This is a genomic window from Microcystis aeruginosa NIES-843 (assembly GCF_000010625.1).
GTDB lineage: Bacteria > Cyanobacteriota > Cyanobacteriia > Cyanobacteriales > Microcystaceae > Microcystis > Microcystis aeruginosa.
In genome coordinates this window covers 170,856-228,526 of the sequence record NC_010296.1, presented here as the reverse complement: position 1 = coordinate 228,526, position 57,671 = coordinate 170,856, and the positions used below count along the sequence as shown (strand labels likewise).

Below are 57,671 nucleotides of genomic sequence, written 5' to 3'. Positions count from 1 at the left end.
TTAACTTCCAAAGCAATTAAATAGGATTGAAAAAAATTATGGGCAAACTCATAGTATTCATCCCTTTTCAAAATTAACTCGCTCACATGAATTAACCGCTCTACAAAATCCTTAGCCGAAGTGCTTTCAGGATAACCCAATTCCTGAATAAAATTTTGTATAGAACTCAGTAATTCCGAATATTCAATCGTGGTTGTATTTCCCATTTTCAGGGCTAATTGTTGTAATACCCGTTGACGATGATTTTCCTCATTATTATCTAAAATCATATCAATGCCCCTAGCTTGAGGGCGAGTGATCAATTGCAGATCAAAAATTCGGCGAAATAAATCCACTCGTTGCTGAGGTAATTTTTGTCCCGAGCCAAAGTTTGCCCGATGTAACTGTACTATCATATTCAGATTTAAGGGATTTCTCGCCAAGGCTAATAGAGTAGAACTTTCCTCGGAATCATCGAGAGCAAATAACTGATTAATTAAATCCTTTGCTTTATTGTCGGCAGCTTCTTGTTTAGCTTTTAAACTTCTGCTAACTCTGGTTTCCTGCTCTTGCCAGAAATACCATTTATACACAAAATCCCGAATATTTTTATCGGTAAATTCATTAATAAACACCTTTTGCCGAGGTTTATGCTCAGAGCGAAACGCTTGATAGCCTTTGGGACGAGAGGTTAAAATAAAATAGTTTTGGCGAAAATCATGCCACTGTTTGCCAATCCATTGACTGACTTTTTCGGCATATTCGGGTTTAACTTCATCAAAACCATCAAACATCACTAACATTCGCTGACGGGTTAAATGACTTTTAGCCCAGTTCTGAGGTAAATCTAATTCTTGAGAAATATCTTGTTTAAGATGTCGCTCAATTAAAGTCGGTAAATCTAATCCTTCTGTGGTGGTAATCACTTCCTGCCATCTCCGTAAACGTAAAAAGACAGGAATTAAAAAAGGTGCATTTTGTTTCGGTTGTTTTAGAGCGTAGTTATAGGCTAAATGACGCAATAAAGTTGTTTTTCCTCGTCCACCAGGAGCCAGAATTAACAACCGTAAATTTGTCCTCTTTTTAGCCCGTCGCAATAAATCCCAAATATCATCCCCCGTACCTTTAGACTCTTCTTCTGAGCGCAGTTCTAATTGACTCAGATCCAAATTAATAAAAATTTCTTCTAGTTCCGGAGTAGAAAAACCAAAGATTGCATCTTCAATCCCTTCAATATCATCATAACGACAATCTGAATCCCGTAATTTAATTAAATATTTCCCGTCAGGATTGGCTAATTGCCAACGTATTTTTTCCAGTCCTTTGTCTAGCCAAACAAAAAAGCTTAAGGCTGTACCTTTACCATGATTTTTACCTTTGGTTCTTGCTGTTTCTAAAAACCCTTGACTCCAGGCTGATCCTTAGGTAAAAAAGCCCGTGACGATAAAGGTGACTCCCCCGACAATAATCGCCTTAACCGTGTCATGTTGACTAAGCCAAGTTAAGATGCCTGTAATGCTACCCCCGACAATTGGAAGGGAAGGAGCGGAGGTTCGGAGTTGATGGGCAACAAAAGCAGTGATTTTTCCCGTCCAAACTTCAGCCTGTTTACTTTCCTGTTCAAAATCTGATTCTTTTTTCTCTTCAGATTCGGATGCTTCTGGCTTTGTGGTTTTATCGTCCATAAACCCCCTTTGATCAACCTCTTCTAATTATACTAGACCCCTTTAGAGTGGTGTTATTGGCTTATAAGTAGGTAGGCGTTAAAAATTATCAGACACCCCCCTTATCAAGCTATCCATTAGTCACATCTTTCTTAACATAAAATTTGACAAAAAGAGAAAAGTGTGCCAGATGGCTCAAGGGGGTTCTATAGGGGGACTAATTTGATGAGATAGTTTCCAAGTCTGGCTGATATCATGTAACCTTCGCAGTCCCAACCAAATAGTTTTAACACCAGGTTCACCGTCACCTTTTCTACCTAAAAACCCCCCAAGAGAAGCAATCATTCTGACCGCTTCTCGAAAGGAGGGCGGCTTTTCAGGTGGCGGACTCTTTTTATGAATAGTGGCACACAAAGATTGCCATTCATGTTCTTCCAAAAAACTTTCACAACTCTCCTCTCCGTGTAAGCGTGCTTGATAGGTTAACCAAAGTAATCTCCAAGCTACAATTGAATAGGTAGCTAAGGCCATCTCAATTCTCCTACCCGTTTCTAATTGCAGTTTTTCTAATCCACAACCACTTTTTAAAACAAAATGATAGCGTTCTATTAACCAGCGATAACTATACCAGCGCACACAGGTTATCGCTGATTCAAAGCTACTAATGTCTAGGCTAGTTAAGAGCAGCCAACTGATAGGATTAACTCCGCTATGCGGATTTTCTTCTTCAGCTAAAATTACCTGTAATTTGACCGGTTGACGAGGGGTCGCCTTGGAGTGATGGCTAGGTACTTGTATTTCAAAACTGGCAAATCTAACTGTTAGTTTAGCTAGTCTAGCCTCGTGATTAGGATTGCGTTTTACTTGCACATCTAAGGTCCCACAGGCTTTTATTTCTCTGATGGATTGATGTAAATATTTAGGCTCTGAATGCCCTGACCTTTGCTTGTCTTCGAGATAGTTAACTTTTCGGTTATGAGTTCCTCGAATTAATAAATGAGAGTTAGGACTTCTTGATTGGGCAAATAAATCAAATATGTCTGCCTCACAATCTCCGATTGTTACTACTTGAATATCTTCGGGTATCTGTTGTTGTGTTTCTGACAAAGAATCTAACCATCTTTGACTTTCTTTTTCTTGGGTTTCTCTTTTTTTGCGTTGCTTGGCAATCCCTAAATTCTTTTCTTCTCTTGCCCAGACATATTGATTAATCAGTCCTAAAGGTATTCCGACTGGGGACACTCCTAAGGTGGTATGAACTTTGAGACCAAAGGATTTTTTATAATCTAGATAACCCATGCCTTTTTTGGCTTTTTGCGTCGTAAAGTCTAAACTTGTTGTGTCTTGCACTGCCAAAACTATTGGATGTTCTTTGATTCTTTCTACTGTACTTTTGGCCTGGGCGGCAATTATATCTGAGGGGTGAAAATAGGGGGAATTCCAAAAGTCGTAGGTGGCACTCGCTGCGGCTAGATTTCCTGAAGCTTGTGGCACACTTGTACTAGGTTGACTGGCCAAGTTTTCCACGATACTGATTAACCTTTTCTTTCTTCTGGTGTCCCCTAGGTCTGCATACTGTAATTCTTGGGCTGCCCATTTCTCCATTTTTTTGCTTACCTCCACCTTAATTCCTTCTTTCAAAACTATACCTATCAATCGTTTCCCCTTTTTTTAAGTTTCTTCTCTTTTTGTTAAGAAAGATCCGACTAATGGATAGCTTATCAAGGGGGGATTAAGGGGGGATTAAGGGGGGATCGGCACCCCCCTTATCAAGGGGGGCAGGGGGGATCGAACCGGAAATGTCGCTTTTTTATCCCGATGGACAAGCTTTCACTAGCTATAATCAGGAAAAACAACGAGCGGAACGATTAGCCAATAAACTGCGGGAATTAGGCCTTAATCCTGACGAAATCTAAGTTTATCTCTTGATCGCAGTTTAAAGTTAATCTTTGTTAAGAGACAACTAAAAAATAGCCATTGGGCTATATGTATTTTCAGTATGATGAAGTTAGTTGGCTTAGTACAAAAAAAGGTGGGCAAGTCCCACCTTTATCACTAAACTATTGTCCTTGCTCCACTGCTGCCACCATCAATAAAGTCTTGAGGACAGAATCAGGATTAAGACTGATAGAATCGATGCCTAATTCCACTAAAAATTGAGCAAATTCGGGATAATCACTGGGAGCTTGACCACAGATACCGATTTTGCGATTTTGGGCTTTAGCGGTTTCAATGGCCATTTTCACCATGCGTTTAACTCCCTCATTCCGTTCATCAAAAAGATGGGCAACTAGGGCAGAATCCCGATCTAATCCTAAGGTTAATTGGGTCAAATCATTAGAACCGATCGAAAATCCGTCAAACACCTGAGCAAATTGGTCGGCAAGAATTACATTACTTGGTAACTCACACATCACATAAACTTGCAAACCATTAACCCCGCGTTCGAGACCATTTTTCGCCATTTCTTCGAGGACTCTCATCCCTTCTTCGGGAGTACGACAGAAAGGAATCATCGGAATCACATTAGTTAATCCCATTTCTTCCCGTACCATTTTCAGCGCCCGACATTCCAAAGCGAAAGCCTCGCGATAATTAGGATCAGTATAACGGGAAGCGCCGCGCCAACCGATCATCGGGTTTTCTTCCTTGGGTTCAAAGGGTTTGCCACCCAATAAATTAGCGTATTCATTGGATTTAAAATCGGACATCCGCACAATTACATCTTTGGGGTAGAATGCGGCTGCAATCATGGCAATTCCCCGGGCCAATTTATCGACGAAAAATTGGGGTTTATCCTCGTAGTGTTTGGTTAATTCGGCGATTTGGTCTTTTACGTCTCCTTCTTCCAATTCGTGGAATTTCAGCAAGGCGCTGGGGTGGGCCTGAATATGGTTAGCGATAATAAACTCTAGACGCGCTAAACCGACCCCTTGAGCAGGAATATCGGCAAAAGCGAAGGCTTTTTCGGGATTACCGATATTCATGAGGATTTTTGTCCGAGTTTGGGGCAAATTGTCCAGGGGAGTTTCAATAATTTCAAAGGGTAGCAATCCGAGGTAAACTTTCCCTTCATCCCCCTCCGCACAGCAAACGGTGACTTCCTGACCGGTTTTAATCGTTTCCGTGGCATTATTGCAACCCACGATCGCCGGAATGCCCATTTCTCGTGCGATAATAGCGGCATGGCAAGTACGACCACCCTGATTAGTAACGATCGCGCTTGCTTGTTTCATAATCGGTTCCCAGTCGGGATCCGTGCGATTGGTGACGAGAACTTCTCCCGGTTTAAAGTTGTTGATTTTGTCTACACTGAGGATGACTCTGGCTTTTCCTTGACCGATTGCCGCACCTACACTCCGTCCCACCGCTAAAACTTGACTTCTTTGCTTAATTTCGTAGGATTTAAGGATATTAGCTGCTTTTTGCGATTGTACGGTTTCTGGACGCGCCTGAACGATAAAGAGTTCTCCCGTGATCCCATCTTTTGCCCATTCGATGTCCATGGGGGTGTAGGTTCCGCGCACTTGCGAGTAATGTTCCTCGATTTGGGTCGTCCAACGGGCTAAAGTGAGGATTTCTTGGTCACTAATGCAGAATTGATCCTGTTCTAGCTTGTTAACTCGGATATTCTTGGTTAGACGCGATCCTCCATCATCGTAGATCATCTTGATGGCTTTACTGCCGAGGCGTTTGTCGAGGATGGGTTTGTAACCGTTTTTAAGAGTGGGTTTAAAAACCAGATATTCGTCGGGGTTAACGGCTCCTTGCACGACATTTTCCCCTAAACCGTAGGCTGCCGTGATTAAAGTGGCATTTTTGAACCCTGTTTCCGTATCGATGGAAAACATCACCCCGGAGGTGGCTAGATCTGAACGCACCATTTTTTGGACACCGACGGAAAGGGCGACGGCAAAGTGATCGAAACCGTTATGATGACGGTAGGAAATAGCGCGATCGGTGAATAAAGAGGCAAAACATTTATGGCAAGCTTCTAAAACTCCCCTTACCCCTTGCACGTTGAGATAGGTTTCCTGTTGTCCGGCAAAACTCGCTTCTGGTAAGTCTTCGGCAGTGGCGCTTGAGCGAACGGCCACATCTATGGAATGATAGAGATCATCGCCATAACGTTCACAGAGTCGGCGATAGGCAATAGCGATCGCATGACTTAAATCATCGGGGAACGGTGTATTGAGAATTAATGTGCGTGCTTGTTTACCTTTTTCTTGCAAGTTTTGGACATCGTTTTCGTCTAAATCTTGGAAAATTTGTCTTAATTGTGCGTCTAGTCCGGCTTTTTCGACAAAGTGACGGTAAGCGTAAGCGGTGGTGGCGAATCCTGTGGGGACATTAATCCCTTTCGGGGTTAATTGTTGGATCATTTCGCCTAATGAGGAGTTTTTCCCACCGACTAATCCCACGTCTTTGCTGTCTACTTCTTCAAACCACAGAATTAATGCTTGTTCTCTAGAGGTTCTCGCAACATCTTGTAGTAGCATCATAAGTATTTTTACCTCTGTACTTTATACTTTCAGTTTAGCGACATACCATCTTCAAAAACCCTTGAGTTTGATATTTATTTACAAAACTATATAATAGCAAACTCAGCTACGATCACCCTATCTCTAAAGGGTTTAATTGTCTAGCTACTTAACACAAAAATTAACAAACTAATCAGGAGTCTCAACAGTAACTTTCCTGAATGATAGCCTTAGTTATCTCAAAATAGTTACAGCAGTTATCTCAATGGTGAGATAGGAAGTTTTCGTTTTGGGGAGTCGGTCGTCAGCAGTCAGGAGTCAATACCAAATTAGGTTATACTTTTTTTTATGAGAAGGGCTGTAATTTAGCTTTAGGCATTTTCAAGGTCTGATAATAGTTCTTCTTCTGTTAAGTCAATCATCCCTACGCCAAAATCGGTCAATCTCAATAAAAAATTAACCCTATCCACTCCTAATAAATTGGCAGCCATACCCGATGAAATACGTTTCATCTCAAAGAGTTTTACTACCATAGCCCAGGTTGCTTCTCTCTCGAATTCCTCTCGTGTTTTTTGAAGAAAGTCGGGTAATTTTTCAGGATAATTTATGGTGAGTTGTAAAGTCATATATCGTGCTATATTTGTCCCATTTTTCTAGGTTGGATTTCACCTAGTTTAGCTCAATCCAACCTAGATTTATTTATATTTGTGTGATGGTGACATCAACAGTTTTAACCGTAGTTCCCAAACTGGATAAGGGAGGTTGAATTTCCTGTTCATTACCCACCACAAGAGTCACAATTTGATTCGGTTGTAGATATTGTTGGGCCACTCGTTGAATATCGGCAATTGTCACCCCTTTTACCGCTTGTTGATAACGGAAGATAAAATCTTGGGGATAACCATAGTATTCATAGGTCATCAATCGCGATAAATTTTGAGCAGGTTTCTCAAACTTAAAAACAAAAGAATTGAGAATAGCATTTTTAGCATCTTCCAATTCTTTGGCAGTAACGGGTTGATTGCGAAGTCGCTCGATTTCGCCTAAAATTGCCTTAATAAAAGGTACGGTGGCATCGGTGCGAGTTTGACCTCCGGCAATAAATAAACCGGGATAATCATAACGACTATTCCAGATACCATAGACAGAATAAGCTAATCCTTGACGGGAACGCACTTCATTAAATAAACGACCACCAAAACCGCTTAAAATCTCATTCAATACCGTTAAAGCGGGATAGTCTGGACTATCCAAACGACCCCCAAGATGACCTAATAAAACGCTACTCTGGGTTAATTGGGGTTGATTGACAACAAAGACACCTTGAAGATTTTTTTGGGTTGCAGAAGGGGTGACAATTTTAGTGGCAGTGGCGGGATTTTTCCAATCGCCAAAAGTTTTATTGATTAATGCTTTCATCGACTGAGAATCAAAATCACCGACAATTCCTAAAATTATTTGGTCGGGACGGACATAGGTACGATAAAAATCGATTAAATCCTGACGGTCAATATTAGCTAAAGTGCTATATTCTACAGTACGAGCGTAGGGGCTATTATCACCATAGACTAGCTTTTTAAACTCCCGACTAGCAATATCATCAGGATCATCATTACGTCGGGCAATCGCGCCTTTTTCCTGAACTTTGGCTAATTCTACCCTCTGACTTTCAAAAGCTGGGGAACGCAAAACCTCGGCAAAGAGATTAAAAACTGCTTCTAAATCTTCACTAAGAGCGCTAAAACTAGCAGTTCCAGCGTTAAGATCGATCGAGGTTTCTACTAGGGCTGCTCTTTGTTCTAATAACTGATTTAAGACATTAGAAGGATGTTTCTCCGTGCCACCACTACGCAGCACGGTTCCAGTAATATCGGCTAATCCGACTTTTTCCCCGGATTCTAATCTCCCTCCTGTCCGAATCATCGCCGTACCACTCACTAAAGGTAAGCTCCGATCCTCCACTAAATAAACCACCATACCATTATCTAGTTGATAACGTTCGTATTGGGGAACTGTCACTTCAGGAAGAGGAGGAAAAGTTAAATCGGTAAAATGTCGCGGGGTTTGGGCAATTGCCGGGGAACGAAAAGCTAGGACACCTATCAGGGTGATCAGGATTAAACCTAGCCATTGTAAGCGTTTTTTCATGATTATATTTATTTTAGGTTTTGGGTGTTAGGGTGTTAGGGTTTTAGGGTGTTGGGGTTTTAGGGTGTTGGGGTGTTGGGGTGGTCACTGCGTGCGCGTTGCGGGGGGTGATGGGGTTTTAGTTGAAATTCGCCCACTTCCCCACTTCCCCCACTTCCCCACTTCCCCACTTCCCCCATTTCCCCACTTCCCTATCTCCCCATCTCTCTATTTCGGTAAAATTCGGCCAATAGTGCGATTTTCGGGGGTAAAAGTCTCTTTAGCCACCCGTTGAATATCAGCTGCGGTGACAGCATTATAAGCATCTAATTGGGCGAATAAATTACGCCAATCGCCGGTTTTTACCTCGTATTCAATCAAGGATCGCGCCATGCCCATGTTAGAATCAAGACCTCTTAATAGGGCTGCCCGTAGTTGATTTTTAACCCGTTCTAATTCCTGTTCCGAAACCGGTTCATTTTTCAATCTTTCCAACTCCAAATTCAAACCCTGCGCTACTTCCTCCACACTGGCATTAGGAGCGGTAAGAGCATAGAATAACAGCAAATTCGGGTATTTATCTCCCGGAAAGCCGTTAAATCCCTGGGCAGCGAGGGCAAGTTGTTTGTCCTCCACTAAAGCTTTATACAGTCGCGAAGTTCTTCCTTCACTCATTAAAGTGGCGATAACCTCGTAAACCGCATGATCGGGATGATTGAGGGCGGGACGATGGTATCCTTCTAAATACCAAGGCTGCGAGGCTAATTTTAGGGTAATTTCCTTTGTTTTGGTTTGGTCCGGTTCCACTACCGTCACCTGTGGGGGTTTCGGTTTAGCGGGAAAACGACCAAAATAAACCTTAGCTAACTGTTTGACCTGTTCTGGGTCCACATCCCCGGCGATAGCTATGGTTAAATTACTGGCAGCATAAAATTTATCGAAAAAGTTTTGGATATCTGAGGGTTCCAGATTGCGAATATCTCGATCGTAGCCGATAACGGGACGTTTGTAGGGATGGACAGTATAAGCTTGATCGAGAAAAGCTTCGATTAATAGACCCAAGGGGCTATTATCCGTCCGCATCCGTCTTTCTTCCAGAATTACGTCTTTTTCTTTGTAAAATTCCCGTTGGAACACCGGTTCTAAAAATCTTTCCGATTCCAAAGACATCCACAATTCCAATTTATTCGACGGGAAACTGTAAAAATAGCTAGTTGCATCACTGGAAGTGGTGGCATTTAAACCGACTCCTCCCTGAGTTTCGACGATTTGCCCGTATTCGTTGCGTTGGACGAATTTCTCGGACTCTGCCTTAGTTTTTTGAAATTCTTCCGTTAATTTGGTCACTTCTGCGCTTTTACCCGCTTTTTTGGCCGCTTGTAGTTCTTTGTCTATAGCTTCAAGGCGATCGAGGACTTTTTTCTCGCTAAGATAATCGCTAGTACCGATGGTTTTTGTGCCTTTAAAGGCTAAATGTTCCAAAAAGTGGGCAACTCCTGTTTTACCGTCCGGTTCATCGGCACCTCCCACATCCGCGTAGGTGACAAAGGAAATAACCGGGGCATCGCGATTTTCTAGGATAATGAATTTTAGTCCGTTGTCGAGGCGAAATTCGGTAATTTTTTGTTGAAATTGCTTAAGGTAGGGGGTAATCGATTGTACATCGGCTGATTGCTCTTTCGCTTGGGCAAGAAGGGGTGAGAAACTCCCAAAACCCCAAAACACAAGGAAAGCCACCCAAAAGCCGATTACAGCCCGATAATAGGGGTTATTTTTAATGATCATAGATAGTTTTATCAGGTATCGTGGGAGCGAGAGATCGATCGCTCTGTTCGATCTTAGCAGTCGATTGTTAGGAGAGGGGGAGTGGGAATTGTGAATTATGAATTATGAATTATAAATTATGAATTGGGAAGTGGGGAAGTGGGGAAGTGGGGAAGTGGGGAGAATAAATAAAAGCAATCTCCTGACTCCTATCTCCTGACTCCTGACTTTTAGACAAAAAATCTCTCCCTAAAGAGGAGAGAAGTCAAAAAAGCACGAATAACAATGGGGGGGAGGCGGTTTTTATAGGTCGCCACCACGAAAAGCTAGTAGGAAAATGACAAAGGGGCCAGCTAACATGATTAGCGCCACGAAGGTGAGTTGAAAAATGGGTTCTAAATTGAGAGCCGCAAATAATTCCATGATGTCTCCTAACCTGTTTACAATGATTTTAAGGGCTAATCTGGTCAAAACCATTGTCTATCATACAGGGGATGATTCGCTGGTTTTCCTGATTCGATACAAAAATACATAAAGTTTTGTTGCAATTCTGAATTTTCCCGCTTTCCTCTTTCCTTCCCACCGAGGGACCATCTCAATGTTCAACTCTCTGACCACATCTCCCGACTCGTTAACCCAAATTTACACTGGTTTTCAGGCACTCTCGGATCCCCTACGGCTGCAAATTTTGCAACTGTTGCGACATCAGGAATTATGCGTCTGTGAATTGCGCGACCATCTCGATATCGCCCAATCTAAATTATCTTTTCACCTAAAAACGCTAAAAGAAGCTAATTTAGTCCGCAGTCGTCAAGAGGGTCGTTGGATCTACTACAGCCTGAATCTATCTCAATTTCTTCTCCTAGAAGAATATCTATCCGAATATCGTCGTTTTGCCGCCCTCGTCCCCGCTCGTTTCTGCGAGGAAAATCAGTAACCGATCAAGATTTTTAGAAATATTAAAGCTTTATGACTAGCTTTTACCCTTGACATATCAACTTTTTTTGAAATAATAAAGGTGGGTTGCCCAATCTCCCATTATTCCCTTTCCACCTTTGTGCGATGACTAATCAAATCAATCCTAAAGCCGCCAAAGCTGGCGGTAGCCTTAGTATTTTTGAAAAATACCTTACCCTTTGGGTTATTTTCTGTATTTTGGCGGGAATTGCCCTCGGTCGGTCATTTCCGGACGTAGCGCAGACTTTAGATGCCATGAGTATCTATAACGTTTCTATTCCGATCGCCATCTGTCTTTTCTTCATGATGTATCCGATCATGGTTAAGATCGACTTTTCTCAAGCTCTTCGGGCTGCCCGTACTCCCAAACCAGTTATTTTAACTTTAGTGGTTAATTGGCTGATCAAACCCTTTACCATGGTGGCGCTGGCTCAATTTTTTCTCGGCTGGCTGTTTCTGCCTTGGTTGAGTCAAACGGAGATTATCCGAGGACAGACGGTAAGTTTAGCTAGTTCCTACACTGCTGGAGCTATTTTACTAGGAATTGCTCCCTGTACGGCCATGGTCTTGATGTGGGGCTATCTTTCCTACAGTAACCAGGGTCATACCCTAATTATGGTAGCAGTCAATTCCCTAGCGATGCTTTTTCTCTACGCTCCTCTAGGTAAATGGTTACTGGCAGCTAATAATTTTGTAGTCCCTTGGCAGACCATTGTTTTTTCTGTGTTAATCTACGTTGGTTTACCGCTTATTGCTGGTATCTATAGCCGTCACTGGATTTTTAAACATAAAGGACGCGCCTGGTTTGAATCGCGTTTTCTTCACTATCTCAGTCCTGTGGCAATCACTGCCTTATTGTTAACCTTAATCCTCCTCTTTGCTTTCAAAGGCGATTTAATTGTTAGTAATCCCCTGCATATTTTCCTGATTGCTATTCCCCTGTTTATTCAAACTAATCTGATTTTTTTACTTAGTTATGTGGCCGCTCTCAAACTCAATTTAGTTTACGAAGATGCGGCTCCCGCTGCTTTAATTGGTGCTAGTAATCATTTTGAGGTCGCAATCGCCACTGCGGTGATGTTATTCGGATTGAATTCGGGGGCCGCTTTAGCGACAGTAGTGGGGGTATTGATTGAAGTACCTGTGATGTTAATGTTGGTAGAATTCTGTAAAAAAACCGCCTTTTGGTTTCCCAGAGATCCAGAAAAAGCCACCCTTCTCGATCCTCGTTGCTTGAGTTCTTACAAATAATTATTCACCATGCTCCAATCGACTCACAAACCAAGGATTCTTTTTCTGTATGGCTCTTTGCGGGAACGTTCCTACAGTCGTTTACTAGCAGAAGAAGCGGCCAGAATTATCACTGAATATGGGGCAGAAGTGCGCTTTTTTGATCCCCGTGAATTGCCGATTTATGGCAGTGTTCCCGATACTCATGCCAAAGTACAGGAATTACGAGAATTAAGTCAATGGTCTGAGGGTCAAGTCTGGTCATCTCCCGAACTTCACGGCAATATTAGCGGCATTATCAAAAACCAAATTGATTGGATTCCCTTAAGTATTGGTGCGATTCGTCCCACTCAAGGCCGCACTTTAGCAGTCATGCAAGTAAGCGGAGGTTCCCAATCTTTTAACGCGGTTAATACTCTGCGAATTCTTGGTCGTTGGATGCGAATGTTTACTATTCCTAATCAATCTTCTGTGGCTAAAGCTTATCAGGAGTTTCACGAGGATGGCACGATGAAAGATTCCCCCTATCGAGATCGGGTTATTGATGTGATGGAGGAACTTTATAAGTTTACCATTCTCCTGCGGGATCAGGTAGATTATCTGACCGATCGCTATAGTGAAAGGAAGGAAAAAGCCGCCCAAGAAATAGCCACAATTGCCCATAAAGCTATTAATTAAATCAATTTCTAGGAGTTAAAATCATGAAAAAAGTCATGTTTGCCTGTAGAAAAAATTCCTGTCGTTCCCAAATCGCCGAAGGTTTCGCTAAAACTTTAGGTGCGGGTAAAATTGCTGTCACCAGTTCTGGATTAGAAGCGGCCAAAGTTCATCCCGGGGCAATCGAAGTTATGCAGGAAATTGGCATCGATATTACTGACCAAACTTCCAAATCAATTAGGGATTTTAATCCTGAAGATTACGATGCCGTTATCTCCCTATGTGGTTGCGGTGTCAATCTGCCGGAAGGATGGGTTTTACAGGAAATTTTCGAGGATTGGTTAATTGATGATCCCGATGGTCAACCCATCGAAACTTTTCGCCGAGTTCGCGATGAAATTAAGGCTAAAGTTATTGGATTAATCGAGCAGTTAAGTAGGTAGTTGTTAAAAGTTGTCAGACACCCCCCTTATTAAGGGGGGCAGGGGGGATCAGAGGCAAAATCTATTTTTAATTTAATTATAACTACTTACTTAAGTTAATTTTCCCAAAAAAATCTTCGGCTCTCTTGTGGTTTGTGTGATAGATTTACTGATCGAATCTGTCTTCCTCTCTGTGTTCTTTGTGTCTCTGTGGTTTATCCAACCCAGCTAAACCAAGAGAGCCTTTTTTCTAGCTTATCCCTTGGGGGAGAAAAATAATAAGGGGAACCACAGTTGATGAAGAATATCTTCATTAATCCGACGCACGGCTAACCATTCCAACATATTGGAACGATGGCAGGTGGCCACAGCGATCGCACTGATATCATCTTCTTCTGCTGCCGTCAAAACTTCTAATACAGGTGTTCCTTGTCGCACTTCGCTCTGTACTTGCAAACCGAGTTTTTCTAGTCGCACTTGCACCGATTCTAATTCCCGACGGGCATCATTTAAACGAGATTCGGTGACACCGGGATCGCGACTGATATTTTCCACTACCCGGACGAGGAGGCATTGCTCAAAAGACCCAGGGGCGCGGGTTTGAGCGTATTTTTCCATCTGTTCAATTAGATAAATCGCATCGGGACTGCCATCGTAGGGAATTAATAAATGTTTCCAGAGATGCTGACAGCGCAGGGCTAATTCATCGCGAGTATAAACTGATAATAATTGCGGTCGGAAAATCAGCAGCGGAATATCGGTAATACCTGCGATCGCTAAACTGGTACTACCGAACAATTTTTCTTGGACAGCACCGCGCATGGGATTGCCCATCAAAATCACGTCAATAGAGTGATGCGCGAGGATTTCCCGTACGGCATCCACGGGACGACGGTTAGAGATTTCCAGACTAACTGTCATACCGTCGGGAATATTTGCTAAAGCTGGGGATAATTTTTCTTTGGCCGCGTCAATTTTCGCTTGATTTACGGCAGCTAGGGTGGGTTGTTCCCAAACCGGAATACTGTGGAGGAAGATAACTTGTTTTAAGCCGCTCAGGGCTAAGTGTGGCACACAATGGACAAGACGATGGAGACCATCGAAAAGATCTGTACAGATCAAAGCGCGCTCGAACATAAATTAACCCCTAGCAATTCGGTTATCCTTCCCTAAGAATAGCTAAAAAGGTGAAGAAATGCGCCCCGCATCCCTAGCTCGTTTCCGGAGAAACCCAGCCGGAGAAAGAGGTCGCCCACAGGGGTGAAATGAGTTATTGGGGAGCCCAGGGATTAGAATCTAGACCCCACTGGTGTTTGAGAAAAGCTTTGTACATATTTTCTCTGACCATCATTTGTTCGTAGAGCTTGATCAGGAAATCCTGCGCTTGCTCCTGACTCATTTTTTCTACCTGAGTCTGAAAAGAACGAATGTTGAACTGTTGTTCTAAGGAAAGTTCGATCGGTTGAGACATGGTGTTCCTCCTCGATGAAGACAGTGGTTGATAACAAGCGAGATGGGTGATGGGTATCACCTTTTTTAACTAATGTAACAAATACTTGACAAAGTGTCAATGTATCTGTAAAGAGGGTTTTGCTTTTTCCCTCCCGTTAGCTAGGATACCCCGCCGCCAAAAGGAAAGAAGCATATAATGATACATTTAGCAAGAGTTTTAATAAAATTTTGCTTACTGTGAACAAATACTTAAGTAGTTATACTTATTTTTTTCCATGGCAGCCCGGAGCGAGAGAAAATATTTGACAAATTGTGTAAACATTCTGTAATAATCGAAGAGAGCGACATAAATCGGGTAAGTTGAATGATTAGCCCTGTTAAAAGCTAAAAAGCGTAACTCCTAGATTCCGTTACTCTCGTTGAAATCGTTAAGGATAGTCGAAATTGACGGCCACAGCCGCTATCGTGCAGAAACTACAAGCTTATCGCTGGGAAACATCCTCCTTAGCTCTGTTTGCCTTAAAAAAATCAGGATACAGGCACGGAATGTCGCACAAGTTTTTACATCACCCTATACTTGGAGGAATCCATCATGTCCGTTCGTCTATACGTTGGTAATTTGCCCAAAGAATCCGTCGAGCGCGAAAAATTACAGGCGCTTTTTGCCGATGAAGGGGATACGATCACCACTAAAGTCATCAAAGATCGCAAAACTGGCAAATGTCGCGGTTTTGCCTTCGTTACCGTCCCTAGTGATGAACTAGCCGACCAGTTTATCGAAAAATACAACGGCCAATCCTTCATGGAAAACCCGATCAAAATCGAGAAAGCTCTCCCCCGCAGCAAGGGAGGTAAAGAAGAAGGAGAAGAAGCAGAAGGGCCGGAGGCCAGCGTAGAAACCCCGGAAAAAGTCGAAAGACCGACTCCGAAACCGACGACGGCAGCACCGCGCAAATCCAGTGGTGGTGGCGGCGGCGGCAAAAAACGCAAGGCTGAACGGGGTGGCAATAATGCCCCGAAAGTTACCAGCGATGGTGACGCTTTACAGCCAGATCCCCGTTGGGCTAATGAATTGGCTAAACTCAAGGAAATGTTAGCAGCTCAGGCCACTAATCCCTAATTCCATTGACAAGAGGGCAAGGGATAGCCGATAACTAAGAGGTTCAAAACATCGCTTTTAGGAATGTGCATCATGACAGCAATCGATCCGGTCATTATCATGAAACAGGAGGTCGGTAAGGCCGCCGCTAATCTAGTTCAATCTAATTCGGTCGTGGGATTGGGAACTGGTTCAACGACGGCCTACGCGATCGAGTATCTGGGCGCTAGACTGCAAAGCGGGGAAATCAGCAATATTGTCGGGGTTCCTACTTCTTTTCAAGCGCAAGTTTTGGCTAGGAAGTACGGAATTCCCCTCACTACCCTCGATGTCATCGCAAAGATGGATATCGCTATCGATGGGGCCGATGAGGTGGATCCCCAGAAAAACCTGATTAAAGGCGGCGGTGCTGCCCATACTCAGGAGAAAATTGTCGATAGTCTCGCCGATATTTTTGTCGTGGTAGTGGATGGCAATAAGCTGGTGGACAAGTTGGGATCGACTTTTCTTTTGCCGGTGGAAGTGTTACCCATGGCCATGACTCCGGTGATGCGAAAATTGGAGGCACTCGGTGGTAAACCTTCTCTCCGCATGGGAGTGAAAAAAGCTGGCCCCGTGGTGACAGATCAAGGCAATTTAGTTATCGATGTTAAATTTGATAGTATCGATGATCCAGCTGATTTGGAAAGAACTATTAATAATATGCCGGGGGTTTTAGAAAATGGTTTATTTGTCGGGGTTGCTGATCTGATTCTCGTCGGTGAAATTATTGACGGTAAGCCGGTAGTGCGCGAGATTAGGTAGGATTAATTATTCTTAATCTAACAGTGAAACAGGCCTGCGGCCTGTTTTGTTATTATGGGTATATACAGACAAAGAAAAAAGTCAAGGACGTTTTACCAGACCCATCGTTAGGGGGAATCGAGCAATTTTGGCTCAAATAATATTTGCTTTTAGCTAATAACAAATCTCTAGCTATTGCCAGAAGTCAATACCTTCGAGAGTTAACCCTCAGAATCGGAATTACCTGAAGCTAGGCAAGGGAGGTGATGTCGAGATGATTACACGAGATATCCCCAAAAGCGACAACCCAATCACGGTCTGCTTTTCTCATCTATACTAATAAAAATAGTTCGATAGCTGAACTGTATGTCTTTCGTTACTAATTCAATTTCATCGAAAAACTATGGGAGAATTAGAATCATTTCTATTCGAGTAAATCCCTTGACTAGAAAAGTTTTCAGCTTCGATATAATGATATAAGATATAATGGGAGCATCTCACCTTTGTAACCCTTAAATCAGGTTTTTATGTCAAGCTATTTTGAAAGCCTTGCTAGAAAACAGTTTTAGGGATAAGTATAATTACTCACTTGGATAAATGAGATGCTCCCCGATATAATATTATGTAGATTTCTATTATGAGTTACCTATATGAACACAAATAACGACCGAAAACACCTAAGATTATTGTCAATATTTCATTACATTGTGGGAGGAGTAATTGCTTTTTTCTCTCTTATTTTCTTGGGTCATTTTTTTATAGGAATAAGCATGATTACCTCCCCTGAATCATTCCCGATGGAGCCGTCGGGAGAGTTACCCCCCAAAGCATTTGGATATCTATTCGCCGCTCTAGGTGCAACAACAGTACTGCTAGGAGAAGCTTTAGCGATTTCTGCGATTTTTTCGGGTCGATTTCTCAGCCGTCACAAGAAATACTGGTTTTCTTTTGTGATAGCTTGCATCCTCTGCTTGTTCACCCCGTTGGGTACAATTCTCGGAGTCTTCACAATTATCGTCCTTTCCCGCCAATCGGTTAAGGAGCTATACGGACTTTCTAACAGCAACAATTTAGCCAGCAATCAGGATGACCGCGATTGACAGCAATGGTCTGTAAATAAAGGTTCATAAGCTTGAGATCGTATTATGGTAAGAATCTACTATCCGAGAAATCTTTAATTTTGACACCTGACAATTTTTTGGACAGAACCATGGTTGGTATTTGCAAGCTGGTGGTGAATGGTTAGTAATTTATAAATTAAACCAAACAATTAAACCAGAAGATATGAGAAATTTTCTAGAGCAAACTACCGAGATATCGCAGCTATTTACTGAATGAGTAGCTTTAGTTTAGGGTTAAACTGCTGAGGTGACTAGAGAGTGGAAAGATAGGGAGAAAAACCTGATAACTGATAACTGAATATGGCTGAAGGCTGGTGGCTATAGGCTAATAAAAAATATGTCCCTTTTTGACAGAAAATACTTGGGAAGATTGCAACCAACGGGACTCAAAAGAACTGAGATGAGTGGTGGTAATTAAAGTTTGAAAACGGTCTTCGATCGCATCTAATAATTGATTTTGTCGTTCGATATCTAATTCCGCTAAAACATCATCGAGGAGTAGTAGGGGAGGTTCCCCGATAATCTGCTCTAATAACTGTAATTCCGCTAATTTCAAGGCTAAAACTAAAGTTCTTTGTTGTCCTTGGGAACCGTAGGATTTAGCGGGGTTTTGGTTAATTAAAAAATCCACTTCATCCCGGTGCGGACCGACTACCGATGTCCCTAGTTGTTTCTCTGCCAAACGACGGGTTTCAATCTTATCTAAAAAAGCCCTTTGTACCCCATTGACATCATCTTCTACCCAAGGCACATTGGGAATATATTGTAATTCTAAAAGTTCGGTTTTTCCGCTAATACTTTCGTGCCATTTTTGGGCTAAAGGAATTAATCTTTGCAGGACTCGCGCCCTTCTTCTCGTTACTCTTGAACCGGTTTCTGCTAGTTGTAAATCCCAGAGTTTTAGCTGGGATAAATCCCCATAAACTTTTCCCTCTAATTCCTGTTTACGAATCTCTTTTAAGAGAGCATTTCTTTGTCGTAAAACCTGATTATATTGCTGTAAAATATGAACGTATAGGGGTTCTAATTGAATTAATAAAGTATCTAACCAATCTCGGCGAGCTTCCGGACCACCGCGCACTAAATCCAGATCGAGACTAGAAAATTGTACCGCATTAATCACGCCCAAAAAATCAAGATGACGGCGCAGGGGTTGACGATCACGGATCACGGTGCGACGACCAGAAGAACGGAGAATTAAACTTAATTCTGATGCGCCATAAAGACGATTAACCCTAGCAAAAATTCTCGCCTCCGAGTCCGATTCTAGCACCAGATCCCGATCCTTGCTGACTCGATGGCTCTTGAGAGTGGCCAAAAGTTCGATCGCTTCTAGTAAATTAGATTTTCCCTGAGCATTATTGCCCAATAATATTGTTTTTTTGGACTCGAATTTTAGCACCTGTTCGGCATAATTTCTAAAACTGTGAAGGTGCAGGTGTTCTAGATACATTGCAAGTTGGGGGTTGGGGAATTATGAAGTGGGAAGTGGGAAGTGGGGAGAAAACAGCTGATAACTGATAACTGACAACTGATCATGGCAGCGGTTGAGGGTTAAGTGAATTTGCTATAATTCCCCTTGACAATCAGTATTTTATAGTACCTTGAAGATTCCCTTTTTGCCTTTAAAACAGACTGAAAGTCTATCTAAACTCGCTTTGATTGCTATACTCGCTTTTGATGATTCTGTCTCTCTCGCAGGACAATTTCCCGATGGCAGAGTATTTTTTGAGAGTTCTCCCACTCTGGTTAATTTCTCCGCTACTTTCCAATCCGTGCGTGCTTGGGGAGCCAAATACTATCTTACCATCGCTCTACCGCCGTCTCTCGGGGTGCCCTTGGGTAAAGTAACCATACAACAGCAGCCTAATATTCAAACTATTGCTTTTCTTCTCGATCAAACCTTTGCTTTTCTTGGCGATCGCAATCAGCGAGGCGAAAAATTAACCCTAAAATCCACTACTTTTGACCCCAAGACTCAGACGATTACTGTCATTTTTGATCCTCCTGTCCCCCCTGGTAATACCGTTTCCATCGGTCTGAAACCAGTACGAAATCCTGATTATGGTGGTGTCTATCAGTTTGGAATTACTGCTTATCCCCCCGGGGAGAATTCTCCCGGATTAGCTCTAGGAGTCGGACGTTTAACAATTTACGATGCTGGCGATCGCTGGTAGGCTGTTCCGCGTCTAAACACAGTAAACAGTGAGCAGTAATCAGTAATCAGTGAGCAGTAAATATGAGATGACTGCTCTAACTTTCCCCTCTGAGTTTTAGAAAAATTTAACCTTATTCAATCTATGAACATCTGTTCAGATGTTATACTAAAGTCAGTAAAGAAGTTCCGAGGTAGTAACCATGATCGCTGTCACCACCATGAAATGTGCTTGTGAATCCTGTAAGTGTGTAGTATCGATCGCCGATGCCATCAAAGAAAACGATCAATACTACTGTTGCCAAGCTTGTGCCGATGGTCACGTTAAAGGGAAAGGCGGTGGACACCCGGGCTGTTGTTGCAGTCAAATTTAGTTATTGGGGAGAAGGGGACAAGTATCGGCATGGAAGATTCGATCGATACCTCCCTTTCTCAACTTTCCCTTAATAACCGCTCGGGAAAAAATATGGCCCTAGAGAAAATAGCACCGGTTTGTGGGGAATCCCATCACCAAGAGGGGAAATTCCAGAACTTGCAGGGATTAGAACTAGAAGGCTAATTGCATTCGCCTCACCCAATATGTTCCCAGACAATATGTTACCAGAGGAGACGAATGGCGATCGCCTAAGTGGTCATCGGAAGCACATTCTGGTAAATACTAAACGGTTGTCATTGAGAGGTAATATTCATTTGAATGAGGTTTTACGGTTATGACATTAGCAATAAGAATTGCTTATCAAAGATAGCGATCACATCCTCTGTTTTAGCTGTTAGTACCTTCGTGATTGTACCTGTTAACGCTTCTAACGTCACCTTGAACTTTAATACCTTACCAAGTTCACAAGGAGGGACGTATTTGGTAGATGGTAATACAGCAACGGAGACAGATGTGTTTTCTATCAGTAACGGTGTCCTCACTCAAAATACATTAGGATCAGGTGATGGTGTTAACGGCTATAGGTTAGCGAATGTCGTTGACACGACTCAGCCTTTTACCTTATCTTGGCGATCACGAGTGCTTCAAGATGAATTTGTACTAAATCCTCAAAATTTCTTTGGTTTGGGATTAAGCATCAATAGTTCATCACAACGTTTTACGGTTGGGTTTGGGACTGACGCAATCGGCATTTCAGCATTTCAAATACTGCCAGGATCATTTAACAATACCGTGTTTCATAATTATCGCTTGGAAGGTTCATTTAACAGCGGAAACGCTCAATTATACATTGACGACCTACCGATTGCCACTTTAGCCCTTTTGAGTGGAGTTACCCCAAATGCTTCCGACGGACTTTTCTTTGGGGATGCAACAGGTTACACTAATGCACTAGCGGAGATAAGCAGTTATAGTTTTATACAGGGTACTCTTCCCGGATCAGTTCCCGAACCTTTATCAATTCTAGGGTTACTGAGTTTAGGAGTATTAGGAATAGGTGCAGCCTTAAACCGAAAACTATAACCCCTAAATTATCATCGGCAAAAGTTCCCTGACTTCCTTGTACATTTAAAGTCAGGGATTAAGCGTTTGCTTGACATAAATGTATATCTCGACAACCCCAGAGTCTTATGATTTCCACCCTAACCCTTGAAGAAATCAAAACCCTAGTCTATCAACTTCCCCTCTCAGAACAAATTTCTCTCTTAGAAGACCTCGAAGACAAGCTAGAAACCCTCACCCTCATGAAACTAGCAGAAACAGGCTTTCCAGAATGGAACGACCCAGAGGAAGATATTTACAATGTCCAACCCTAAAGCTGCCGAAATTTGGTTAGTTCGCTTTCCCTTCAGCGACCTTAGCACCACAAAACTCAGACCCGCGCTAGTTTTAGCTGTACATCGAGAAGAACAAATCATCCTGGGAATCTTCTCCAAAATCCCCCCTGGAGAGTGGTGGGAAACTTGGATACTGGTTAGGGAAGGACATCCCAACTTCTCACAAACAGGCTTAAAAAAGACCTCTGTAATCAGAACTGACAAGATTGCGACGGTCAACCAGTCCGTTTTTCAACAGAAACTAGGCATTTTACCCTCAGACATCCTAAACCAAGTTCAAACTGCCCTCAAAAAATCCTTAAATATTCCCTAGCATTGATTTTATCCAATGATTAACTTTCCTAAAGCGATCCCAAAGATTTCCTTAAATTTCCCCTGAGCAATCCAGAAAGCTTCATTACTATACTACTATACAACTAAACAATCACTCAAATCTAATTCTCCAGAGGCTTTTCAATTATGACATTAGCAAAACTGATTAATTTTGCGGGGGGGGTAAGAATTGCTTATCCAAGATAGCGATTACATCTTCTGTTTTAGCTGTTAGTACCTTTGTTATAGCACCTGTTCAAGCAGCAACTGTTAATCGTACAACAGCTTTTGGCAATGGTGCAGATACTTTTGTTGTTAATATTAATCCTGATACAAATTTCAATGCAGTAGATCCAACAGTTGCAATTAAGGGTGATTCTACTGTCATAAGGAAAGGATACCTAAGATTCGATCTAAACTCCATCAATAAATCAAACATTAGTAACGCTATTTTCAATTGGACTTATGTTGATAATAACTCTACTCCTCCACTGTCTAGCTACAGTGTCTATGGGTTAAATGATGGAAATGCTGGAGAGAACTGGAACGAATCCACAATTACTTGGAATAATGCACCTGCTAACGGGGGAGGTAACACGATTGATTCCAGCCAAACCACTTTTCTAGGATTATTCTCTTTTAATCCTACAAGTACACCATTTGGTACGATAATTAGTTTTTCCGATCCTAAATTAGTCAGCTTTTTACAGAATGATACGAACAATCTAGCAACGCTAATCATCACGCGCGATAATTTTAACGTTTCTACCCAAAATTTTGCTGGTAAGGAAGCTACTCAATTTGCTCCACCAACACTACAATTAGAAATTACTCCCCCACCTCCTGTCACTTCTATCCCCGAACCCTCATCAATTCTAGGAATACTGAGTTTAGGAGTATTAGGAATAGGTGCGGCTTTAAAGCGAAAACTGTAACCCCTAAATTATCATCGGCAAAAGTTCCCTGACTTCGTTGTCCATTTAAAGTCAGGGATTAAGCGTTTGCTTGACCCAAATTCGGAATTGTTTTAATGCCATTGCACTACCTATTTTTTGACTATTTTGTAGCGTTTCTGGAATTTTTTCTATTAGATTAAATTGAGAAAATAGTCGGCTTTGGGAAGATTCAACATATTCCGATCCTTGCAAAACATTGATTTCCAGTCTCTCTCCATTATATCGCCACAATTCAGGAACACCCAATCGCTCATAATTATTAAATCGGGTTCGCTTAGTAATATCAATTTCAATTGCTAAATCGGGAGGGGGATCAATAGCCAGATCAAGTCGCTTTTTTCCCCTAACAGCAGCACAATTTTCGATATAAAAAGACTCATCTGGTTCTATTCCTTGATCCATTTGCTGATTTTTAAAGGTTGTCGATCCAGCGGGTTCATAGTCTAACTCTAATTCATCCAGGAGAACTTTAACCAAATCCCCGATTAAAACTTTGGTGTTTTCATCAATAAAAAGAGGAGTCATTGCTTCTAAAGTTCCCTGACTATAAGATAGACGAATTGACCGTCGCTCTCCCAATTCGTCAAGAATTTTTTCATAATCTTGCCAAGTGAGTGAAGTTAACAACAGGCGGTCGCCTGGGGTAACAGTTAGTTGTTTTAATGCTAATAACATCAGAATTTGTCGCCTAAGTTGTTATGATTGGGCGGTTTAGTCAGTATTTAACTTTTTTCTACCTTAGACTATATATAGCAGTTTTCATCAGAATGAGGCATGGGCAAGGGGCTTAAACTCTTTGTTGGCAAAACTTGTCGATACCTCAGTAACGTGAAAAGCTCTATATGCAAACTGAAAACTCAAATCTGATCACTGATCAAGGAGAACTTCCCACCCGTCTGAGTTTTAGAAAAATTTAACTTTATTCAATCCATGAACATCTGTTCAGATGTTATACTAAAGTCAGTAAAGAAGTTCAGAGGTAGTAACCATGATCGCTGTCACCATGATGAAATGTGCTTGTAAATCCTGTTTGTGTGTAGTATCGATCGCCGATGCCATCAAAGAAAACGATCAATACTACTGTTCCCAAGCTTGTGCCAATGGTCACGTTAACGAGAACGAGAAAGGCTGTGGACACCAGGGCTGTGGTTGCGTTTAAATTTAGTTATTGGGGAGAAGGGGACAAGTATCGGCATGGAAGATTTGATCGATACCTCCCTTTCTCAACTTTCCCTTAATAACCGATCAGGAAAAAATATGGCCATAGAGAAAATAGCACCGGTTTGTGGGGAATCCCATCACCAAGAGGGGAAATTCCAGAACTTGCAGGGATTAGAACTAGAAAAAGCCCAAAAAATGGCCGAATTTTTCAGCCTTTTGGGGGATGCCAACCGCCTCAGAATTCTGTCGCTTTTAGCCAAACAAGAATTATGTGTTTGTGACTTAGCCGACGACTTAGGGATGAGTGAATCGGCCGTATCGCACCAGTTAAGAACCCTAAGAGCCTTAAGATTAGTTAAATACCAAAAACAGGGACGGAGAGTCTTTTATCGTCTTGCCGATCATCATGTTCTTGACCTTTATTACGCGGTCTCGGAACATTTAGAAGAACCAGCGGACGAGGATTAAAACAGTCCCAAAGCGGGTAAAACAAACTGTAAGAGCAGAGAACCAATCCCCTGCACCATTTGGTCTAATTGAGCGTTGCCACCACCTTGTTCTCGCGGTTTTAGGGCGATTTCCATGCCTTTAATAAAATTCTCTGCCGCTTCGTAACCGGGGGTATTACCTTGTCGTTCAAAGAGAGTCGAAGCCATTTGAGCGTCCTGGGCCGCTAGAGCATTTTGTCCCAGACGATAGTGAGCCATAGCCCGGGCCAGATAAGCTGGAGCATATTCTGAGTTAATTGTCAAGGCCTTATTAAAATTTTCTATAGCGGCGCTGGTGCGTCCCTGTTTTCCTTCCACCATTCCTAGACCATAGAATAGTTCAGGAGTACCGGCACTACTGGGAATTCCCACCGCACCCTGTACATAGGCAGTGTCTAGTTTGGTGTTGTCGAGGTTAGCATTATTGAGATAAGTGCCTCTTAAATCCGCACCCGTCAAGATTGCCCCGGTTAAGTTCGCTCCAGTCAGATTAGCACCAAAAAGAGAGGCTCCAGTTAAATTTGCGCCACTCAGATCCGCCCCACTTAAATTAGCTTGACTAAGATTGGCCCCGACGAGATTGGCCCCATTTAATTTTGCCCCGACTAGATTCGATTGCACTAACCCCGAACCGCTCAGATCGCATTGGGGACATTTTCGGGTGGATAATAATTGCTGTAGATGGTTTAAATCTTCCCCATAACCAACTAGGGAGAAGTTCAGGGGAAGACTGAGGACGAGGGTGAGGGCGATCGATTTGTACATAGTTTAAAAATAAATCTATTTATTATTACTGATAATAACCATTCGATCGGGGCTAATCGCTTAACTAGATTCTGCTTGAGAAATCAGCCCTTGTCCACTAAAATAGAAGATTAGAGGCTCTTAACGTCAGAAGAAGCGACAAAATCGAGATTTGTTACCTTTTCAACAGCAGGTTTTTTAGAGAAATTTCCCTATTTTATAATGACTACTCTACACGGTAATTGGCTGATTCGTTCGCAGGATAGTGTTTTTTTTCTTTGGGGTGAACAGTGGCAAGGGAAAGAATTAAGTGAAACCCAAGAAAATCATCCTTTTTGTCTAGAATCTGGGGCATTAGCCCAATTTATCGAGAAATTTTCTCCTCAGCTTGACCGCTATTCTCCAGAATCAATCAAGCTCAGTTTGCCGAGCTATTCCCCCCCTAGGAAAAAATATTTTTTACCGCTGCTGTCTGGGCAAATTCTCGAACCCACAGCTAAATCCTTGTCTTGGCAACCATGGCAGGTATCGGGATTAACTTTTTCTGCGGGGATGATAGTGCGGTTATGGGAGAAATTACCCCTAGCTAAGGCCGAATTTATCGGCAATGATCTACGATTTTGGCTGTATTTGCACCGTTGGAGTTTAGATTTATTAGCAAGGGGAAAGTTTTTAGCGGGAATAAATCAGGGTGAAAGTTGCTGGTATCCCCTGCTAGATAGTACCATCGATCGCACTCGTTTAGCTAAGTTTATCCAAACCATCCCCCCGGTCTGTCTTGCCTATCAAGAAAATAGCGAACCACAAACAATTATTCTCGATTGCTTAAAAAATATTGTCGATGCTCGTTTGCGACAAAAGATAGATAGTAGTGTTAATATTTCGCCGTCATTGATGGTAAAACCCTGGCTACAATCTTTAAGCGGTGATCATCATGAGATTGCCTTAGAAGCCAAGAATTTACAGCGTCTAGAAAATGCTTATCATAACTGGGTGTTTCCTATCCAAGAAAGTTTGGTTAATGGCAATAATCGCCAATTAATCGAGAATCAATACCGTGTCTGTTTATCTTTACAACCTCCCAGTCTAGGGACAGTGTGGAAACTCACCTATTATTTACAAGCGTTAGATGCTCCCGAATTTCTCATTAGTGCCAAGTTGATTTGGTTAGAGGGCAAAGAAAGTTATCATAGTTATCAAAGAGTTGTCAATAATCCTCAGGAAATTCTCTTAAAAGGATTGGGATTAGCGGCGCGATTGTACGAACCAATTAGAATTAGTTTAGAGCAAAGACACCCGGAGGAATGTTCTCTTGATTCGCTCGAAGTTTATCAGTTTATTCGCTCGATCGCTTGGCAATTGCAAGATCAGGGATTAGGGGTAATTTTGCCAACGGGTTTAACTGCTGGTAGTAATGAACAAAGATTAGGAATTAAGATTGCTGCCAGTGTAACTCCCAAAAAAGGAGAAAGATTAAGTTTAACCAGTTTGTTAAACTTTCAGCTTAAATTAGTGGTAGGGGAACAGGAAATATCGAAAAAAGATTTTGATAAGTTATTAGAGAAAAAATCGCCAGTGGTGGAAGTGGGAGGCAAATGGTTAATCCTACAACCTACGGATGTCAAAGCAGCTCAGGCAATTTTAAATAATACCATCGCTCCCCTTAATCTCTCGGTGGAGGATGCCCTGCGCTTGAGTTCAGGAGATAATAATCTAATTGCTAAACTGCCGGTAGTTAATTTCCAAGCGGAGGGAGCATTAAAGGAATTAATTGATAATTTAAATAACAATCAAGGGATTCAATTAATCAACCCACCGCGGGAATTTCGGGGGGAATTACGTCCCTATCAAATCAAGGGAGTTAGTTGGTTAGCTTTCCTAGAAAAGTGGGGTTTAGGTGCTTGTTTAGCCGATGATATGGGTTTAGGAAAAACCCCGCAATTAATCGCTTTTTTACTAGCATTAAAAGAACAGGATATGTTAGTTAATCCCGTGTTAGTGGTGGCTCCCACTTCTGTGGTCAATAACTGGGAACATGAATTAAGAAAATTCGCTCCCACCCTGGCTGTTTTTGTGCATCATGGCGAAAAAAGATTAAAAGGTCAAGCTTTTGCTCAAGAGGTAAAAAATAAATCGGTTGTTATTACCAGTTATCCTTTAATCTATCGCGATCTGTCCACTTTGGAAGCAGTACAATGGCAAGGTTTAGTTTTAGATGAGGCTCAAAATATTAAAAACTCTACGGCTAAACAATCCCAAGCAGTGCGAAAAATACCCGCAGGATTTCGGATTGCCTTAACGGGAACTCCCGTAGAAAATCGCCTGACAGAATTGTGGTCAATTTTGGATTTTCTCAATCCCAATTTTTTAGGAACTCAAACATTTTTCCAGCGTCGTTTTGCCCTTCCCATTGAAAAATACGGCGATCAAGAATCCCTGCATAATTTGCGTTCCCTTGTCCGTCCCTTTATTTTACGGAGATTAAAAACCGATAAAAATATTATTGAAGATTTACCAGAAAAACAGGAAATGAATATTTTTTGTGGTTTATCGAAAGAACAGGGACAACTTTATCAACAATTAGTCGAGACAACGCTCCAGAAAATTGAAGAAATTCAAGGAATTCAGAAACATGGATTAATTTTAACCTTGCTAATGCAACTAAAACAAATTTGTAATCATCCCGCCCATTTTTTGAAAGAAAATAGTTTAGAAACCAGTCAAAGATCGGGAAAATTATTACGTTTAGAAGCTATGGTAGAGGAAGTGATAGCAGAAGGCGATCGAGCTTTAATTTTTACACAATTTGCCGAGTGGGGAAAACTCCTACAAACCCATCTCCAGAAAAAATTAGCCGAGGAAATATTATTTCTCTCCGGTTCTACCAAAGCAAAAGATCGGGTAGAAATGATCGAGCGCTTTCAAAATGATCCCCAAGGACCAAAGATTTTTATTCTCTCCCTGAAAGCGGGGGGAACAGGATTAAATTTAACCCGCGCTAATCACGTTTTTCATATCGATCGTTGGTGGAATCCGGCCGTAGAGAATCAGGCCACCGATCGCGCTTTCCGCATCGGACAAAAACGCAATGTTCAGGTACATAAATTCATCTGTACGGGAACCCTAGAGGAACGCATTAATGAGATGATCGAAAGCAAGAAACAATTAGCGGAACAAACCGTAGATGCTGGGGAAAATTGGTTAACAGAATTAGATACCGATCGCCTGCGAGATTTATTATTATTAGATCGATCGGCAATTATTGATGAAGAAGAAACCGATTAGAAGCGAACGACCTGATAAACCGTGGAACCATTCTCAAACAGAGGCCGATAGTAAATACCGCTGCAATTGTAATAAAGCGTATTGTCAGCCGTAATTGTGGTGCAGCCGTCTGGGATATAGGTGACAATTGCGCCGATTGGCGGGGCCACCACCGTGTAGGAACTACCGCTAGGCTGAAGATAGATGCCGTCCGAGTAAATGTAGGAAGTAGAACCCATATAGACAGTATCGTAGTATGGGGGGAGAGTAGCGATCGCTGAACCGATGACTAGGCCAGTGGTCAACCCCACCCAACCCCAACCCGGGGGGACATAATAACCGCCACCGTACCAACCGCCACCACGCCAGTAACCGTTGCGATTATCGTCAATAAAGTTCTGACGGTTCTGTTGGCGATCGCTAACCTGCTGCTGCCGTTCACCCTGTCTTTCGGTGCGTTCCCCTTGACGGATATCGGTTCTTTCGCTGCGTTCACCCTGCCGGTTTTGTTGACCGGTTTGCCGTTCACCCTGTCTTTCGCTGCGTTCCCCTTGACGGGTATCGGTTCTTTCGCTGCGTTCACCCTGCCGGTTTTGTTGACCGGTTTGCCGTTCACCCTGTCTTTCCGTGCGTTCCCCTTGACGGTTTTGTTGACCGGTTTGCCGTTCACCCTGTCTTCCAGAAAAATCTCTAGAGGGTTGGGAACGATTACTAAAATTCCCTCGGTTTTGCAGATCACTACTGCGGTTAACCCGTGGGGAAGCTCCACCACCGCCACGACTACCACCGCCACCGCCACGACTACCGCCGCCACCGCCACCGCGAGCGTCCACATAATCCGTTACCAGTAAACTTGTACCCAAGAGGAGGGCGGCAAGAACACATAAGTTTTGACATAAAGATCTTTTCATGGCCCGGACTCCTTGATTTTTTTATCTTCCCAGATTATTTTCTGCAAGCGTTCGACGGTTTCTGGTGCAAAAAAACGGGCGTTGCTGAATCAAGGTATGAATGCCAACTTTGCATCAGATGCAAAAGTTAGTTTGGCTCTAGGTTTTAAAAATACCAGAAAAGAAGATTCATATCTCAAATCAGCAACGCCTTAGAATGTATGTCACCAAACCTCCTCTCCCATTGGCCGTCCCCAATCCACTTCCGGCTCCGGTGATTCAACAACCTCAGCCAGTAGTTCTTCTAGGCTTAACTCAGGCAAGGCTTGAATTAGCTCAATTACTAGCTTTCCGTTTTCCACAGAACATTCAACAACGTCATTGGGATTGAGGTTTAGTGCTTCCACCGCATACTTGGGAATCCGAATCGCTAAAGAATTACCCCAGCGTCCAATCTGCGACTTCATTATCCCACCTCGAATTCGTTAGATATTCAAAGTATATCAAAACGCTGATTTAGGGGAATACCGACAAGCGATCGCATTTTATGAACGGCGTTTAAGGCTGGGATTGATTATCCCTAGGGGGTAGAAGTTCGATAGGGATCGACTCTGATCCCGGTTGGAAAGTGAAAGTATCGGCGGGTGTACTGGGATTAAAATTCCAGTCGGATAATATTGCCGTGTACTGGGGTGAACCGGGTAGAGTTTTATAGGTAATAATCGCTTTCCTCAGTAGGGGGGTGGCATCCTGCGTGACCCAGATTTGATAATCGCGATCGCTACCAATCAGCAGCAGGTGATACATTTGTTCGCCATTGACCATGTTGTTGCCGATAAAAATAATTTGCCCGACATCGGCCATTAGATCTGCACAGGGATCGTTCGCTGCCAGATTGGACATGGGAATAGTGATTCCGTACCTTTGCTCTACTTGGTCTAAGGCTTCATCTAGAGTATTCGCTGCCGGTTTCGTGACGTATAGATCCCGTTCCAGATCCGCGAGGGTGAAGGTTTTACCATCGTAAAAAAAGCGGGTAACTCGTTCATCCCCAGTGTAGTCCGAGCGCAGGCGATCGGGTTTCTCTACCCAGATGTTTTGATAGGCACTGTACTGAACTTTCGCCCCGGAGTCGAGTACATCGTCATAGGTGACATCCATATTGACGGTGAACGATCGCTGTTTGGTTAAATTAGCACAGAGTTGCTCGATCACCTGTTCCGCCGTTTTTGGGCGGATTTCCTGGGATAGAGTCGGTATTTCCGCCAAGACTCCTGCGGCAGTGACCCAAGGCAAAAGTAAAGAAAGAATCGGCATAAAGCGACGCATAATCATCTAATATTCCCCCAAGGCGCTGGATTGTTTTGGTTAACGACCATTGTGTAAACTGACTAAACGAGCGATAAAAACGGCGGGATAGAGAACTCCAGTCATTCCTTCTAAATTGGCTAAAACTCTAGCGACTTTACTGGTAGGAACTATATCACCGTAACCAACCGTGGCCAGGGTAGTAAAGCTGAAATGAAGTAGATCCGCCTGGTTGACGGTTTTAGCGGCGGAGCTAAAGGAATCGGGTTCAAAAATCTGGACGATACTATAAGCGGATGCCCAGAAAAATCCTAGGAGAAAATAGACACAAATTCCCCCTTTGATGATATCGGATGTTACCTGTTCGGCGAGAATTAATTCTTGTAAAATCGAGTACACGCATAAACTAATAAAAGCTAGAGAAATTAATGTACTAGACAGATCGAACCAACCGGTTAAATCCCTATTTATAGGGATAATCGTGCCGAATACTCGCAGGATGAGGGCAATTAGAAACAGACCGATATTACATCTTAAAGCCAATTTACTGCGATCGATCTGATAGACGGCGATGATCACAGAGAGGGAGAAGAAAAAGAAAACTAGCAAATCTCCGAGGGGTAGATATACTAAAAATGGGTAAATAATGTAGAGCAAGACTAGATTTGCCAGCAGCCGATTGTATTTATTTTCTGTTGCCCGCATCAATTGACGGAATTTCATAGCAGCGAACCTTTAATTGGTAATATTTCCTCCTGCTAATTAATTTTAAGGCTATTTATCTCCTATCTTCTTTCTAAATTTTCTTGCCTAATTGACGCTCCCATCGCACTCAAGCGCTTCGGGATTCCCTGTTCATCCAGTTACCTGATCTACTAAGCTTTCACTTAATAGACAGTGGGTAGTCTGTCCGAGGGCTTGAATTTCTGTCCGCCCGACAGTATTTGCCCGTGCGAGAATGTTTATAGCGGCGTTTTCGTCTCTATCCAAGACACACCCACAAGAACAAACATGAGTTCTTACAGATAATGTTTTCTTGACAATATTACCACAACTAGAACATTGTTGGCTAGTATATTGTGGATTTACCGCTACCACAAACTTCCCGTGTATTTTCCCAAAGTAGTCTAACCAATCGGTGAACATTGACCAACTTGCATCTGAAATAGATTTAGCAAGCTTAGGATTTTTCACCATATTAGATACCTTCAAGTCCTCATAGACTACCAAATCGTTAGATTGGATTAACGCTTTTGCTGTCTTGACGGCAAAATCTTTACGCTGTCTAGAAACTTTTAGATGAAGGCGAGCTACTTTAGATTTCTGTTTTAATCTTTTTTGGCTTCCCTTTTTCTTTTTTGAGAGTTTACGTTGAGCCTTTTTTAGTCTTTTTTCCGACTTACGAAGAAACCGTGGGTTATCAATTTTATCCCCATTAGAGTCAGTTAAGAAATGGTTTAAACCTAAATCAATCCCTACTTCTTTTCCTGTAGAGTCAAAGGTTTCTACTCTCTCAATGTCTAAGACAAATTGACAATAAAAGCCATCGGCTCGTTTAATAAGCCTGACTCTTTTGATAGTAGATTTATCGAGAATCTCACGGTTAAAAGTACCGATTAGCTTTAATTTTCCTATCCCTGTTTTATCCGTGATGTGGATAAACTTTTTGTCTTCTGTTAGTTTCCAACCAGAAGTTTTGTACTCGACAGACCTTGAAAACTTTTTGAATTTGGGATAGCCTTTTTTTGCCAAACCCCTTTGACAATTGTCGTAGAAACGGGATATAGAAAACCAAGCTCTTTCGGCACTTGCTTGACGAGCCATAGAGTTGAGTTTACCAACAAAAGAAAATTCAGAACTGTTAGCTAATTCTGTAGTTAATTTACACAAAGTACCATAGTTAACCTGATCTTCTTTGGTAGAGTCCATCCAAAATCTTAGACATTTGTTCCGAATAAACTGTCCCACCCTGATAGCCTCTTGAATGGCTATTTTCTGGTGTGAATTGGTTTTTAACTTAAACTCTATGACTCGCATCGATTCGACCTCTCAATGTGTTAAGTAGGGAGGCACAATTATTTGTAGGATGGGTTAGCGGTAGCGTAACATGAGCAGGCGTTGGGTTTCATGCTTCAACCCAACCTTGTATCTTGAGAAGTAGGCAACCCGTCCCAACCTAGGTAAAAAATACCGCTTTGTAGCTTGGGTGCCTATATTCTGAAAAAGGGCGTGGACATCCAGTTCAACCGAGGTGCTTGACACCGTTGGGTAGCCACCGGAGCCACGCCGTCATCCCGATGAGACAAGCTCGAACAATCGCTGGAGGATTAACCTCGTATTCGCAAGGACGAGTTACCAAAGGGACAAAATAACTTAACCCCAGCATAAACGATGACAGAAGAAAAAACATGGGTAGGGATCGATGTCAGTAAAGAGGTTCTAGATATCTACGTGTTGCCGCAAGGTCTGACCTTGCAACAACCCAACAGCGACGTTGGCGTTCAATCGCTGATTGAACAATTACATCCTCTCTCACCGAGTTTGGTGGTGGTGGAATCGACGGGTGGATTAGAGCGCGCACTCGTATCGGGCTTACAAGCCGCCACAATACCGGTAGCGATCGCCAACCCCCGCAAGGTCAAAGGGTTTGCGACGGCATTGGGGAAAGCAAAAACGGACAAATTGGACGCACAGGTAATCGCTCAATTCGCACGAGCCGTGCAACCCCAACCCCAACCCGTGGTTGCCCCCCAAGCCCAACAATTGAGCGACCTAGTACGACGACGACAGCAGTTGGTGGAGATGCAGGTGGCGGAGAAAAACCGCCTCAGTCGTGCGTCTGAGACGGTGCAACTAGATATCAAAGCCCATATTGAGGAAATCCAACAGCGTATTGAAAGCCTCAACGAGCAGATTCAGTCCCTCGCCCAACAGCAAGCCGATTGGCAACGCAAAAATGAAATCTTACAATCCGTTAAAGGGATCGGCAAAGTTTCATCTGCCCTATGTTTGGCGGAATTACCCGAGATGGGAACACTCTGGCGAAAAACAGATTGCCCGGCTGGTCGGGGTCGCTCCTATCAACCACGATAGTGGCCAGCACAAGGGTAAACGCATGATTTCGGGGGGACGCACCTCGGTTCGCTGTGGCTTGTACATGGCCACATTGGTAGCCATTCGTCATAACCCGGTGATTCGGAAGTTCTACGAACGGTTGTTGACCAATGGCAAGTTGAAAAAGGTGGCCTTAGTTGCCTGTATGAGGAAATTGCTGGTTATCCTCAATGCCATGATTCGTGATAATAAATGCTGGCAAGCACCCGCTTAGTCCAGTTTTCCGAACAATTTCATCGCTGACAAAACGGATGACTGGTGCCGTTACTTTGTCTTGCCTATTTGGGGTACAAAAGATTTTCTTTATTCCCCTTGACTTTTAAGACAATCGCTACGTTCATCTTATATTTAATTCCACCCACCCACTTATATTATGAGTATAGTAATTCATTGTAAAAAGTGTCAATAGCATGAAGGCTAATTATTTTAAGACTCGTAGAGCTATCTTTAAACTCACCGTACATATAGTTCTTGTGACAAAATATCGCCGAAAGGTATTCCAGAAAAAGCATTTAGAGTTTTTGAGAATAGTTTTTCAAAACATAGCTGAGAAATGGAAGGCGAAGGTAATAGAGATTAACGGAGAATCAGACCATATCCATATCCTTCTGACTTACCCACCCCATAAGCTGTTAAGTAGTCTAATCGCTAACTTAAAATCAACTTCTTGCCAGCTGATGTGGGATAACTTTTCAGACCACTTGAAAGAGATATATGGTCAAGATAAGAGAATTTTGTGGACAGGGGCATATTTTGTGGCTAGTTGTGGCGGTGTCACAATAGACCAACTTAAGAAATATGTAGAGAATCAGGATTCCCCTGAATATTAGCTGTGCTTCGTCTCACTGAGCCTTTACATTGAGCCTTTACATTGAGCCTGTCGAAATGTGTCGAAATGTGTCGAAGTGCTGTTTTATCGAAAATTTGGGTTGAAAACCCCGTCCTTTTAGGACGGCTTTGTGTTAGGATTCTAGTGGTCTAAAAAACCCGCCCTATCATAGATACTCCTCCAATAAACATACTAGGTTGAAAGTCCTGCAACGGGTTGAGGATGAGTAAGGGGAAGCTGACGGCCGCTGGAAACCCCATGCTAGAGGCAAAACGTAACCTAGGTCGGTATGTACAAACCCAAAAAAGTATTGGTCGCCGGAGGACATACGTTCGACTTTAAATGGACGGGTCGGAAGGCATAAGACTACCGCTAAGGTAGCAGTATCCTGTGAAGCGTCAACCCCATTCAACGACCATCCTAAAAAGGTGGCGTGGTGAGGAATCACCGCTCGTTTACGGCGGTGAGGATGTCAAACTGGTCGGTTTTTCATCTCGTCGGTGAAACCGAGAGTTCCTTCAAACCGACATTTAAGGTAAATATTGAATCCTAGCTTTCTTGGGTATGTGAGCGGTTTGTGCTTGGTTCGGAGAGTAAAAACGAGGAGCAATTCTCTGAACATCTCACGGGTTGACGCACAAAAATTAACCCCAGAAGAAACAGGAGAACTCGCTCCACTGCGAGCGATAATGACCAAGTCCGGCCCCAAAAATTAGAATTAGTGAGAACTTTGGTCACGGAAAAAGTCAAGGCGGGACAATTAAGGCTTAATTATCTTTAATCGTCCCCGAAGAGCCAATTTTAGAAAAACTTAACGGGAAAAACTATCATGTTGACAAAAACTTTCAGCTTTCTCTGGGCTGGTTTAATCCTCGGACTGACCTCGATGGCCGTTGTCGCCAGTACCAAAGATCAGGCTACCGAACTTCCGAAAAACTGTCAGTACCTCAAGGAAGTAGCCACTAATCAGACCCATATCCGCAAACAGATCGATGCCATAGGAAAGAATAACTTTAACACCGATTTCGCCGTTCCCTCCGGGGTGAAATTCGCCTCTTTTAAAGGGGTAATGGTTCCCGAAAACGATGGCAAATACGGAGTGACGATCAATCTCAAATATCCCGATAATTCAGTCAATAGCGCCTTCCAGAAAAATGTCGAAATGAAACGGGGCGAAACCTATTCTTTACCCTTCCAATCACCCACGGGTAGACAGCCCTATCAGATTAATTTTAATATTAACGGCATGAATAATAACGCCTACACGATCGCGGTAATGGCCTGTAAATAGGGCTGGCTGAATAAATCTAAAAACCTTGTTGGGTAAGACTTTTAGACTTTTTGGAAACCAAAAAGTGCCAGATCCCGGAGTGATCGGGTGGAAAATTCCGGGACTTTTTCCCTGAAAATTAGGTAATTGACCCCCTCAAAATCGCTAAAACCCTACACCCTACACCCTACACCCCACACCCTGCCCCCAGGAAAAACTTTTTCAGCCAACCCTAAATAGCGATCGCTTTTATTGATAACCCTCTGGAGAGGCGAGGAAAAACGCGATCGCTCGCCGACAGGAAAGTTTTCCGCCAGGGCTAAAGGTCGAGGTCGCTTTTGAAGGGAAAGTCCCGCAAAAAAGACATTCCCACTCACGGATATTTAACGCTTTCTTGCCACCAATATTCCCACAACAGGAACTTCGATGACAGGAGAAGAGATGAGGATGCCTACTCGATTAAATTTTTCTAGGGAGCGGTTTTCTCTACCCGGGTTAAAGCGTCTGCGATCCTATCGCTCGGCCTGGTTGCGGGGAGATGTCATCGCGGGGATCACCGTGGCGGCCTATCTCGTTCCCCAATGTCTGGCCTATGCGGAACTGGCCGGAGTACAACCGATCGCCGGATTATGGGCGATCCTACCGCCGCTGCTCATCTATGCCCTGCTCGGTTCCTCACCACAACTCTCCGTCGGGCCAGAATCGACGACGGCAGTAATGACCGCCGCCGCTATCATGCCCCTCGTCGCCGGGGATAGTAGCAACTACGCCAGTCTGTGCAGTCTATTGGCCCTACTCGTGGGGAGCGTCTGCTGCGTCGCCGCTTTCGCCCGGTTGGGGTTTCTCGCCGATCTCCTCTCCAAACCGATCCTCGTCGGCTACATGGCCGGAGTAGCGGTGATCATGATCGTCGGTCAGTTGGGAAAAATTAGCGGGATGTCACTGAAAGCGGAATCGCTTTTCGGACAGATCGGGGAATTTTCGGGACATTTATCCGAGATTCACCCACCAACTCTGATTCTCGCCGCCGCTGTTCTAATTTTCCTGCTAGTGGTACAACGTCGCTTTCCCAATGCCCCCGGCCCTTTACTCGCGGTTCTACTGGCGACATCGGCAGTATATTTGTTCGATCTGAACGAGCGAGGCATCGCCGTGATCGGGGAAATTCCCGCCGGTTTACCGAGTTTGAAAGTACCGAGAGGTTTTTCTTCCCAGCAGCTCGTCTATTTACTCTCCTCGGCCATCGGTATCGCCCTCGTTGGCTATTCCGATAACGTCTTGACCGCCCGCGCCTTCGGGGCGAAAAACAACTATCGCATCGATGGCAATCAGGAATTACTCGCCCTGGGAGCGGTGAATATCGGTAACGGCATCATGCAAGGCTTTCCCGTCAGCAGTAGCGGCAGTCGCACGGCGATCGGCGATTCTCTGGGCAGTCGATCGCAACTGTTTTCCCTCGTGGCTTTTCTGATCGTGATTTTGGTACTCTTGTTCTTACGTCCGCTACTATCCCTGTTTCCGAAACCGGCCCTGGGGGCGATCGTGATTTACGCCGCGCTCCGTCTGATCGAGATATCGGAGTTCAACCGTCTGCGTTGTTTCAAAACCAGTGAGTTCCGATTGGCACTCGTCACCATGTTCGGTGTCCTGGCCACCGATATCCTCGTCGGGGTGGGCGTTGCCGTGGGGTTATCGGTGGTCGATCTGTTCACGCGGCTGATGCGACCACACGATGCGGTTTTGGGGGAAGTGCCGAATCTCGCGGGCCTGCACGACATCGAGGATTGGCAGGGCGCAACGACGATCCCCGGATTGGTTCTCTACCGTTACGACGCGCCCCTCTGTTTCGCCAACGCCGAGAATTTTCGGAAACGGGTAATAGCGGCGATCGAGGCGGAGAAAGTCCCCGTCGAGTGGTTCGTTCTCAACGCCGAAGCGATTCTAGATATCGATATTACGGCGGTCGATATGTTGAAAGAATTACATCGAGAATTAATCGGTAGTGGTATTACTTTTGCCATGGCGCGGGTGAAGCAAGATTTATATCAGCAATTAAAAAAAGGAGACCTATCCGAGACGATCTCGACCGAACGTATTTATCCAACCCTAGAGGAAGCGATCGAGGCGTTTCATCATCGTAACCCACCCCCATCATCCCCTGCTCAAGATTGACACTTTCATCGCTCATTTCTAGACAATCTAGGGGGAAATTCTCGGTTCACAGACCTAAACTAATACTACCAAATCATCACCCAAAAAAATAAACAGAAAACTTCTTACAGAAGTCGGGCAAGGGGGAAATTTTCACCTTTAACCTGAAATATACCCCCCTTTTCCCGACAAAAGAGCGAGATTTTAGCCCCTGGCTGAAGGCTGACCATTAGATAAAATTTTGTTACGAGCATTCCGCCAGCAATTTTTGAGCAAGATATAATCGAAATAGTAGGGCTGCCATTGGGCTAAAAGTTAAGCAAATTTAAGAGATAGCCATTCCAGAAAAAAATGTATCATCGATGATGTTGATCTTCCCCGGATAAGAGGCGAGTGAAGATTAATTGTTGAACCGAGCATCAGAAGCTATCTCTACAGGAGGAAATGTTAGAAAGTTATCCAAGAAGGGGAACCATCAGTCTTAACTTATCTATTTCCTATTGCTTGTATTCATTTAGTCATCTAACAGCAAGGGATGTAATCTCATTCAGGGGAAAAAGTCGCTATGAACCACCAAATAGAAACCCCGATCCGGTCACCCTCTCAAGCTCGATTCCGTTCACGGGAGGAACGCATCCAGATCGGTAAATCCCTCCGGGAGCGATTGCCGCGTTCTCGCCACGCTATCTGGCAACCCCCCGCAGCTGGTCGAGAGCCGATCGAGATCATCGAAGCATCAAATCGAGGGCGATTACAGGAATTGATTCCTATCCGCTACGGACGAATGTTGCGGAGTCCCTTTACCTTCCTGCGCGGTTCCGCTGCTTTGATGGCCTACGATCTGGCCACCACTCCCAAAACCGACATTATCGTGCAGGCCTGCGGGGATTGCCACCTCTTGAACTTCGGATTTTTTGCCACCCCCGAACGCAATTTAGTCTTCGATATTAACGATTTCGACGAAACCCTACCCGCACCTTGGGAATGGGATCTCAAGCGTCTAGTGGTCAGCTTTGTCATCGCCGGCAGGGATAGCGATCTATCCGATCGAGAATCGAAGGCGGCGGCGATCGATTGCGCTCGTTCCTATCGGGAACACCTGCGGGAATATTCTCGCCTCAGTCCGTTAGAGGTATGGTACACGCGCATAGGAGTAGAACAGGTGATCGAGATGGCTCCCGACGAAAAGACGCGGAAGATACGGGAACAGATGATGACAAAAGCCCGCGAGCGCATCATCGAACATCTCTACCCCAAGATCGTCACCCAAACCGCGGGACGCAATCGCTTTGTCGATCAGCCGCCCATTCTCTACCATGTCAACGAACCGGATTGGGAGACTCTCGTGCGTGAGGGTCTGGAAGACTATCGCCAATCCCTGCCGGAGGAACGCCGGGTCCTGTTTGATCGCTACCGGTTAGAGGACTTTGCCCTGAAAGTGGTAGGCATTGGCAGTGTCGGCACCAGATGTTATATCGCCCTATTTTTCTCGGAAGATAACCATCCCCTCATCCTACAAGTTAAGGAGGCTTGCCCTTCGGTTCTTGAACCCTATACCGCCAAGAGCCAGTATGAAAATCAGGGACAACGGGTGGTTACAGGCCAGAGATTGATGCAATCCTCTAGCGACATATTTTTAGGCTGGACCCAGGGAAGACGGGGCAATAACTTCTATTTACGGCAACTGCGGGATATGAAGTTTTCCCTGCCCATTGAGGGAGTGTCGGCCGCCCAACTGCAACGCTACGCCGAGTTCTGTGGCTGGACCTTAGCCCGCGCCCACGCTAAATCTGGAGATGCGGCCACCATTAGCGGTTATTTGGGGAAAGGAGATCAGTTCGATCTAGCGATGGGCGAATTTGCGATCGCTTATGCCGAGCAGACAGAACAAGATCACGCCGCTTTGGTGGAAGCGGTCAAAACAGGACGGGTTGAGGCTTTGGTAGAAGAAGATTTATAGCATTAAGCTATCAGCCTGTTATTTCTCGACCATACATTATGGGCGCGAGCTTTGCGCCCCCACATTGCAGCTGGTATGATACCAAATCCGTTTTTATACTAAATCCGGTTATTAAAGACTGATTATTTATTCCCCCTTTTGCCTCTTGCCTCTTGCCCTTTGCCTGTCCTGATATGTAGCCTATACTCAACGGATTTAGTATTAATAGTCCGATTAACTCTCAGGTTATGGATTGTTTCTCCCTCCTCCAACGCTCCCCACGCTCCTATACTTTTTAAACAGGATTTAGTATTATTGCTCAGTAGGTCAGATTTGCTCACAGAAAATACATACGGCCTATATCTACAAAATGCTCTAGAAAAAGGATGATGGTATGTGATATAATTTGCTCTTGCTTTCATCTACATATTTAAGTGATTTTGTCAAGAAAATGAGCGAATTAAAATCACAAATCACGGCTATTGATCATCAACTTTCCAAACGTCCGATCGCTCTCGATCCCGCAGGATATTTTATTATTTATCTAGACCGAGAAGCAGGGTTAATCTGTGCCAAACATTACAGCAATATTATCAATGAAAAAGGTTTAGCCGTCGATCCAGAAACGGGAAAAGTTATCGGTGTTAGGCAAAAACTTGATCGCAATCCTGAGACTATTTACACCGCCAGGACTGCCAAAGAATTAGCCGTCAAAGTGATCGAAGAAACCCAACCTTGTCCGATTACTATGTTCGATCATGCTGCTTATTTAGGTCGAGAATTCACCCGCGCTGAATACGCTTTAATCACCGGGGAAGAATATATTCAGGATTAAAGATTGGGCTTTTCAGTAATCAGTAAACAGTAATCAGTAAACAGTAATCAGTAAACAGTAAATATAGCAGTTTTCATCAGAATGAGGCATGGGCAAGGGGCTTAAGTCCTTTGTTGGCAAAACTTGTCGATACCTCAGTAACGTGAAAAGCGCTATAAATAACTTAAAACTTCAAACTTAAAACTTACATCTGATAACTGATAACTGATAACTGATAACTGATAACTGTTAAACCGTGCCTTTAAATAAACCTTGGGGACGGAATAATAACAGCAGGATCATAATTAATAAAGCCACGGCTAATTTATAATCAGAACCAATTAAGGGAACACTAATTTCTTGGGCAACACCAATAATTAAAGCCCCAGCAATCGCTCCGTAGGGATTACCAATACCACCTAAAATCACGGCGGCAAACATTGGTAAGATTAAAAACCAGCCCATATTGGGACGCACTCCCCCAGTAATTAACCCGAACATCGCTCCGGCTAAAGCAGTTAAAACTCCCGTAATTATCCATGTCCAGAAGACAACCCATTCGACGTTAATTCCGGTTACTCTAGCTAAATCGGTGCTGTCAGCTACGGCACGCATCGCCTTACCGATCTTAGTTTTTTGCAATAACAAATGGAGGGCAATAATAACTATAATTGCCAAACCAATAACTAACAAGCGATCGAAAGCTACTTTAATCCCAAAAATTTCTGTAGCGGTCATCACAGGCAGATCGTAGCGTTGATTACTACCGCCCCAGATCATTAAAATACCATTGCGAAGAAATAAAGCCAAACCGATCGAAATAATAATTAAAGTGGTAGAATCAGCCCGTCGATCGCGCATGGGTTTCCATAATAATCTCTCGGCAATGAGCATGGCAATAGCTGTCACTGCTGCCCCCACCAGCATCGCTAACCAGAGATTAATCCCTTGAGCATTTACCACCCAAGTTATGTAAGCACCCAAAGTCATAAAATCGCCGTGGGCAAAATTAGACAGACGCAAAATGCCACAGGTAAGGGTTAACCCAACAGCAGCCAGAGCAATAATACTGCCGACGGCTAAACCATTGAATAAAAGTTGCGGTGTATCCATCAAACCTCTTGTATAAATCAGAAATTGTCCTTAGAAATAGGAGTCAGGAGAGAGAAAATGAATTAACTTTTGTCTTTTACTTTATTTAGCTGAAAGCTGGGGGCCCGTGGCTTAAATATTTTTGTTTAGACCAAATTGCATGGCAGTATAAGCCTAGACAGCTATTATAAACTTTTTCAGCAGACCCTACCTATGAATGAAAGAAGATTAGTTAAGATTCTGACGTAACTCTGGAACCCGTTGCCATAATTCTTGGGTTAAACGGGGTAATTCGTCCCGCATCTGACAATACCAATCCCATCGCCGGCGGTAATGTTGAGCCAGTAAGCGATTTTGCTTGACCCATTGATAGGCATTGTTAGCCAGTTGTTGCCGAAAAGAAGGATTTTCAATTAATTGTCGTAATTGTGCAGAAAATTCAGTTAAAGAATTATAAATTAAACCCGTTTCACCGGATTGAATAGACGCTTCATACACCGTGGGACTAGCTAAAACGGTCACGCCATGACCCGCACATTCAATAAACTTTAAATCAGATTTCATACTATTAAAGGCTGTCGGATTGAGGGGCAACAAGGCAATATCACAGGTTCTTAATAGGGCTTGATAGCGCTCATAATCACAAAAGGGTTCAAAAACTTTATTGGTAATGGCTAATGCCTCAAAAAATTCTCGATCATGAATCACCTGAGCAGCGATTTGTTCTCCGTAGTCGGCTAAGACTTGATTGAGGGTGGGTAAAATAGCTTGCCAGTCTGCTTGACGATTTAAGGCTCCAAAAAAGAGCTTAACGGTATTATTTTGGCGATATTCCCTTGGGGGGGGGAGATAGGCCAATTGATTGGGAAAAACAGCCACATTGGGATTAATGGTGCGAAAAAATTCGGCTAATGGCTCTGTGGTGGTTTGAATACCATGACAAGCCCGATAGGTTAAAAATTGATTTTGTTCATGTTCTGGCCAACGATGGGGATCATCATCCATTTCGGCAATAATTAAATAATCTTTGGCTAAAAGGGCCTGAATTTTGGCAAGTTCATCCAGTTGTAAAGATCCCCGTTGCCAAATAAAGACTTTTCCCTCCTCCGGCCGGGCAATGCCCAAATCCGCCGATTTAACACTGGAAACGGTTCTTACACCAGGAATGGTGGCACTGAACTGATCCGGTTCTAAGACCCGGACGCGATCGCAGGCGAGGGGAGCCATAATCATCGTTTGAATCAGTAAAGGGCGAGGTGGTTGGGTAGATTTTAAGGCTCTGACTACATATTGAACGGCTCCTGTTTGAATTGCAAATTGTTCGGCATTAATGCCCAGGGATTGAAGGGTGGGAGCCAATAGTTTTTGAGCAGTTTGAAAATTCTCATTTTTCTGTCCTCGTGTCTGAATCTCATAAATTTGTAATCCTGCTTCAGCAAACCATTTTTTAATACTCAATAACGTAAAAAAACGCAAATGAGTGCGGTCTAATAACCCTTCATCTTCATATTCCCAGACTCCTCTTAACAGATTAATTAGAATACTCCAATGTTGAATATTGGGAATACAGGCTAGGACTTGGCCGGCGGGTTGAAGCCAAGTAATTTGCTGATTTAATACTCGCCAGGGGTCTTGTAAATGTTCTAAAACGTCACCATAAATCAAACAATCTACGCTATTGGGCAGAATGATAGTCCCTAAATCCAATGCTTCGACATTGCCGACAATGACTTGATCCAACCGAGTTTTCGCAATTTCGGCCGCTTGGGCATTCAGTTCTATGCCAATATAATTAGCATTTGGATTAATTTTCTTATAATATTGCCCCAATGCGCCCGTGCCGCAACCCACTTCCACAATCACTGAGGCATCCGGCGGTAATAAGCGCAATAGGTCAGGATTCACCCGGTCATAGTAGTCCAGATTGGTAAGGGAAGTGATCGGCATTTCTCTCTTCAACTCAGTTTATCAAAACAACAAAACAGGGACTTAGAGAATGTTTGAAAAGTCAGGAAACCACTAGGGGTAATGTAGAGTCGCCCAAGATCCATTGGGTCGCTACCTCAGTTTCCCCCCAAGGGAACTGCCTGACTTCAGCGGCGACAAAGTGGGAAGCCAGACTTTCAATCAGTTTAACCAGAGTGGAATCAGTCACCACGGCAACCTTACTGACGTACTTGTGATGGTCGCGTATCAGCCGGAAATGAGCAACCAAGGCACCAAAACTCTCCCAACCGGTGAACTTAGGGACTTCGATGATTACGCCAGCAAGACCACCAGTGGCTTCAATGTGGGGGTCCACTGCCTCCGCAATCTTGATAAAATCTTCCGCCGCCAGTGCAGATGTAGGTTGCATATAGAGAATGCTATGGGCGGCATCCAAATTATAATCTATCATAGTTTGCCTCTCCCAAATGGTGGAAGTCTAACTCTATGCTATCACGAATAGACGGTTTCACCTGGATCACTAGACGGGCTATAAGGGTTTGTGTGCCAGCAATTTCTGGCGGCTGGCGGAAAGCTGACGGCTGATGGCTTACTGCTATAAAATCAAGAATGCCCACCGATGGAATTTTCCGCCAATGAAGACTATCTTTCGATTAGCGATCGCTTTTTTTGCCTTACTATTTATCCTATCTCCTGTCAATGCCTTAGCTGCCAGTTCTGCTGCTGTCACAGGAGCCAATGCCAGTTATGAAAACCAGAATCTGACAGGAAAGGATTTTTCGGGACAAAATTTGCAATCTGCCCAATTTACTAACGTTAATCTGCAAGATTCTAACTTTAGTTCTGCCGATTTGCGCGGAGCAGTGTTTAACGGAGCCTCTATCATCGAAGGCAATTTTCATGGAGCGGACTTAACCAATGGGTTAGCCTATCTGAGTACCTTTAAAAATTCCGATTTAAGCGATGCCATTTTTGCCGAAGCAATTATGCTGCGTACCATTTTTGAGGGAGTCAATATCAACGGTGCTGATTTTAGTTTTGCCGTGCTTGACGCTCAACAAATCAAAAATCTCTGTGAAAGAGCCGAGGGTGTCAACTCAAAAACCGGCATCTCTACCCCGGAATCTTTAGGATGTGATCAATGATGCAAACAAGGGTTGGTGTTATTGGTGGTGGACAATTAGCATGGATGATGGCACAGGAAGCCAAGAAATTAGGCATTTCTCTAATTGTACAAACACCACACCCCGATGATCCCGCCGTTGCTTTAGCTGACGGGGTTGTCTTTGCGGAAATAGCTGACGTGGAAGGCACAAAAAAACTAGCTCAACATTGTGATCTGATCACTTTTGAAAATGAGTTTGTTAATTTAGATGCCCTAGAAGAATTAGCGGCCACAGGAGTGAAATTCTATCCTAGTTTGGCAAATCTGCGCCCCCTATTGGATAAATACGAGCAAAGATGTTATTTACGCTCCCTAGGGTTGCCTGTGCCTGATTTTTGGGCGATAGATAATTTATCCCCACTAGAAAATTATCCTTTTCCGCTAGTGCTGAAAGCGCGACGACAGGGTTATGATGGTCAAGGAACCTTTATTATCCGCACTCCTGAAGAATTAAACGCCAAAAAGCCGCAATTAGAGCGTCTTGACTTGATGTTAGAAGCTTATATTCCCTACGAGCGAGAATTAGCCATCGTTGCCGCTAGGGGATTAACCGGGGAAATCGTCACCTATCCCGTGGTGGAAACCTATCAAGAGGAGCAAGTCTGTCACTGGGTGATTGCTCCCGCCGCTCTTAACCAATCATTACAGGCTCAAACCGAATCTATCGCCCATCATCTGTTAAGTAGTTTGTCGGCGGTGGGTGTTTTCGGGATAGAGTTATTTGTCACTCCGCAGGGAGAGGTATTGATTAATGAAATCGCTCCCCGTACCCATAATTCGGGTCATTACAGCCTTTCTGCCTGTCTTACCTCCCAATTTGCCCTACAACTGCAAGCAGTGGCTAATTTGCCCCTCGGAGCCACGGACTTAAAATCTGCTGGGGCAGTCATGGTTAATTTATTGGGTTTTGAGGATAGTGACGGCGATTATGGCGAAAAAAGAGCAATTTTAGCGGCAATTCCAGACGCTCAGGTTTTTTGGTATGGTAAAAAATCCCGTCCCGGTCGAAAATTAGGCCATGTCACCCTCTTAAGGGATACAAGCGATCGCTCTGAGTTATTGGCCCTAGCAAAACAGATAGAAAAGCTTTGGTATGGTTGTTAGGGAAGTGGGGTGTATTTTCAGTAAACAGTAATCAGTGAACAGTAATCAGTAAACAGTGAACTGATTACTGATTACTGATAAAAATGTAAACTGAAAACTCACATCTGATCACTGATAAGTAACTGGTTATAATTAAATTTAAAATCGATTTTAGGTTCGATCCCCCCTGCCCCCCTTGATAAGGGGGGTGCCGATAGGCGGGGGGATCTGATAATTTTTAACGCCTACCTACTTAACTGATAACTGATTACTGATTACTGATAACTGATAACTGATTCAGTAAACCCTAATTAAAAGACATTTTTGATTGCCTCGGTCAGTTTTTGACTAATTAACTCGTTACCGTCTCCACTGAGATGAATATTATCGATATAGAGGGAATCGGGATTGGGATGGGCTTGAAAAATGGGCAGAAAATCTAGATAAAAAATCTGCTGGTTGCTGGTGAAATCCGCTAGTCTTTGACGGGCTTTTAATTCATAATCTCGCCCCTGTTTTTGAGCTTCGCGAATGAGGGGAGTAATAGCGATAATTAAACGGGCTTGATTAGCCTGAGCAAGGGCTTGAATTTGGGCAAGAGCGGTTAAATTATTGCCCACTCGATCGCCTCCTTCTTGCACCAGTGGCAAGGGAGGATAGCGCTTAAAATATCGATCGTACAACTCGATTAAAGCTAAAGCCGGCCGGCGAGCGGGATAATTAATTTCTCGTCCCACCACCGCCGAACTAGGAGCTAAAGCGAACAGATCATCGGTGTTCATTAATAACACAATCACCTGGGATTCAAAGGTGCCGAAACGTCGCAGATAGGCCGATTGATTGCGCGGTCCCCAAGAATTAGCCGAAGCATTGAGAACCTGCACTGAACCCGTCAGATTCTGGCCTAAATTTTTGGCGATTAAAGCAGCAATGGTCTCTTTTTGATCTGTCCACCAGGAGCCATTAGCGATCGAATCACCGATTAACATGATTCTCGTCGTCTCCGGGGGCCGTTGGGTTGTAATCGGCTCGCTCCGCATCGAATACTGATTAACGGCGATAAGATTAGAAAACCGGCGTATTTGTTGATTAGGAGCCAAAAGATAGCCAATTTCGGCATCAGCTTCGTAAATAAGCGGATTACCGAACCCGAAGACAATTCTTAAAATAGCCTCAAGGAAAAGGGCAAGGGCGAAAAGAACGCCTAGAATGATTAAAGACAGCCGAATGATACCAATTTCTAATAACACGGATAGATGAGAGTTCGCTAATTTATGATCCTAAAGTGTCTCATACTTTCTACATCCATCTCATGAAAAGGAGTTAAGGGCAATGTCAGACTTAAATCGTGGCATCATGAAATTCGAGGGGGCCGATAAACCGGCAGTAGTGGCGATATCGTCCATTATCGTTATCGGTAGTATTATTGCTCTGATCCTTTGGGCAATGAAAGTCGCCTACATCTAGTTAGGGTTTGCGGCAAAAAGTTTCTCGTGGGGGCAGGGTGTAGGGTGTAGGGTGTAGGGTGTAGGGTTTTACCCCTTTTCATCTGATAAATTACCTAATTTTCAGGGAAAAAGTCCCTAAAATTTCCCCCCGATCCCTCCAATGGCGGGTACTTTTTGGTTTCCCAAAAGTCTAAAAGTCTTACCCAACAAGGTTTAGATTTATTCAGCAACATCTAGTTAGCTAGAATAATTTCGCTCACTTTTGGCATCACTCGGTTTAAATTTCTTGCCGTCACAATCTCACCTCTTGTCCCCTTGAGCGTGTAGGATAGGGTCGAGGTAGAAATTGCCAGTTCCCTCTATTGCGCTTGCTAGTCACACCCGACTCGAGACAGATCATCGATGAGCAGATCAACTTCTGTTTTAACAGAACTGTTGCAGTTACTCCCCCAATGGCGATCGCAGATGTACTTCAAAGCATCCCTGACCGCGCTATCCCACGCCATGGAGGATCAGGTTTTAGCGGAAGACGATCAACCGTTAGTGATTGCCAGTTTTCAGCGTGAGCGCTTTTATCGTCAAGAGGCCCATCGCTATCGACGCATTGCCCACAAAAGCGGGCAAGTTTATGTTTTGTCGGCCCCAGAAACCGATTTTAAGCATAGTTCCGACATTTACGAGACGATCGCTTTTCAACCGGAGGACAGTTTAGCCCAAGAATGGCATCTAGTGGTTATCGGTGGCCATTATGCTAGTTGTTTAATCTGTCGGGAACGAACCCATCTGACAGCAGAGGGGGAAAATGGGGCAGCTATGGATAATAATCGCCGTTTTGAGGGGATTTGGACGAGTGATCGCCATGTGAGTCAACAGGCCGCGCAAATTCTTTTAAATCATATTCTCGATTATCGTCCCGAACTAGCGGAGAAAATTAGGCGCGCTCAAGAAGAATACCTGATCTGTGAACTGAAGGACAGGGATCATCAAGAGGAACCAAATCCCTTTGTCCAGCGATTGGTCACTTATTTGCAAGCGGGACAGTATAAACTGCTGAAAGCCAATCGTTCCTTGGCATCGAAAGAACACAAGGAAAGACTGATCAACTCGGTGACAGCCTCGATCCGTCGTTCCCTCGATCCGGAAGCTATCCTACAGGTGGCAGTGCAGAAATTGGGGCAGGGATTGGGAGTCTGTCGCTGCGTGGTCTATCGTTGTAAGGAAGCCGACATTAACGCCACCATCGAACACGAATTTTTAAACTCCGGCATTAGTTCCATCAAAGGACAAAAATGGCCTCTGAAAAATAATCCTCTTTTTCAGGAAGCGCTGGAATTGAGAGAATCCCTGAAAATTGAAGACGCTATTCACGATCCCCGTCTCCCCGGCGATTCCATTCAAAATCTGGTGCGGGAATGTTCCATCTATTCCTGGTTATTAGTACCGATTTTTTACCAAAGTCGTCTCTTGGGAATGTTGGAACTGCATCACTGTGGACCCTATACCACCACTTGGAAAAGCGAGGATGTCGCCCTGGTGGACGCGGTGGCCACTCAAATCGGAGTCGCCCTCATTCAAGCAGAAGCCTACGCTAATTTACAGGATTTAAATGAACAATTAGCCGCCCTCGATCGCACTCGTTCTAATTTAGTCGCCATTACCGGCCACGAATTACGCACCCCCCTGTCCACCATTCAAGTCTGTCTAGAAAGTTTGGCCTCGGAACCGGATATGCCGGCGGAAATACGCCAAATTATGCTTGATACTGCCCTGAAAGATGCGGAACGAATGCGTAAATTAATCCAAGATTTTTTAACTCTTTCCAGGTTAGAAAGTGGCCGGGTTAATTGGAATCCTGAAGCTTTATCCTTATCGGAATGTGTGGAATTAGCCATCAGTCATGTTCACGCCCGCAATCTCGACAACGAAAACCCAAAAATTAGCAATCTTGTCCCCCCTAATCTGCCCTTTGTTTTAGCCGATGGCGAGTGGTTAGTGGAATTACTCTCCAAACTTCTCGATAATGCCTGTAAGTTTACTGGACGGGAGGGAAATGTCTCGATCGAAGTCGCTTTGGGAAAGCCAAAAACTCTAGAAGTAACCATTTCTGACACCGGACGCGGGATCGAACCCAATCGTTTAGAACAGGTTTTTGATCGCTTTTACCAAGAGGAAGGGGCCCTGCGACGCAGTGCCGGGGGAACCGGTTTAGGACTGGCTATCTGTCGTCAGATCGTCAATGGTTGGGGCGGCGAAATTTGGGCAGAATCGAGGGGCAAAAATAACGGCAGTCAGTTTCATTTTACTATTCCAATATTTAAAGATAAAACTAACGATAATCCCAAAAATACCGCTCCGAAAAAATCCTCCCGTCGTCCTGCTAGTAAACGTAAATAGCGGCTGGTTGCCCGTTTAGTTTTGGCTCTTTGCTCGTGACTTCCTATTCCTTTTCTTCATCAAAAACTAAACAAAAAAGCATTAAAAAAGAAGCATCAAATCCCCAGGATATATAATAAACTTAAAAGAGTAATCAATTAGTCGTTTTTAGGTGAAAAAATTATGGGACGCGCCAAGAGAGTGGTTTTAGCTTATTCCGGAGGAGTCGATACTTCCGTCTGTATTCCCTATCTCAAACAGGAATGGGGAGTAGAAGAAGTGATTACCCTAGCCGCCGATTTAGGACAGGGAGACGAATTGGGACCAATTCAAGAAAAGGCTCTGCGCTGCGGAGCGATCGAATCCTTAGTCGTCAATGCCCAGGAAGAATTCGTCAAAGAATACGCTTTTCCCTCAATTCAAGCTAATGCCCTGTACGAAAATCGTTATCCCCTTTCTACCGCCCTGGCTCGTCCTTTAATCGCTAAATTATTAGTAGAGGCCGCCGAGAAATACGGGGCCGATGCCGTCTCTCACGGCTGCACCGGCAAAGGTAACGATCAGGTGCGTTTTGATGTGGGCATTATGGCCCTCAATCCTAGCTTAAAAGTTCTCGCTCCCGCCAGGGAATGGGGCATGAGCCGGGAAGAAACCATCGCCTACGGGGAAAAATTCGGGATTGAGTCTCCCGTGAAAAAATCCTCACCCTTTAGTATCGATCGTAACCTGTTGGGGCGCAGTATTGAAGCCGGTCCTTTGGAAGATCCGATGACGGAACCCCCGGAAGAAATCTATTTAATGACCAAAGCGATCGCCGATACTCCCAACGAGCCGGAATACGTCGATATTGGTTTTAATCAGGGGATTCCTGTCAGTTTAAACGGAGAAAATCTCGCTCCTGTCACGCTAATTAGTCAATTAAATGACCTAGTGGGTAAACACGGTGTTGGTCGGTTAGATATGATCGAAAACCGGGTAGTGGGAATTAAATCCCGAGAAATTTACGAGGCCCCGGCTTTATTAGTTTTAATTGATGCTCACCGAGACCTAGAAAGTTTGACTTTAACTGGAGATGTTACCCAATATAAACGGGGAATTGAAGATACCTACGGACAGTTAATTTATAAAGGATTGTGGTACAGTCCCTTAAAGGAAGCGATCGATGCTTTTATCCTCAAAACCCAAGAACAGGTAACGGGATCGGTGCGAGTCAAACTGTTTAAAGGTAACGCTAAAGTGGTCGGTCGTCAGTCAGTCAATTCTATCTATTCTCCCGATTTAGCTACCTACGGGGCCGAGGATCAATTTGATCATAAAGCTGCCGAAGGTTTCATCTATGTTTGGGGATTACCCAGCAAAGTTTGGGCTGAAAAAACTAGAGGGAAGTAATCAACAATTCTCCCCTAAGTAAGTGGGTTTTAATTCAGATCCTCCCAGCGATCAACACCCCCCTTATCAAGGGGGGAAGGGGGGATCAGCACCCCCCAAGGTAGGGTTAATTCATGAATTAACCCTACCTTAATAAGGGGGGATCAGCACCCTTATTAAGGGGGGAATCAACAAAAATTAAATTTCAACCAGACTCGATAACTGATTTAAATTTGATCACCGATTTTATCAGACTTAGGATTGTTAATAAAATTAAATATAACTAATGAAATTACTTTTTTAGAACCATGCCAGCAAAAGATATTTACCATGAAGCCGTGAAAAATGCCTTAATTAAAGACGGTTGGAGTATTTTAGCTGATCCTTATAAAATTAAATATAAAGATGTTGAATTTTTGCTGATTTAGCAGCAGAAAAACCTTTGGCTGCTGAAAGAAATGGACGTAAAATTGTTGTGGAAATCAAAAGCTTTTTAAGTCCCTCACCTATGAGAGATTTTGAAATAGCTTTAGGACAGTATATTTTATATCGAAATTTAATCAGTCTTACCGAACCAGAATATCAAATTTATCTAGCCATTAAAGACAGCATTTATGAAAATTTTTTCCAACGAGAATCAATTCAGGATATTCTGAAAATAAATCAATTACTTTTGCTGGTTGTTGAGATGGAAAAGGAGAAAATTTGACAATGGATAGACTAGAAAAATATCGCAATGCCATTAAAAAAGTATTAACAGAATATCACGAATGGGTTTCTGGTTCTGCTAATTTAGATCAAGAAAGTTGTCTGGTTTTTGATGAGATACATGATCAGTATTTTTGGCTTTTTATGGGTTGGGAAGGCAAGAAAAAAATCAGGAATATTCAAGTCCATATTAGGATTAAAAATGAGAAGATTTATATTGAGGAGGATTGGACTGAGGAAGGTATCGCTACGGAATTATTAAGGGAGGGTATTTCTAAAGAAGATATAGTTTTAGCTTTTTACGATCTGGAAACTCGTAAGTTAACAGGGTTTGCTGTGAGTTAAGTTATCGGTAAATCTTGCCTGGAAATCTGAGGTTGATAAAAGAAGCTTAAAGGAGCTATTTTGTTACTTTTGAACCAGTTTATCCCTATGGGTAACAAGAATTTGAGCTATAATCATAATATCTCTATAACCCCACATAAAAAAGGCTTATGGCCATTTCAATTACTTTAACCCTACCTGATGAGATTTTTAATCTAGCTCAATCCTTAGCCCATTCAATTAACCGTGATCTTAATGATATCTTAGTAGAAGCGATCGCTTTTTCTATTAGTCCCAATTATCAAGGCGAAAAAATCTCATCCCTAAATTCATTATCAGATGAAGAAATTATCAAATTAACTCAATTACAAATGGCATCGGAACAGGATCAAAAATTAAGCGAGTTGCTCAATCAACAACAAGAGAGGGATTTATCAACCTTTGAAAATAGGGAACTTTGGTCATTGATGCAAATTTATCAAATAAACTTGTTAAAAAAGGCACAAGGATTAAATCGGTTAAAAGAGGATTAATTTCACCCTTAGAAGCATGAATCCTAGCCCTATTCCCGACTATATTCCTTGTCCTTTACGTTTCCTCGGCAATTTGTTACAATGTTTCTTGAGTATGTTTCTAATTTTTAATTAGAGAAAATATGCAGATAAAAGACATGACTCCCCAAGAGTTACAAAGTTTAATCCGTAATACAGTAGATGATACTCTAGATGAGTACTTCGGTGATCCGGATAAGGGAAAACAAGTTAAAGAATCTTTTCAACAAAAGTTATTAGAAATCAAACAAAAAAGATTACAAGGAAGAGCGACTATTACCGCAGCTGAGGTGGATAAAAGATATGGGATAGAACCTTAAATGAGCTATTCTGTTACTTTTGAACCGGAGTCGATAACTGATTTAGATTTGATCAGCGATTTTATCAGACTGAGGATTCTTAATAAATTAAGAGTAGGAGATTATCGGGTTATTTATGAATTTGATCGAGAGAGTAGGATAATTATTATTGTTAGAGTAGGTCATAGAAGTGAAGTTTATGACTAAATACTTACTAAAATAATTGGGATCAGCAATAAGCTAAGATACATTTTAAACGCCTATTCTTACCTTATTCCCTGTGCTTTAAGTCGGGTAACAAAGGGAGAATATCCGGCTTTTTCTCGCATTTTTTGGGCAAATTCTAAATCAGCTTGGATAGCTTGATATAATTCCTCTCTATGTTCCCAATAGTAAGCTAATGCTGAGTGAATTTGACTCATACTTAAATCACGATTGTTAATGTGAATTTCTGCTGGAGTCCAACCGTAAGCTATTTGTGCCATAACTAGATCAATCACTTTTAGGGTAGAACCCGCAATTATTGGTACTCCCCGATGATCAATTGCAATATGTTTATAGTCTGTGAGATTTGTTGTCATGTAGAGAGGGTTAAGCTAAGACGCATTTAAATTATACTAAGTACCTAGGCAAAATTAATTACACATATCTAACCACCTCTTACCTCTTGCATGAGTGCCTATCTTGACTAGGAAATTTATTTTGCACTACTACTTACCTCATTGCCGCAAATTCTTGGGACAAGTGGCTTAAGCTACTTGTCTATACCCAAATAAAAAACGGTCTCCCTAAACCAGTTGCCAAAATCGCCGCCATGGACAGTCAATTACTTGATAAACTCGGACAATTACAAAACCTCTTAAAAACCAGCGAAAAAGCCCTGATTGCCTATTCTGGGGGCGTGGATAGTACCCTAGTGGCAAAAGTGGCTTATGATCTGCTAGGGAGTCAAGCATTGGCAATTACGGCGGTTTCCCCTTCCCTACTGCCGGAAGAATTAGAAGAAGCGATCGCTCAGGCCGATTATATCGGTATTCGGCACGAATTGGTGGAAACCGAGGAAATGAATAACCCCAATTACACCAGTAATCCCGTTAATCGCTGTTATTTCTGCAAAAGTGAGCTACACGACACCCTTAAACCCATCGCCCTCGCTCGTGGTTATTCCTACGTCATCGATGGCGTTAATGCTGATGATTTAAGGGATTATCGTCCCGGAATTCAAGCCGCTAGGGAGCGCGGCGCTCGTTCACCTTTGGCGGAAATTGGTATCACAAAAAGCGAAGTTCGTCAACTATCTCGTTACTTAAATTTACCTTGGTGGGATAAACCGGCGCAACCCTGTTTAAGTTCCCGTTTTCCCTACGGGGAGGAAATTAGCCTGGAGAAATTGCAAAGAGTCGGACGGGCGGAGATTTATCTGCGAAAATTAGGTTATCGTCAATTACGGGTGCGATCGAGCGGCGATACGGCACGGATTGAATTACCAGCAGCAGCAATTCCCGACTTTATTAATCGGACAAATTTAAGCGAATTAGTCGCTGATCTGCAAAAATTAGGCTTTATCTATGTCACCCTCGATCTAGAAGGTTATCAAAGCGGCAAGCTTAATCGAGTCCTCTAAGTGTGAGGTGATGGGAGAGTGGGAATTATGAATTATGAATTATGAAGTGGGGAAGTGGGGAAGTGGGGAAGTGGGGGAATTTCAACTAAAACCCTAACACCCTAACACCCTAACACCCCAAAACCCCAAAACCTAAAACCTGTCCCCTGATAACTGGCTCCTGTCCCCTGACAACACAGAAGTCACTCGATCGGATATATTAAAAAAATGTTAAAAAGCCGGGGAGCGGACTGATGAACCTTTTTCTGGGGTTCCTAAGTCTTTACCCCTAAACCTCTAATTGCCAAGGCGAGGATAGATGAGTCAACTACAAAATGCCTTTACCCTATTCCTGAGCCTGTTGGTGGAAGCGATGCCTTTCTTGCTGCTAGGGGTGATTCTCTCTAGTATTCTTTTAATATTTGTCGATGAACGTCGCCTAGTTGCCTTGATGCCTCGAAATGCTGTTTTAGGAGCATTTGTGGGGGGATGTATTGGTTTTTTGTTTCCCGTCTGTGAGTGTGGCAATGTGCCGGTGGCGCGACGTTTACTTGTGCAAGGAATGCCGAATGCAGTAGCGGTTAGTTTTCTCTTAGCAGCGCCGACAATTAACCCGATTGTTATCTGGTCCACTTGGGTAGCTTTTCGCGATCAACCGGAAATTGTTTTCTATCGAGTTATCTTTTCTTTGTTCATCGCTACGGTTATCGGTATTATCTTTAGTATCCAAAAAGATCCCCGACCGCTCCTACAAACCTCTTTGGCAAAAAGTCTCAATTGGCAACCGCAAACACCGGAAAAAGAATCTATCCCACTACTACTACAATCCGGTTCTTTTCTGATCGGTAATTCTGGGCAAACTTTGCGCTTAGATGAAAGTTTTGCCGCTACTGCTGTCCTACCAGCAGTGCAAGCTATCCCGATGAAAAGGCGCTGGTTAACTTTTGTGGAAAACGTGGTGATGGAATTACGGGAATTAGGAGGAGTGTTAATCTTAGGAAGTGCTATAGCGGCCGGTTTACAGGTGTTTGTTCCCCGGGAATTTGTTCTTAATTTGGGTCAGGATCCGATTACTTCGATCTTGGCCATGATGCTGTTAGCGGTAATTGTTTCGATTTGTTCCACGGTTGATTCTTTTTTTGCCCTCTCCTTTGCCTCTAGTTTTACCAGTAGTTCCCTGCTGGCTTTTTTAGTGTTCGGTCCAATGATTGACCTGAAAGGGATTGGTTTAATGTTGTCTATTTTTAAACCGAGAATGTTAATTTATCTCTTTGCTTTAGCAGCGCAAATGACTTTTTTACTCACCTTGGCTCACAGTTATTTATTTTAGGTCAGTACCCGGATAGTTTTTCCCATGAATTCATCACGTCTAAAAATAATCGCCCCCCAATTTATCGATATTATTGCCCTAATCGGTTGGGGTTCGTTACTATTTAAATACTGGATAACTGGACAGTTAAATTTACTGATCCATCCTAATTATTTTATCCTGGTTATCATCACCAGTATTGCTTTATTTGTTCTGGGAATAGTCAAGCTTTGGACATTATTAAAACAGTGGCAAAAAAAGATTAATTTAGATAGTAACGATAATCGATCGCATATTACCATTCTTCCCCAACATTTTGGCTCAGGTTTATTAGTAATCACTGCCCTTTTAGGCCTATTTATTGCCCCGCAGCCCCTCAGCAGTCAAATCGCATTACAGAGGGGAATTAGTGAATCTTTACCCCTAACTCGCTTGCAAACTCAATCCTTTGGCACTACCGTTAAACCAGAGGAAAAAAGTTTAATTGAATGGGTAAGAACTTTGAATGCTTACCCCGAACCTGATGCTTACACGGGACAACCGGTAAAAGTCACAGGTTTTGTGGTGCAATTGCCCCAATTACCCGATAATTATTTATTAATTAGTCGCTTTATCCTTACCTGTTGTGCCGTGGATGCTTATCCCGTGGGTTTGCCGGTGAAACTATCAGGAAGTCGCGGTCAATATCCCAATGATACTTGGTTAGAAATCACCGGAGAAATGGCCACGGAATCTTTACCCGTAGAGGTGGGAAAATCAACCACCAGAAGACAATTAGTAATTAAGGCTAAATCCGTGAAATCTATACCCACTCCTGTGGATCCCTACGGATATTAACAGTTATCAGTTATCAGTTATCAGTTGTTTCTAACCATCTACTATAATGATCAAGACCTTACAACTACAACCGATTGATAAATTAGCGATAACATTAATTGTATCGCTAACCTTAGTAATTGGCGGCTTAATTTGGTTAGGTAATAGCTGTGGTAATCAATGTCTTTTGCAAACCGGTCCAAGGGTCAAGGAATTTAGCTGGGAAAATCGAGAAATTGGCTCAGAAGATCAAGCATTTATTATCACTTTTGATCGCCCCATGGATCATGCTAGTGTAGAAAAAAATCTAGTTATCGATCCTCCGCTGCCGGGTAAGTTGAGTTGGGCCGGAAGACGATTAGCTTATACCCTCACTTCTCCCATTCCCTACGGAGAAAAATATCATCTGCAAATTGAAGGTGCGCGGGAACAATTTCGCAGCGGTAATCGATTAGGACAAACCCTGGCAATTTTTGAAAGAGAATTTAAAAGTCGCGATCGTGCTTTTGCCTATATTGGCACTAATGGGGAAGAACAGGGAAGATTAATTTTTTATAACTTGACGGAGGAGAAGAAAACCCTCTTAACCCCCGCAAATTTGACCGTTATGGCTTTTGAATTCTATCCTGATGGTAAAAAAATCCTCTTTTCGGCCGTGGCGAAAAATCGGGGAATAGAGGG

General features: G+C 43.2%; 58 protein-coding genes and 3 pseudogenes (2 of these 61 cut by a window edge). 37 read left to right on the top strand and 24 right to left on the bottom strand.

The window, feature by feature from the left end; genetic code table 11:
- The 8 genes from MAE_RS01195 to psb30 all read right to left on the bottom strand — a co-directional run.
- On the bottom strand, positions 1-1,148 hold the 5' portion of the coding sequence (locus MAE_RS01195) for a GUN4 domain-containing protein (protein WP_231859694.1). It extends 715 nt beyond the left edge of the window; only the first 1,148 of its 1,863 coding nucleotides appear in the window; it begins with the start codon at positions 1,146-1,148; its stop codon lies off the left edge, out of view.
- A 252-nt stretch (positions 1,149-1,400) separates the two neighbouring features.
- A complete protein-coding gene (locus MAE_RS34600; protein WP_012263966.1) occupies positions 1,401-1,664 on the bottom strand; it encodes a hypothetical protein in 264 nt (87 codons plus the stop codon).
- A 174-nt stretch (positions 1,665-1,838) separates the two neighbouring features.
- Positions 1,839-3,248, bottom strand: coding sequence for an IS4 family transposase (locus MAE_RS01190; protein ID WP_012263965.1), 1,410 nt, complete (start codon positions 3,246-3,248; stop codon positions 1,839-1,841).
- 455 nt (positions 3,249-3,703) lie between these two features.
- The gene (gene ppsA, locus MAE_RS01185; protein WP_012263964.1) at positions 3,704-6,145 is read right to left on the bottom strand and encodes a phosphoenolpyruvate synthase; all 2,442 of its coding nucleotides are present in this window, start codon (positions 6,143-6,145) and stop codon (positions 3,704-3,706) included.
- 350 nt (positions 6,146-6,495) lie between these two features.
- Positions 6,496-6,750: a UPF0175 family protein gene (locus MAE_RS01180; RefSeq protein WP_012263963.1), complete on the bottom strand. Its 255-nt coding sequence runs from the start codon at positions 6,748-6,750 to the stop codon at positions 6,496-6,498.
- Positions 6,751-6,823: 73 nt separating this feature from the next.
- Positions 6,824-8,272: a M16 family metallopeptidase gene (locus MAE_RS01175; RefSeq protein WP_002797635.1), complete on the bottom strand. Its 1,449-nt coding sequence runs from the start codon at positions 8,270-8,272 to the stop codon at positions 6,824-6,826.
- Positions 8,273-8,479: 207 nt separating this feature from the next.
- Positions 8,480-10,036, bottom strand: a complete 1,557-nt coding sequence (locus MAE_RS01170) for a M16 family metallopeptidase (protein WP_012263962.1) — start codon at positions 10,034-10,036, stop codon at positions 8,480-8,482.
- A 282-nt stretch (positions 10,037-10,318) separates the two neighbouring features.
- Positions 10,319-10,438: a photosystem II reaction center protein Ycf12/Psb30 gene (gene psb30 / locus MAE_RS01165; RefSeq protein ID WP_002736367.1), complete on the bottom strand. Its 120-nt coding sequence runs from the start codon at positions 10,436-10,438 to the stop codon at positions 10,319-10,321.
- 175 nt (positions 10,439-10,613) lie between these two features.
- Between psb30 and MAE_RS01160 the strand changes: the two genes are divergently transcribed.
- The 4 genes from MAE_RS01160 to arsC all read left to right on the top strand — a co-directional run bounded on the left by MAE_RS01160 (position 10,614) and on the right by arsC (position 13,302).
- Positions 10,614-10,952, top strand: coding sequence for an ArsR/SmtB family transcription factor (locus tag MAE_RS01160; RefSeq protein ID WP_002737698.1), 339 nt, complete (start codon positions 10,614-10,616; stop codon positions 10,950-10,952).
- 125 nt (positions 10,953-11,077) lie between these two features.
- Positions 11,078-12,223, top strand: coding sequence for an ACR3 family arsenite efflux transporter (gene arsB, locus MAE_RS01155; RefSeq protein WP_012263960.1), 1,146 nt, complete (start codon positions 11,078-11,080; stop codon positions 12,221-12,223).
- Between the two features lie 9 nt (positions 12,224-12,232).
- Positions 12,233-12,880: an arsenical resistance protein ArsH gene (gene arsH / locus MAE_RS01150; protein WP_002757728.1), complete on the top strand. Its 648-nt coding sequence runs from the start codon at positions 12,233-12,235 to the stop codon at positions 12,878-12,880.
- A gap of 23 nt (positions 12,881-12,903) precedes the next feature.
- A complete protein-coding gene (gene arsC / locus MAE_RS01145) occupies positions 12,904-13,302 on the top strand; it encodes an arsenate reductase, glutathione/glutaredoxin type (RefSeq protein ID WP_012263959.1) in 399 nt (132 codons plus the stop codon).
- A gap of 234 nt (positions 13,303-13,536) precedes the next feature.
- On the opposite strand, the gene MAE_RS01140 is transcribed toward arsC, so the two are convergent.
- Positions 13,537-14,418, bottom strand: a complete 882-nt coding sequence (locus MAE_RS01140; RefSeq protein ID WP_041803625.1) for a universal stress protein — start codon at positions 14,416-14,418, stop codon at positions 13,537-13,539.
- A gap of 133 nt (positions 14,419-14,551) precedes the next feature.
- Positions 14,552-14,752, bottom strand: a complete 201-nt coding sequence (locus tag MAE_RS01135) for an NblA/ycf18 family protein (RefSeq protein WP_002739006.1) — start codon at positions 14,750-14,752, stop codon at positions 14,552-14,554.
- A 573-nt stretch (positions 14,753-15,325) separates the two neighbouring features.
- On the opposite strand from MAE_RS01135, the gene MAE_RS01130 reads away from it, so the two are divergent.
- The 3 genes from MAE_RS01130 (at position 15,326) to MAE_RS01120 (ending at position 17,715) form a co-directional block, all read left to right on the top strand.
- Entirely contained in the window at positions 15,326-15,853 is a 528-nt protein-coding gene (locus tag MAE_RS01130; protein ID WP_002778716.1) for an RNA recognition motif domain-containing protein, read from the top strand.
- A gap of 72 nt (positions 15,854-15,925) precedes the next feature.
- Positions 15,926-16,636, top strand: coding sequence for a ribose-5-phosphate isomerase RpiA (gene rpiA, locus MAE_RS01125; protein ID WP_012263957.1), 711 nt, complete (start codon positions 15,926-15,928; stop codon positions 16,634-16,636).
- Between the two features lie 749 nt (positions 16,637-17,385).
- Positions 17,386-17,715 (top strand): hypothetical protein, encoded by a 330-nt coding sequence (locus MAE_RS01120; protein ID WP_197533163.1) that lies wholly within the window; start codon positions 17,386-17,388, stop codon positions 17,713-17,715.
- Between the two features lie 346 nt (positions 17,716-18,061).
- On the opposite strand, the gene recF is transcribed toward MAE_RS01120, so the two are convergent.
- On the bottom strand, positions 18,062-19,189 hold the full coding sequence (gene recF / locus MAE_RS01115; RefSeq protein WP_012263955.1) for a DNA replication/repair protein RecF: 1,128 nt from the start codon (positions 19,187-19,189) through the stop codon (positions 18,062-18,064).
- 151 nt (positions 19,190-19,340) lie between these two features.
- Here recF and MAE_RS01110 point away from each other — a divergent pair, with 151 nt between their 5' ends.
- From MAE_RS01110 to MAE_RS36290, 7 genes and pseudogenes are all read left to right on the top strand, one after another.
- The gene (locus MAE_RS01110; RefSeq protein WP_012263954.1) at positions 19,341-19,913 is read left to right on the top strand and encodes a DUF2808 domain-containing protein; all 573 of its coding nucleotides are present in this window, start codon (positions 19,341-19,343) and stop codon (positions 19,911-19,913) included.
- 181 nt (positions 19,914-20,094) lie between these two features.
- On the top strand, positions 20,095-20,265 hold the full coding sequence (locus MAE_RS28165; RefSeq protein WP_080506919.1) for a metallothionein: 171 nt from the start codon (positions 20,095-20,097) through the stop codon (positions 20,263-20,265).
- Positions 20,266-20,294: 29 nt separating this feature from the next.
- A pseudogene (locus tag MAE_RS01105) lies at positions 20,295-20,444 on the top strand (transcriptional regulator); the annotation flags it as partial.
- Positions 20,445-20,747: 303 nt separating this feature from the next.
- Positions 20,748-21,350, top strand: a complete 603-nt coding sequence (locus MAE_RS01100; RefSeq protein ID WP_231859691.1) for a PEP-CTERM sorting domain-containing protein — start codon at positions 20,748-20,750, stop codon at positions 21,348-21,350.
- Between the two features lie 107 nt (positions 21,351-21,457).
- Positions 21,458-21,643: a hypothetical protein gene (locus MAE_RS01095; protein WP_002761554.1), complete on the top strand. Its 186-nt coding sequence runs from the start codon at positions 21,458-21,460 to the stop codon at positions 21,641-21,643.
- The gene (locus MAE_RS01090; protein WP_012263951.1) at positions 21,630-21,977 is read left to right on the top strand and encodes a type II toxin-antitoxin system PemK/MazF family toxin; all 348 of its coding nucleotides are present in this window, start codon (positions 21,630-21,632) and stop codon (positions 21,975-21,977) included. Before MAE_RS01095 ends, MAE_RS01090 begins: the two co-directional genes overlap by 14 nt.
- A gap of 202 nt (positions 21,978-22,179) precedes the next feature.
- Entirely contained in the window at positions 22,180-22,911 is a 732-nt protein-coding gene (locus MAE_RS36290; protein ID WP_422730601.1) for a DNRLRE domain-containing protein, read from the top strand.
- Positions 22,912-22,962: 51 nt separating this feature from the next.
- On the opposite strand, the gene MAE_RS01080 is transcribed toward MAE_RS36290, so the two are convergent.
- Positions 22,963-23,607: a Uma2 family endonuclease gene (locus MAE_RS01080; RefSeq protein ID WP_012263948.1), complete on the bottom strand. Its 645-nt coding sequence runs from the start codon at positions 23,605-23,607 to the stop codon at positions 22,963-22,965.
- A gap of 313 nt (positions 23,608-23,920) precedes the next feature.
- On the opposite strand from MAE_RS01080, the gene MAE_RS28160 reads away from it, so the two are divergent.
- Positions 23,921-24,091, top strand: coding sequence for a metallothionein (locus MAE_RS28160; RefSeq protein ID WP_002754961.1), 171 nt, complete (start codon positions 23,921-23,923; stop codon positions 24,089-24,091).
- 98 nt (positions 24,092-24,189) lie between these two features.
- Positions 24,190-24,561 (top strand): ArsR/SmtB family transcription factor, encoded by a 372-nt coding sequence (locus MAE_RS01075; protein WP_041804490.1) that lies wholly within the window; start codon positions 24,190-24,192, stop codon positions 24,559-24,561.
- Here MAE_RS01075 and MAE_RS01070 read toward each other — a convergent pair.
- Complete coding sequence (locus MAE_RS01070) at positions 24,558-25,346, bottom strand: pentapeptide repeat-containing protein (RefSeq protein WP_012263945.1); 789 nt, start codon at positions 25,344-25,346, stop codon at positions 24,558-24,560. The genes MAE_RS01075 and MAE_RS01070 overlap by 4 nt on opposite strands.
- Positions 25,347-25,547: 201 nt before the next feature.
- Here MAE_RS01070 and MAE_RS01065 point away from each other — a divergent pair, with 201 nt between their 5' ends.
- Positions 25,548-28,610 (top strand): DEAD/DEAH box helicase, encoded by a 3,063-nt coding sequence (locus tag MAE_RS01065; protein WP_012263944.1) that lies wholly within the window; start codon positions 25,548-25,550, stop codon positions 28,608-28,610.
- Here the strand turns inward: MAE_RS01065 and MAE_RS01060 are convergent.
- The 5 genes from MAE_RS01060 to MAE_RS01040 form a co-directional block, all read right to left on the bottom strand.
- On the bottom strand, positions 28,607-29,500 hold the full coding sequence (locus MAE_RS01060; protein ID WP_012263943.1) for a DUF6515 family protein: 894 nt from the start codon (positions 29,498-29,500) through the stop codon (positions 28,607-28,609). The genes MAE_RS01065 and MAE_RS01060 overlap by 4 nt on opposite strands.
- Before the next feature lie 203 nt (positions 29,501-29,703).
- Complete coding sequence (locus tag MAE_RS01055; protein ID WP_002772118.1) at positions 29,704-29,946, bottom strand: AbrB/MazE/SpoVT family DNA-binding domain-containing protein; 243 nt, start codon at positions 29,944-29,946, stop codon at positions 29,704-29,706.
- Between the two features lie 91 nt (positions 29,947-30,037).
- Entirely contained in the window at positions 30,038-30,814 is a 777-nt protein-coding gene (locus MAE_RS01050; RefSeq protein WP_041803617.1) for a DUF2092 domain-containing protein, read from the bottom strand.
- Between the two features lie 33 nt (positions 30,815-30,847).
- Entirely contained in the window at positions 30,848-31,510 is a 663-nt protein-coding gene (locus tag MAE_RS01045; protein ID WP_041803615.1) for a potassium channel family protein, read from the bottom strand.
- A 132-nt stretch (positions 31,511-31,642) separates the two neighbouring features.
- Positions 31,643-32,824 (bottom strand): RNA-guided endonuclease InsQ/TnpB family protein, encoded by a 1,182-nt coding sequence (locus MAE_RS01040; protein ID WP_012263940.1) that lies wholly within the window; start codon positions 32,822-32,824, stop codon positions 31,643-31,645.
- A gap of 354 nt (positions 32,825-33,178) precedes the next feature.
- Here MAE_RS01040 and MAE_RS01035 point away from each other — a divergent pair.
- From MAE_RS01035 to MAE_RS01020, 3 genes and pseudogenes are all read left to right on the top strand, one after another.
- Positions 33,179-34,115, top strand: a pseudogene (locus MAE_RS01035) (IS110-like element ISMae40 family transposase).
- Between the two features lie 196 nt (positions 34,116-34,311).
- Positions 34,312-34,731 carry an IS200/IS605 family transposase gene (tnpA, locus tag MAE_RS36285; protein ID WP_012263938.1) on the top strand — a complete coding sequence of 140 codons (420 nt, stop codon included), beginning with the start codon at positions 34,312-34,314 and terminating at the stop codon, positions 34,729-34,731.
- 828 nt (positions 34,732-35,559) lie between these two features.
- A complete protein-coding gene (locus MAE_RS01020) occupies positions 35,560-36,021 on the top strand; it encodes a hypothetical protein (RefSeq protein WP_002780536.1) in 462 nt (153 codons plus the stop codon).
- Between the two features lie 152 nt (positions 36,022-36,173).
- On the opposite strand, the gene MAE_RS33070 is transcribed toward MAE_RS01020, so the two are convergent.
- A complete protein-coding gene (locus MAE_RS33070) occupies positions 36,174-36,377 on the bottom strand; it encodes a hypothetical protein (RefSeq protein WP_012263934.1) in 204 nt (67 codons plus the stop codon).
- 49 nt (positions 36,378-36,426) lie between these two features.
- On the opposite strand from MAE_RS33070, the gene MAE_RS01015 reads away from it, so the two are divergent.
- The 3 genes from MAE_RS01015 to MAE_RS01005 all read left to right on the top strand — a co-directional run bounded on the left by MAE_RS01015 (position 36,427) and on the right by MAE_RS01005 (position 40,925).
- Complete coding sequence (locus MAE_RS01015) at positions 36,427-38,172, top strand: solute carrier family 26 protein (protein ID WP_012263933.1); 1,746 nt, start codon at positions 36,427-36,429, stop codon at positions 38,170-38,172.
- A 544-nt stretch (positions 38,173-38,716) separates the two neighbouring features.
- On the top strand, positions 38,717-40,111 hold the full coding sequence (locus MAE_RS01010) for a DUF2252 domain-containing protein (protein WP_002760397.1): 1,395 nt from the start codon (positions 38,717-38,719) through the stop codon (positions 40,109-40,111).
- A gap of 430 nt (positions 40,112-40,541) precedes the next feature.
- Positions 40,542-40,925: a DUF4346 domain-containing protein gene (locus MAE_RS01005; protein ID WP_002747361.1), complete on the top strand. Its 384-nt coding sequence runs from the start codon at positions 40,542-40,544 to the stop codon at positions 40,923-40,925.
- Positions 40,926-41,153: 228 nt separating this feature from the next.
- On the opposite strand, the gene MAE_RS01000 is transcribed toward MAE_RS01005, so the two are convergent.
- From MAE_RS01000 to MAE_RS00990, 3 genes are all read right to left on the bottom strand, one after another.
- Positions 41,154-42,017: a branched-chain amino acid ABC transporter permease gene (locus tag MAE_RS01000; protein ID WP_012263931.1), complete on the bottom strand. Its 864-nt coding sequence runs from the start codon at positions 42,015-42,017 to the stop codon at positions 41,154-41,156.
- 207 nt (positions 42,018-42,224) lie between these two features.
- Complete coding sequence (locus MAE_RS00995; RefSeq protein WP_012263930.1) at positions 42,225-43,943, bottom strand: methyltransferase domain-containing protein; 1,719 nt, start codon at positions 43,941-43,943, stop codon at positions 42,225-42,227.
- 61 nt (positions 43,944-44,004) lie between these two features.
- Positions 44,005-44,394: an STAS/SEC14 domain-containing protein gene (locus MAE_RS00990; RefSeq protein WP_012263929.1), complete on the bottom strand. Its 390-nt coding sequence runs from the start codon at positions 44,392-44,394 to the stop codon at positions 44,005-44,007.
- Positions 44,395-44,578: 184 nt separating this feature from the next.
- Here MAE_RS00990 and MAE_RS00980 point away from each other — a divergent pair, with 184 nt between their 5' ends.
- Together MAE_RS00980 and MAE_RS00975 are read left to right on the top strand one after the other, a co-directional pair.
- Positions 44,579-45,088, top strand: a complete 510-nt coding sequence (locus MAE_RS00980) for a pentapeptide repeat-containing protein (RefSeq protein ID WP_041803611.1) — start codon at positions 44,579-44,581, stop codon at positions 45,086-45,088.
- The gene (locus tag MAE_RS00975) at positions 45,085-46,212 is read left to right on the top strand and encodes a 5-(carboxyamino)imidazole ribonucleotide synthase (RefSeq protein ID WP_012263927.1); all 1,128 of its coding nucleotides are present in this window, start codon (positions 45,085-45,087) and stop codon (positions 46,210-46,212) included. The genes MAE_RS00980 and MAE_RS00975 overlap by 4 nt, the downstream gene beginning before the upstream one ends.
- A 290-nt stretch (positions 46,213-46,502) precedes the next feature.
- Here the strand turns inward: MAE_RS00975 and MAE_RS00970 are convergent, their stop codons facing one another.
- On the bottom strand, positions 46,503-47,441 hold the full coding sequence (locus tag MAE_RS00970) for an SGNH/GDSL hydrolase family protein (protein ID WP_012263926.1): 939 nt from the start codon (positions 47,439-47,441) through the stop codon (positions 46,503-46,505).
- Between the two features lie 82 nt (positions 47,442-47,523).
- On the opposite strand from MAE_RS00970, the gene MAE_RS35545 reads away from it, so the two are divergent.
- The 8 genes and pseudogenes from MAE_RS35545 to MAE_RS00930 all read left to right on the top strand — a co-directional run bounded on the left by MAE_RS35545 (position 47,524) and on the right by MAE_RS00930 (position 53,469).
- Positions 47,524-47,658 (top strand): hypothetical protein, encoded by a 135-nt coding sequence (locus MAE_RS35545; protein ID WP_002736350.1) that lies wholly within the window; start codon positions 47,524-47,526, stop codon positions 47,656-47,658.
- 383 nt (positions 47,659-48,041) lie between these two features.
- Positions 48,042-50,033 (top strand): DICT sensory domain-containing protein, encoded by a 1,992-nt coding sequence (locus MAE_RS00960; RefSeq protein ID WP_012263925.1) that lies wholly within the window; start codon positions 48,042-48,044, stop codon positions 50,031-50,033.
- Between the two features lie 162 nt (positions 50,034-50,195).
- The gene (locus tag MAE_RS00955; RefSeq protein ID WP_002797600.1) at positions 50,196-51,401 is read left to right on the top strand and encodes an argininosuccinate synthase; all 1,206 of its coding nucleotides are present in this window, start codon (positions 50,196-50,198) and stop codon (positions 51,399-51,401) included.
- Between the two features lie 287 nt (positions 51,402-51,688).
- Positions 51,689-52,089 (top strand): annotated as a pseudogene (locus MAE_RS00950) (XisH family protein).
- Positions 52,090-52,091: 2 nt separating this feature from the next.
- Positions 52,092-52,433, top strand: a complete 342-nt coding sequence (locus MAE_RS00945) for a XisI protein (protein ID WP_002793145.1) — start codon at positions 52,092-52,094, stop codon at positions 52,431-52,433.
- A gap of 149 nt (positions 52,434-52,582) precedes the next feature.
- The gene (locus MAE_RS00940) at positions 52,583-52,945 is read left to right on the top strand and encodes a hypothetical protein (protein WP_002797597.1); all 363 of its coding nucleotides are present in this window, start codon (positions 52,583-52,585) and stop codon (positions 52,943-52,945) included.
- A 122-nt stretch (positions 52,946-53,067) separates the two neighbouring features.
- Entirely contained in the window at positions 53,068-53,283 is a 216-nt protein-coding gene (locus tag MAE_RS00935; RefSeq protein ID WP_002797596.1) for a hypothetical protein, read from the top strand.
- Positions 53,284-53,469, top strand: coding sequence for a type II toxin-antitoxin system RelE family toxin (locus MAE_RS00930; protein ID WP_002797595.1), 186 nt, complete (start codon positions 53,284-53,286; stop codon positions 53,467-53,469). It abuts the gene before it with no gap.
- 59 nt (positions 53,470-53,528) lie between these two features.
- Here the strand turns inward: MAE_RS00930 and MAE_RS00925 are convergent, their stop codons facing one another.
- Complete coding sequence (locus MAE_RS00925) at positions 53,529-53,843, bottom strand: DUF433 domain-containing protein (RefSeq protein WP_012263923.1); 315 nt, start codon at positions 53,841-53,843, stop codon at positions 53,529-53,531.
- A gap of 233 nt (positions 53,844-54,076) precedes the next feature.
- On the opposite strand from MAE_RS00925, the gene larE reads away from it, so the two are divergent.
- The 4 genes from larE to MAE_RS00905 all read left to right on the top strand — a co-directional run.
- Complete coding sequence (gene larE / locus MAE_RS00920) at positions 54,077-54,886, top strand: ATP-dependent sacrificial sulfur transferase LarE (protein WP_002760365.1); 810 nt, start codon at positions 54,077-54,079, stop codon at positions 54,884-54,886.
- Positions 54,887-55,184: 298 nt separating this feature from the next.
- The gene (locus tag MAE_RS00915) at positions 55,185-56,195 is read left to right on the top strand and encodes a permease (protein ID WP_002760364.1); all 1,011 of its coding nucleotides are present in this window, start codon (positions 55,185-55,187) and stop codon (positions 56,193-56,195) included.
- Positions 56,196-56,219: 24 nt separating this feature from the next.
- Positions 56,220-57,011 (top strand): TIGR03943 family putative permease subunit, encoded by a 792-nt coding sequence (locus MAE_RS00910; RefSeq protein WP_012263922.1) that lies wholly within the window; start codon positions 56,220-56,222, stop codon positions 57,009-57,011.
- A gap of 46 nt (positions 57,012-57,057) precedes the next feature.
- A protein-coding gene (locus MAE_RS00905) for an Ig-like domain-containing protein (RefSeq protein WP_002797584.1) crosses the window boundary here: on the top strand, positions 57,058-57,671 show its 5' end (the start). 865 nt of this gene lie beyond the right edge of the window; the window shows 614 of its 1,479 coding nt (coding positions 1-614); its start codon is at positions 57,058-57,060; its stop codon lies off the right edge, out of view.

Coding starts and splice junctions, on each gene's coding strand:
- MAE_RS00960 (WP_012263925.1), top strand. CDS start 48,042: ATGAGCAGATCAACTTCTGTTTTAACAGAACTGTTGCAGTTACTCCCC.
- MAE_RS01190 (WP_012263965.1), bottom strand. CDS start 3,248: ATGGAGAAATGGGCAGCCCAAGAATTACAGTATGCAGACCTAGGGGAC.
- MAE_RS01060 (WP_012263943.1), bottom strand. CDS start 29,500: ATGAAAAGATCTTTATGTCAAAACTTATGTGTTCTTGCCGCCCTCCTC.
- MAE_RS01010 (WP_002760397.1), top strand. CDS start 38,717: ATGAACCACCAAATAGAAACCCCGATCCGGTCACCCTCTCAAGCTCGA.
- ppsA (WP_012263964.1), bottom strand. CDS start 6,145: ATGATGCTACTACAAGATGTTGCGAGAACCTCTAGAGAACAAGCATTA.
- recF (WP_012263955.1), bottom strand. CDS start 19,189: ATGTATCTAGAACACCTGCACCTTCACAGTTTTAGAAATTATGCCGAA.
- MAE_RS00990 (WP_012263929.1), bottom strand. CDS start 44,394: ATGATAGATTATAATTTGGATGCCGCCCATAGCATTCTCTATATGCAA.
- MAE_RS01180 (WP_012263963.1), bottom strand. CDS start 6,750: ATGACTTTACAACTCACCATAAATTATCCTGAAAAATTACCCGACTTT.
- larE (WP_002760365.1), top strand. CDS start 54,077: ATGGACAGTCAATTACTTGATAAACTCGGACAATTACAAAACCTCTTA.
- MAE_RS01135 (WP_002739006.1), bottom strand. CDS start 14,752: ATGTCTCAACCGATCGAACTTTCCTTAGAACAACAGTTCAACATTCGT.
- MAE_RS35545 (WP_002736350.1), top strand. CDS start 47,524: ATGTCAGACTTAAATCGTGGCATCATGAAATTCGAGGGGGCCGATAAA.
- MAE_RS00995 (WP_012263930.1), bottom strand. CDS start 43,943: ATGCCGATCACTTCCCTTACCAATCTGGACTACTATGACCGGGTGAAT.
- MAE_RS01160 (WP_002737698.1), top strand. CDS start 10,614: ATGTTCAACTCTCTGACCACATCTCCCGACTCGTTAACCCAAATTTAC.
- MAE_RS01005 (WP_002747361.1), top strand. CDS start 40,542: ATGAGCGAATTAAAATCACAAATCACGGCTATTGATCATCAACTTTCC.
- MAE_RS00955 (WP_002797600.1), top strand. CDS start 50,196: ATGGGACGCGCCAAGAGAGTGGTTTTAGCTTATTCCGGAGGAGTCGAT.
- arsB (WP_012263960.1), top strand. CDS start 11,078: ATGACTAATCAAATCAATCCTAAAGCCGCCAAAGCTGGCGGTAGCCTT.
- MAE_RS01095 (WP_002761554.1), top strand. CDS start 21,458: ATGATTTCCACCCTAACCCTTGAAGAAATCAAAACCCTAGTCTATCAA.
- MAE_RS28160 (WP_002754961.1), top strand. CDS start 23,921: ATGATCGCTGTCACCATGATGAAATGTGCTTGTAAATCCTGTTTGTGT.
- MAE_RS01000 (WP_012263931.1), bottom strand. CDS start 42,017: ATGGATACACCGCAACTTTTATTCAATGGTTTAGCCGTCGGCAGTATT.
- MAE_RS01065 (WP_012263944.1), top strand. CDS start 25,548: ATGACTACTCTACACGGTAATTGGCTGATTCGTTCGCAGGATAGTGTT.
- MAE_RS01075 (WP_041804490.1), top strand. CDS start 24,190: ATGGCCATAGAGAAAATAGCACCGGTTTGTGGGGAATCCCATCACCAA.
- MAE_RS34600 (WP_012263966.1), bottom strand. CDS start 1,664: ATGGACGATAAAACCACAAAGCCAGAAGCATCCGAATCTGAAGAGAAA.
- MAE_RS00915 (WP_002760364.1), top strand. CDS start 55,185: ATGAGTCAACTACAAAATGCCTTTACCCTATTCCTGAGCCTGTTGGTG.
- arsC (WP_012263959.1), top strand. CDS start 12,904: ATGAAAAAAGTCATGTTTGCCTGTAGAAAAAATTCCTGTCGTTCCCAA.
- MAE_RS28165 (WP_080506919.1), top strand. CDS start 20,095: ATGATCGCTGTCACCACCATGAAATGTGCTTGTGAATCCTGTAAGTGT.
- MAE_RS01090 (WP_012263951.1), top strand. CDS start 21,630: ATGTCCAACCCTAAAGCTGCCGAAATTTGGTTAGTTCGCTTTCCCTTC.
- MAE_RS00940 (WP_002797597.1), top strand. CDS start 52,583: ATGGCCATTTCAATTACTTTAACCCTACCTGATGAGATTTTTAATCTA.
- tnpA (WP_012263938.1), top strand. CDS start 34,312: ATGAAGGCTAATTATTTTAAGACTCGTAGAGCTATCTTTAAACTCACC.
- MAE_RS01170 (WP_012263962.1), bottom strand. CDS start 10,036: ATGATCATTAAAAATAACCCCTATTATCGGGCTGTAATCGGCTTTTGG.
- MAE_RS01120 (WP_197533163.1), top strand. CDS start 17,386: ATGATTACCTCCCCTGAATCATTCCCGATGGAGCCGTCGGGAGAGTTA.
- MAE_RS01055 (WP_002772118.1), bottom strand. CDS start 29,946: ATGAAGTCGCAGATTGGACGCTGGGGTAATTCTTTAGCGATTCGGATT.
- MAE_RS01130 (WP_002778716.1), top strand. CDS start 15,326: ATGTCCGTTCGTCTATACGTTGGTAATTTGCCCAAAGAATCCGTCGAG.
- arsH (WP_002757728.1), top strand. CDS start 12,233: ATGCTCCAATCGACTCACAAACCAAGGATTCTTTTTCTGTATGGCTCT.
- MAE_RS01070 (WP_012263945.1), bottom strand. CDS start 25,346: ATGTACAAATCGATCGCCCTCACCCTCGTCCTCAGTCTTCCCCTGAAC.
- MAE_RS01080 (WP_012263948.1), bottom strand. CDS start 23,607: ATGTTATTAGCATTAAAACAACTAACTGTTACCCCAGGCGACCGCCTG.
- MAE_RS01175 (WP_002797635.1), bottom strand. CDS start 8,272: ATGAAAAAACGCTTACAATGGCTAGGTTTAATCCTGATCACCCTGATA.
- MAE_RS01040 (WP_012263940.1), bottom strand. CDS start 32,824: ATGCGAGTCATAGAGTTTAAGTTAAAAACCAATTCACACCAGAAAATA.
- MAE_RS01045 (WP_041803615.1), bottom strand. CDS start 31,510: ATGAAATTCCGTCAATTGATGCGGGCAACAGAAAATAAATACAATCGG.
- MAE_RS01015 (WP_012263933.1), top strand. CDS start 36,427: ATGACAGGAGAAGAGATGAGGATGCCTACTCGATTAAATTTTTCTAGG.
- MAE_RS00935 (WP_002797596.1), top strand. CDS start 53,068: ATGCAGATAAAAGACATGACTCCCCAAGAGTTACAAAGTTTAATCCGT.
- MAE_RS00925 (WP_012263923.1), bottom strand. CDS start 53,843: ATGACAACAAATCTCACAGACTATAAACATATTGCAATTGATCATCGG.
- rpiA (WP_012263957.1), top strand. CDS start 15,926: ATGACAGCAATCGATCCGGTCATTATCATGAAACAGGAGGTCGGTAAG.
- MAE_RS00980 (WP_041803611.1), top strand. CDS start 44,579: ATGAAGACTATCTTTCGATTAGCGATCGCTTTTTTTGCCTTACTATTT.
- MAE_RS00930 (WP_002797595.1), top strand. CDS start 53,284: ATGAGCTATTCTGTTACTTTTGAACCGGAGTCGATAACTGATTTAGAT.
- MAE_RS00975 (WP_012263927.1), top strand. CDS start 45,085: ATGATGCAAACAAGGGTTGGTGTTATTGGTGGTGGACAATTAGCATGG.
- MAE_RS01140 (WP_041803625.1), bottom strand. CDS start 14,418: ATGTTCGAGCGCGCTTTGATCTGTACAGATCTTTTCGATGGTCTCCAT.
- MAE_RS01020 (WP_002780536.1), top strand. CDS start 35,560: ATGTTGACAAAAACTTTCAGCTTTCTCTGGGCTGGTTTAATCCTCGGA.
- MAE_RS00910 (WP_012263922.1), top strand. CDS start 56,220: ATGAATTCATCACGTCTAAAAATAATCGCCCCCCAATTTATCGATATT.
- psb30 (WP_002736367.1), bottom strand. CDS start 10,438: ATGGAATTATTTGCGGCTCTCAATTTAGAACCCATTTTTCAACTCACC.
- MAE_RS00945 (WP_002793145.1), top strand. CDS start 52,092: ATGGATAGACTAGAAAAATATCGCAATGCCATTAAAAAAGTATTAACA.
- MAE_RS01050 (WP_041803617.1), bottom strand. CDS start 30,814: ATGATTATGCGTCGCTTTATGCCGATTCTTTCTTTACTTTTGCCTTGG.